Consider the following 57,671-nt stretch of genomic DNA (forward strand, 5'->3'; position numbering starts at 1 on the left):
CCGGAATTACTTTCATAATCATCCATTCTGGTTCGTTTTCTCTATTCTCTTGAGATTCCCTTAACGCCTCAACAACTTGTAATCGTTTAAGTGCTTCAGTTTTTCTCTGCTTAGAAGTCTCTGTATTTGCTTTGTGTCTAAGCTCAAAAGAAAGCTCTTTAAGATTGATTCTACCCAATAAATCAATTAAACACTCTGCACCCATTTTAGCTATAAACTTATTAGGGTCAGAATCTTCTAAATACTGATTTTCTTGAGGAATCGTATCTAAAATATTCAAATACTCTTCTTCGGTCAAGAAATCCATTTTATTGATTTCTTCACCTTCTGGACCTTTAGCAATACCTGGTTGAATTACTACGTAACGTTCGTAGTAAATGATCATATCCAATTTCTTGGAAGGTAAACCTAAAAGATATCCTATTTTATTAGGTAATGAACGGAAATACCAAATATGTGCAACTGGTACTACCAAGTTAATATGACCTACACGGTCTCTACGAACTTTCTTTTCAGTTACCTCTACACCACAACGGTCACATACGATACCACGGTAACGAATACGCTTATATTTACCACAAGCACACTCATAATCCTTTACAGGACCAAAAATACGCTCACAGAACAAACCATCACGTTCAGGTTTGTGAGTTCGATAATTGATAGTTTCTGGTTTTAAAACCTCACCTCTAGACTCTGCTAAAATAGACTCTGGTGATGCTAAACCAATTGAGATTTTGTTGAATCTCTTAACTGTATTTTTATCTTGTTTTCTTGCCATAATAAATGGTTGAAATGAATTTAATTAATTAACTACTCCTCTAATCTGATGTCTAAACCTAAACCTTTCAATTCGTGCATAAGTACGTTGAATGATTCTGGTAAACCTGGATCTGGCATTGGCTCACCTTTTACGATTGCTTCGTAAGTTTTAGCTCTACCAATTACATCATCAGATTTTACAGTTAAGATCTCGCGTAAAGTACTTGATGCTCCATAAGCCTCAAGTGCCCAAACTTCCATCTCACCAAAACGTTGACCACCAAATTGTGCTTTACCCCCTAATGGTTGTTGTGTTATTAATGAGTAAGGTCCAATAGAACGTGCGTGCATTTTATCGTCTACCATGTGTCCTAGTTTCAACATGTAAATCACACCAACTGTAGCTGGTTGATCAAAACGTGCACCTGTTCCACCATCATATAAATATGTATGACCGTATCTAGGTATACCTGCTTCATCCGTTAAAGCATTAATCTGATCGATATTTGCACCATCAAAAATTGGTGTTGCATACTTACGATCTAATTTTTGACCTGCCCAACCAAGAACAGTTTCATAAATCTGACCAATGTTCATACGTGAAGGTACACCAAGTGGGTTTAACACAATATCAACTGGCGTTCCATCCTCTAAGAAAGGCATATCTTCCTGACGAACAATACGTGCAACAATACCTTTGTTACCGTGACGTCCTGCCATTTTATCACCTACTTTTAACTTACGTTTCTTAGCAATGTATACTTTAGCCAATTTAATAATACCAGCTGGTAACTCATCACCAACAGAGATTGTGAATTTCTCACGACGTAAAGCCCCTTGTAAATCGTTCTCTTTAATTTTGTAGTTATGTACTAAATCTGCAACTAACTTATTAGTATGCTCATCTGTAGTCCATTTACCTGACACTAAATGCGCATAATCATCAACCGCATTTAACATTTTTAGTGTAAACTTTTTACCTTTTGGTAAAACCTCTTCACCTAAATCGTTAAAAATACCTTGAGCTGTTTTACCGTTTACAATAGCAAATAGTTTTTCAACTAAAACATCTTTTAACTCGTCAAATTTTCTATCGTATTGCGCTTCTAAAGCTAAGATATCATCTTTATCTTGTGCTCTTTTACGCTTATCTTTTACCGCTCTTGCGAATAATTTCTTTTCAATTACAACACCATGTAATGAAGGTGAAGCTTTTAAAGATGCATCTTTAACATCTCCCGCTTTATCTCCAAAAATAGCACGCAATAATTTCTCTTCAGGTGTTGGATCAGACTCACCTTTTGGTGTAATCTTACCAATTAAAATATCACCAGGTTTAACTTCGGCACCAACGCGAATCATTCCATGCTCATCTAAGTCTTTAGTAGCCTCTTCAGAAACATTAGGAATATCATTTGTTAATTCCTCATTACCTAGTTTAGTATCTCTAACTTCTAAAGAATACTCATCAATATGAATAGAAGTAAAGATATCTTCACGAACAACTTTTTCAGAAATTACAATGGCATCCTCAAAGTTATACCCTTTCCAAGGCATAAAGGCTACTTTCATATTTCTACCTAAAGCAAGCTCTCCTTTTTGCGTTGCATAACCTTCACATAAAACTTGTCCTTTAGTTACTTTATCTCCTTTGACAACAATAGGTTTAAGGTTGATAGAAGTTCCTTGGTTAGTTTTTCTGAATTTTACTAATTGATATGTTTTAACATCAGAATCGAAACTTACTTTAGCTTCATCTTCAGTACGATCATATCTAATTTGAATTTCTTTAGCATCAACATAAAGTACTTCACCATTTCCTTCAGCATTAATTAATACTCTAGAATCTGATGCTACCTGACGCTCTAAACCTGTTCCAACTATAGGTGCATCTACTCTTAATAAAGGCACGGCTTGACGCATCATGTTAGATCCCATCAAGGCTCTATTCGCATCATCATGTTCCAAGAATGGAATTAACGAAGCAGATATAGATGAAATTTGGTTAGGTGCAACATCTGTATAATGCAGTTCATTAGGATCAATTACAGGGAAGTCACCTTCCATTCTTGCAATTACCTTATCATGTAAAATTTTACCGTTTTCATCAACTTTAACAGTTGCTTGAGCGATTAACCTTTCTTCTTCCTCTTCTGCACTTAAATATGTAGGCTCATTTTGAATATCTACAACACCATCTGTTACTTTTCTGTATGGTGTTTCAATGAATCCCATGGAGTTCACTTTAGCAAATACTGAAAGTGAAGAAATTAAACCAATGTTTGGTCCCTCTGGTGTTTCAATAGGACATAAACGACCGTAATGCGTATAATGCACATCACGAACCTCAAATCCCGCTCTTTCTCTAGATAAACCACCTGGTCCAAGAGCTGATAAACGACGCTTATGCGTAATTTCAGCTAAAGGGTTGGTTTGATCCATAAATTGAGATAACTGGTTTGTACCAAAGAAAGAATTAATCACAGACGATAACGTCTTTGCATTAATTAAATCAATTGGTGTAAATACCTCATTGTCACGAACGTTCATACGCTCACGAATAGTACGAGCCATACGTGCTAAACCAACACCAAATTGAGAAGATAATTGCTCACCAACAGTACGTACACGACGATTAGATAAGTGATCAATATCATCAATCTCAGCTTTAGAATTGATAAGCTCAATTAAATATTTTATAATGGTAATGATATCTTCTTTGGTAAGCACTTGCTTATCCATTCCGATATCTAAACCTAATTTTTTGTTCATTCTATAACGACCTACTTCTCCTAAAGAGTATCGTTGGTCTGAGAAGAATAATTTATCTATAATTCCACGCGCTGTTTCCTCATCTGGCGGCTCAGCATTACGTAATTGTCTATAGATATGTTCAACAGCTTCTTTTTCAGAGTTTGTTGGATCTTTTTGAAGCGTATTATGAATAATAGCATAATCTCCTTGCTCATTAGATTCTTTATGTAAAAGAATCGTTTTAACCTCTGCTTCAAGAATTTCTTCTATATTTTCTTTATCAAGAACCGTATCACGATCAAGCACAATTTCGTTACGCTCGATAGATACAACTTCTCCAGTATCTTCATCAACAAAATCCTCATGCCATGTATTTAATACACGCGCAGCTAATTTTCTTCCTAAATACTTTTTTAATCCAGATTTTGAAACTTTAGCTTCTTCAGCTAAATCAAAAATCTCTAATATATCTTTATCACGCTCAAAACCGATGGCACGGAAAAGCGTAGTAACAGGTAATTTCTTTTTTCTATCAATGTATGCATACATCACCTGGTTGATGTCTGTAGCAAACTCAATCCAAGATCCCTTGAATGGTATAACTCTTGCTGAATATAATTTTGTTCCATTAGCATGGAAAGACTGCCCGAAGAATACTCCTGGAGAACGGTGTAATTGAGAGACCACTACACGTTCTGCACCATTAATACAAAATGTACCAGATGGTGTCATGTAAGGTATTGTTCCTAAGTACACATCTTGAACAATAGTTTCGAAATCCTCATGTTCAGGATCGGTACAATATAACTTTAATCTTGCTTTAAGCGGAACGCTATATGTAAGTCCTCTTTCAATACACTCTTCAATAGCATATCTTGGTGGATCTACGAAGTAATCTAAAAATTCTAAAACGAATTGATTACGAGAATCAGTAATTGGAAAGTTTTCCATGAAGGTATTATAAAGACCTTCATCACCTCTTTCTTCAGATTTTGTCTCTAATTGGAAAAAATCCTGAAAGGATTTTATCTGAATATCCAAGAAGTCTGGATAATCTGTCTTATTTACAATAGACGAGAAATTTAATCTTTCAGCTTGTGTTGATAACATCAATGGACGGAATTTTGATTAAAAAATAGTGATAGTGCTTTTAAACACTAGTTAAACATTAAAATATGTATCCATAGTTTAACGCGATTTTGCAATTTATTTTGCTATATCATTATATACGCAAAATGGTCTAGGTGTTATCCCGCTAGAAGCGGGATATACCTAAACCTTTGTATTATTGAGTTGTAAAGCTTACTTAAGCTCAACCTCAGCTCCAGCCTCTTCTAAAGATGCTTTTAATGCTTCAGCTTCATCTTTAGTAACACCTTCTTTGATTGCACTTGGTGCATCATCAACTAATCCTTTAGCTTCTTTTAATCCTAAACCAGTTAATTCTTTAACTAATTTTACTACAGCTAGTTTAGAACCACCTGCCGCTTTTAAGATTACATCAAATTCAGTTTGCTCTTCTGCAGCCTCTCCAGCAGCAGCACCACCAGCAGCAACAGCTACAGCTGCAGCAGCAGGCTCGATACCATACTCATCTTTTAATATAGTTGCTAACTCGTTTACTTCTTTTACAGTAAGGTTAACTAATTGTTCTGCGAAATCTTTTAAATCTGCCATTTTTCTATCGTTTTAATAATTTTGTAATAATAATATAATTGTAATAAAGTGCGTACTGTTTAATACTATTCTGATCTCTCAGATAGCGTTTTAATAAGTCCAGCTATAGTTCCGCCACCTGATTTAAGTGCAGAAATAACGTTTTTAGCAGGCGATTGTAATAATCCAACAATCTCTCCAACTAACTCCTCTTTAGACTTAATATCAACTAACATGTCTAATTGCTCATCGCCAATATAAACTGCTTCCTCAATAAAAGCTCCTTTTAATAAAGGCTTTTCTGATTTTTTACGGAAAGTTTTAATTAACTTAGCTGGTGCATTACCTGTTTCAGAATACATCACAGATGTATTTCCTTTTAATACTGATGCAAGGTCTCCAAAATCTCTATCTGAAGCTTCCATTGCTTTTTCAAGTAATGTATTCTTAACAACTGCCATTTGCACGTTCGCCTTATAAGCAGCACGACGCAAATTAGATGTAGTTCCTGCATTTAATCCTGAAATATCTGCTAAATAGATATTTGAGTTATTAGCTAATTCTGCAGTTAATTCCTCAATTACTTGTGATTTTTCTTCTCTAGTCATAATTTGAAAGTTTTAACTTAATTAACCAATTTTAGGATCAATAGCTAAACTAGGGCTCATTGTAGAAGACATAAATATGCTTTTTACATAAACACCTTTAGCGGTTGTCGGTTTTAGTTTCATTAATGTTGTTAATAATTCATTTGCGTTACCCGCAATTTTATCAGCACTAAATGATGCTTTACCAATAGCAGCGTGTACAATACCTGTTTTATCAACTTTAAAGTCAATTTTACCTGCTTTTACTTCACTTACTGCCTTAGCAACATCCATAGTTACCGTTCCTGTTTTAGGGTTAGGCATTAAACCACGAGGACCTAATACACGTCCTAAAGGACCTAATTTACCCATAACACTTGGCATTGTAACGATAACGTCTACATCTGTCCAACCACCTTTAATTTTATCAAGGTACTCATCTAAACCAACGTAATCTGCTCCAGCTTCCTTAGCTTCCGCTTCTTTATCTGGTGTTACTAATGCTAATACTTTCATGTCTTTACCAGTTCCGTGTGGTAATGAAACCACCCCTCTAACCATTTGATTAGCTTTACGAGGATCTACTCCTAAACGTACTGCTAAATCAACTGATGCGTCGAACTTAGTATTGGTAATCTCTTTAATTAAAGCAGATGCCTCATTTAAAGAATAAACTTTACCTTTTTCAATTTTTGCTAAAGCCTCTTTTTGCTTTTTTGTTAATCTTGCCATTTTTTAATGCTTTAATAGATTAAGAAGGGAATTGCCCTGTTACGGTTATACCCATCGATCTTGCTGTACCAGCAACCATTTTCATAGCAGACTCGATAGTAAATGCATTTAAATCTACCATTTTGTCTTCTGCGATGGTTTTAACCTGATCCCAAGATACTTTAGCTACTTTTTTTCGGTTTGGCTCCCCAGATCCCTTCTTCACCTTTGCAGCTTCCAATAATTGAACTGCTGCTGGTGGAGTTTTAATTACAAAGTCAAATGATTTGTCTTTGTAAACAGATATAACAACAGGTAATACTTTACCTGCCTTATCTTGGGTTCTGGCATTGAATTGCTTACAGAACTCCATGATGTTAACACCTGCAGCTCCTAAAGCGGGTCCAACCGGTGGCGATGGATTCGCAGCACCTCCCCGAACTTGTAACTTAACTACTTTACCTAATTCTTTTGCCATTTTTAATAATTTAATTTTTTGATGTTATCTTTCTTTTGGAAGCGAAAGACTCATCTATCGTAATGTAACACTATTATACTTTTTCAACTTGCATATAACTTAATTCCAATGGCGTTTTTCTTCCGAAAATCTTAACCATTACTTCAAGTTTACGCTTTTCTTCATTAATTTTCTCAATAGTTCCATCAAACCCATTGAAAGGACCATCGATAACTTTAACGGTTTCACCTTTAGTAAAAGGAATTGCTACATTTGCCGTTTCTTCTACTGAAAGCTCATCCACTTTACCTAACATCCTGTTAACTTCAGATTGTCTTAATGGCACAGGATCTCCACCTTTAGTTTCTCCTAAGAAACCAATTACATTAGTAACCGATCTAATAATATGAGGAACTTCTCCAGTTAAGTTAGCTTGAACCATAATATATCCAGGAAAGAATGTTTTCTCTTTCTGGATTTTTTTTCCGTTACGGATTTGAATCACTTTCTCTGTAGGCACAAGTACTTGATCAACATAATCTTCTAAACCTAAACGAGCAATTTCATTCTCGATATAAGTTTTGATTTTGTTCTCCTGACCACTTACTGCACGAACAACGTACCATTTTTTTTCACTTACTTCAGACATAAATTCTCTTTTTAACTAATCGATTGAAAGTAAGCTGTTATAACTTTACTAAAAACTGTATCCACACCCCAAATAGCAAGTGAAAATATAATAGAGAATACAGCTACCAAAACAGTTAAACTTTGTGCTTCAGCCCAAGTTGGCCAAGACACATTATTCTTTAACTCTCCGAATGATTCTTTAATATAGTTTACTAATCCAGCCATGACGTTATTTTATTTTTAATCCAAATTGAAATGTTACTCAATTTTTTCTTGCACGGGCGGAGAGACTCGAACTCCCGACACCTGGTTTTGGAGACCAGTGCTCTACCAACTGAGCTACGCCCGTAAATACAAGTCAAGGTATTCTGAGTAAACAGAATACCTTAGCTTATATATTTATTTAAACTGTATTAGTCTAATATTTCAGTTACCTGACCTGCACCAACAGTTCTACCACCTTCACGGATTGCGAAACGTAGACCTATATTCATTGCAATTGGTTGAATCAACTCAACAGTAATAGTTAAGTTATCTCCAGGCATAACCATTTCAACTCCATCAGGAAGCGCGATGTTTCCAGTTACGTCAGTTGTACGTACGTAGAACTGTGGACGGTAGTTGTTATGGAATGGAGTGTGACGTCCACCTTCTTCTTTTTTAAGGATATAAACCTCAGCTTTAAATTTAGAGTGTGGTGTTACAGAACCTGGTTTAGTAATTACCATACCTCTTGAAATTTGAGATTTCTCAATACCTCTTAATAAGATACCAGCGTTATCACCAGCTTCACCTCTATCTAATATTTGACGGAACATTTCAATACCAGTAATAGTAGAAGTTAATTTCTCAGCTCCCATACCGATAATTTCTACAGGATCTCCTGTATTAGCAACACCAGTTTCAATACGACCAGTAGCAACAGTACCACGACCAGTAATAGAGAATACATCTTCGATAGGCATTAAGAATGGCTTATCCATATCACGTACAGGCTCTTGAATCCAATCATCACAAGCTTGCATTAATTCTAATACAGTATCAACCCATTTTTGCTCACCATTAAGTGCACCTAAAGCTGAACCTGAAACTACAGGACCATTATCTCCATCGTATTCATAGAAAGATAATAAATCTCTAACTTCCATGTCTACTAATTCTAATAACTCTTCATCATCCACCATATCAACTTTGTTCAAGAAAACAACGATACGAGGAATACCTACTTGACGACCTAATAAGATGTGCTCACGAGTTTGTGGCATAGGACCATCAGTTGCAGCAACTACTAATATAGCACCATCCATTTGAGCAGCACCAGTTACCATGTTCTTTACGTAATCGGCGTGACCTGGACAGTCAACGTGTGCGTAGTGACGATTTGCTGTTTGATATTCTACGTGTGAAGTATTAATTGTAATACCTCTTTCTTTTTCTTCTGGTGCGTTATCAATTTGATCAAATGATCTCGCTTCCGAATAACCTGCATCAGCTAATACTTTAGTAATAGCAGCAGTTAAAGTTGTTTTACCGTGATCTACGTGTCCAATTGTACCAATATTTAAGTGTGGTTTTGAACGATCGAAAGTTGCCTTTGCCATGTTTTTAAATAATTTTAATCTTAGTTATATAATAATATTAGTGTAATCTTTTTTTTAATCTTAATAGAGCCAATGACGAGAATTGAACTCGTGACCTCTTCCTTACCAAGGAAACGCTCTACCCCTGAGCTACACCGGCGTAAAGTTTTTATTTCCTATTCTTTCAAAACAACCATTACCTATTGTTATTTATGAAAGAAGAGATTCCTGCCTTCGCAGGAATTTTAGAGCGGGAGACCAGGTTCGAACTGGCGACATTCAGCTTGGAAGGCTGACGCTCTACCAACTGAGCTACTCCCGCAATTTTGATAAATTTTCATTTACCGAATTCCAATATTTAAAAAATATTTAAAAAAGTTGTGGGGAGAGCAGGATTCGAACCTGCGAAGACGTAGTCAGCAGATTTACAGTCTGCCCTCGTTGGCCGCTTGAGTATCTCCCCAATTAACTTATTTTTAATATTTTAAAGAACTTGAGCCGATGGAGGGACTCGAACCCACGACCTGCTGATTACAAATCAGCTGCTCTAGCCAGCTGAGCTACATCGGCTTTTCAAGAATTTTTTTACTAAAAAACCACATAAAAAAAGCCCGCTATTTCTAACGGACTGCAAATGTATAGATTTTTTACATTATTCAAAACATTTTTTAATAAATTTTATTATAAATGTGCTCTTAATTTCTCTTTTCGCTTTTTTAACTGTCTTTCTAGAGATGCAACTGCCATATCTGCGCCTTCTTCAAACGTTTTACATTGCTTCTTTACAACGAAGCTATCACCGGGTACACTTACTTTTGCTTCAAATATTTTATTTTCTTTATCACTTGTGTTTTCTAATTTTAAAAAAACTTCCGATTTGATAACTTTATCATAAAACAAATCTAATTTATCCATTCTTTGTTGAATAAAATCTATCAATTTTTGGTCTGCATTGAAATTTACTGATTGGGTGTTTACTTTCATACTCGTTTTTTTTGGTTAGACAATAATTTTAAAACCCTATTTTTTACTCCTTGGGTGTGCATTAATATGCACTTTTTTCAATTCGGCTATACTATTATGTGTATACACTTGTGTGGAAGCTAAACTGGAATGTCCTAGAAGTTCTTTAACAGCATTTAAATCAGCACCTTGATTTAACAAATGAGTAGCGAAGGAGTGCCTAAGTATATGGGGACTCTTCTTTACTTTTGAAGATGCCAAACTAAAATACTCATTTATTATTCTGTAAACAAGTGTTTCGTATATTTTAACGCCTTTTTTTGTTAAAAACAGCTGTTGGACATCTATAATACTATCTAGACTTTTTCTAAAACTTAAATAGGTTTCTGCGGTTTCCACTACAGTCTTTAATAACGGTACAATACGTTCTTTATTTCTTTTACCTAATACTTTTAACGTATTATTATTTAAATCTAAGTTGCTAAGTTTTAACTCCACCAATTCAATTCTTCTAATTCCGGTAGAATAAAATAATTCAATAATGAATTTATTCCTTACGCTTTCAAAATCGTTTGCCAAGCTTAAATAGTCTAGCACAGATTCTATTTCCACTTCAGAAAAAGGTATTTGTAATTTTTTACTTGTTTTTAAGGCTTTATGTTTAGATAGTGGGTTTAGGTCTATATCGCCCGTTTTTAATAGAAACTTATAATAAGTATTTAACGCCGATACTTTTCGGTTTATAGTCCGATTAGAGATTCCCTTTTCTACTAAAGTTACAATCCAATTTCGTATTTGTGGATAGTTAACCTGATTTATAGAATTTGAGTTGTATTCGTTTTTTATAAATTCTGAAAACTCATTTAAATCGTTTTGGTAAGCATTTACTGTTAATTTGGAATAGTTTTTTTCTAATAGTAGATAATCTGTAAATGAATTGAAGAGCATATTAACTTAAGTTGAAATATGAAGATACAATAGTTTTGTTTAATCTATATTTATTGTGATTATTTTTTTGACACGAACATCACGAATAGTTATAAGTTACTATTTATTAAAAAATCTATTTCTATAATTGTTGTGTAAATGAATAGTAAGGTTGTTACGCTGAGATGCCCGAATTTTTTGAAGAGTTTCACAGAGCATTTCAGCTTTCTCTTTAGTTATTCGTTTAATTTGAAAGTATTAGAATCCTCTATACACACATAGTGTTAAAAAAAAATCCCACTATAAATAGCGGGATTGTTATGGTTGTAAAAAAGATTTTTAAACATTTTCTGCATCTCTTAAGTTTTGAATATATTGTGCTTTTTTTAATTGCGCTCTACGTTCAACTGAGGGTTTAGTAAACTGCTTACGTTCTTGCAACTGATTTTTAACCGTTGTTCTAACAAACTTACGTTTGTAACGTTTTAATGCTCTCTCTATATTTTCTCCTTCTTTTACTTGAATTTTTAACATAGTGTCTTAACCTCCTCTCTTTTAGAATTTTCAGGCTGCAAATATAAAAAGTAATTTAGAATGTGCAATAGTATGGGTTAGTATTTTTCTTAGGTTGTTTTGTTGTTAAATTTCTAACTTGACTTTGCAAAAAATTTCAGCTACCTTCGTATAGTTGTGGTTATATAACATTAAAACGAATTCATATTCGTAAAACATTACTAGAATTAGACTCAACATATAAATTATTTTCAATGACTAAAAGAATTCAATATGAGACTAGAATCTAATGCAATTATACAAATTCAGAAACCAGTAGAAGAGGTTTTTGAAGGCATTGTAAATCCGGAGAACATGACCAAATATTTCATTTCGGAAAGTAGTGGGAAATTGGAAACGGGAAAAGAGGTCATTTGGAAATTTCCTGAATTTCATGATAAGTTCCCAGTAAATGAAATCAAAATAGACACCAATCGTACAATTTCCTTTGTTTGGGATCCAGAGACGGTTGTAAAAATTACATTAGAAAAATTGCCAGACAATAGTACCATAGTAAGAGTAAATGAAAACGGTAAGGAACTAAATGAAAACAACTTAAAATGGGCTTTGGAAAATTCGGGAGGTTGGGCAAATTTCTTAGCCTGCATGAAAGCCTATCTGGAGTATGGAATACAACTTCGAAAAGGCGCATTTGACTTTATGCGAATAAAATAAAACAATTAATATAAAAAAATTGTCATAATGAAAGTTACAGCCGAAAAAAATGAAAAGATTGCCAATATGATATTTGCATCCATTTATCCACATTACCTGAATAGATTGGAGAAAAATGGAAGAACAAAAGAAGAGCTCAATCAAGTAATTAAATGGTTTACTGGCTTTGATCAAGATGCTTTACAAGCCCTTATTGATGATAAAGCAACCTTTAGAATATTTTTTCAAAAAGCTAAAATAAATCCAAACGCTCACTTGATAAAAGGAGTCGTTTGTGGTTATCGAATTGAAGAAATAGAGGATGAATTTGAACTATATAAACAATGCAGGCAGCTAGAAAAGCTAATTGATGAATTGGCAAAAGGCAGAAAGATGGAAAAGATTTTGCGACAATAATTAAAATGATGGCAAAAACGACTTACACGGGAAAAAATGTAACAGATTTCATTAACTCATACGTTGACAATGAACAAAAAAAAGCTGACAGTTTTAGTTTGATCAAATTGATGCAGAAATGGTCTAATGCTGAACCTAAAATGTGGGGACCGACCATTATCGGATTTGGCACCTACCATTACAAATATGCCAGCGGACACAAAGGTAATGCCCCTGTTCTTGGATTTTCACCGAGAAAAACAGCGTTCTCACTCTACGTTTATTCTGATACGGAAAGAAGTAAATTATTGTTAGCTGAACTCGGTAAATTCAAAATGGGCAAAGCTTGTATTTATGTAAAAAGGCTCTCTGATATCAATATTTCAGCTTTACAAGAACTCTGTATAGAATCAATTAATTACATTAATGAGCATCACGAATGTTCTTGCAGAAAAAGAACAAACTAATTAACGATAGAATAAAAACTACAGGTAACAACCTACCTAAAAATTGCAATTTTAAGATTAACCAATGCGAGTTGCTTTGTTTGCTTGTTGCCCATTTTCCTTAGAAAAAACCTCGTTATCAAACAAAAAGTTCACATATACAAGAATGTTAAAGGCACCTCTGCTAAAAACACCAACCTTCAATAAAGCTGAGACCTTAGCAAACAAGTCCGTTAGGGATTTAAACAGCATCCTTTTACTTTTAGTTAAAAATAGCCTGAGTATTTAATTAAATTAAAATCTAAATTGATAGATTCTTGCCTTTGCAGGAATGAAAAAAGTAAAAGATATAATGGAAAGCCCTACCCTTTATGGGGAACCTGCCTGCGGTAGGCAGGCGCCCAACTTCTCGATACAATTTCGATAAAAATCGAAACCACATGAAGTGACAACAATTAAGTTGCTGGCTTGTACTCTTTTTTGTCGATGATAATTTTTGCGAGAATCTCTCTAAGAATTTCTGAAGTTCCACCACCAATAGGTCCTAACCTACTATCGCGCAGCAACCTTGCCATTGGGTACTCTTCCATGTAACCGTAACCGCCTAAAAATTGTAGGCACTGGTAAATAACCTCGTCGGCCATTTTGGTTGACTTTAGTTTAGACATGGTAGCCTCCTTTACAACATACTCGCCATTGTTTAACCTAGCGGCTATGGTATAGTTAAAGATTTTGTTTATTTCTAGATCAGAATATAAATCTGCGATACTGTGGCGTAAGGCTTGAAATTTATCGATACTTCTACCAAATGCTTCGCGTTCGTTCATGTATTTTAGCGCATACTCTAGCGCAAATTCTGCACGGGCATGAGCATTTATCCCCATAATTAAACGTTCTAAAGAGAAATGTTGCATGATATATGAAAAGCCTTTATCCTCTTCGCCCATAAGATTTTCTAGCGGTACTTTTACATTATCGAAGGCTATTTCGCCTGTGTCTGAAGCCCGCCACCCTAGTTTATCTAATTTCGTAGCCGACACTCCAACCATATCGCGATCTAGTACAAATATACTTATGCCTTTATTTCCTAATTCTGGTGTTGTTTTGGCCGCTACAATTAAATAATCACTTAATACACCATTTGTAATAAATGTTTTTGAGCCGTTAATTATATAATAATCACCTTGCTTTACTGCAGTGGTTCGCATACCTGCAACATCGCTTCCGCCAAAAGGTTCGGTAATGCAAAGGCAACCTATTTTATCGCCCGTAATACTTGGTGCTAAATATTTTTGTTTGATGGCCTCATTGCCTTCGGCATTTAAATGCGTCATAGCCAAATAAACATGGGCCCAAATTGCGGCTGCAAAACCGCCCGAGTTTATTTTTTGAAGTTCTTCGAGTAGAATAACGGTGTAGAATAAATCCAGATTCATACCTCCGTAGGATTCTGGATAATTGATACCAAAAAAGCCCATATCGCCAAATTTCTTCCAGATAAACCTGTCGATTATACCTGTTTGCTCCCATTTTTCGATATGCGGAACAACTTCTTTTTGTAAAAAATCTTGAAGGCTTTTTCTAAAAAGATTGTGTTCTTCGGTGAAGTACATGCTATTCATTTATTTTTCTTTTTCGAAGTGCAAATATAATTCAATTATCTTGATTTTATTTACAGGGAAGTCTTTTACTTTTTTTAATTGATTTATAGAACTAAACCCCTCAACTAAGGTGCGTTGCTCAATAATATTATGGGCTACATCGTAATCTATATGCGGCACAGTTACCAAATCATCTACCGTAGCGGTATTGATATTGAGTTCCTTAACTGCTTTTGGTGTTTTTACAGTAAATTGATTGGTGATTTTTTCGATGACTTCGGGTGTTAATCCGTAAACATCTTGAAGCTGAATATCTGCAATAAATCCGCCAACAGATTTATTTCTGTATTTAATTATCCGATCGGACAACACCTTTCCTACTCCATTAATTTTTTGAAGTTGTTGTGCTGTTGCCGTGTTTAAATCTTGTTTTTGAGAATAGGTTTTAGGCTGGTTATTATAATTAGGTGACAGATTTCTGTTAGTCGTAATCTTAGGTTTAGGGTTAGTTATCCATTCTGGGAATTTAAAAAACGGAGCTAAAGCATTTAATAAGGAATCTGAAACTTTGGTAACCTCTTGAAATTGTTTGGTAGAATTAATCCACTTGTTTTGTTTTCTGAACGCCAACAGCCTGTCAATTTCTTGGTTGCTCATACCTAATGAAGCGCCTTTAAAATCTGTAATATAATTAGGATTGAATGGGTATAGTTTAGGTTTACTAGCTTCGAGTTGTACCTGTCTTAGTGAGTCTATTTCTTTAGTGAAATTTGCTAATTCCTCTTTATTTATTTCAAAATCCAATGATTTAAAACTAATAAAAAAGCATGCGCACTGACAAAGAATTATAAGAATGAGTAATAAAAAAATCCCATTCCGTTGTTTTTTAGAAAACGTAAAATGGGATTTCATATGTTTTATTTTTTTTTAAAATTAACTACGAGTCTATGGCTTCCTTTTTAAGGTTTATAGCACTTAAGTAACGTTTTAATTGTTTTTTAACCACCGGAAATAATAAGAACAATCCAACCATATTAGGAAAAATCATAGCGAAAATCATGGCATCTGAGAATGACCAAATAGAGTTCATGCTTGCTGCTGCACCAATTACAACAAAGGTTAAGAATAATATTTTATAAACTAAATCTGCTACTTTTCCTCTTCCGAATAAGAATTTCCAAGATTGTAATCCGTAATACGACCATGAAATCATAGTAGACACTGCAAATAATACAACAGCAATAGTTAAGAATACATTAGAGTATGGTATGTATTGAGCAAAAGCTTGAGATGTAATTCCAGCACCTTCATAAGGTAAGCCATCAATAAAAATAGCTCCAGAACCATCGCCTCCATATTCAAAGAAACCGCCAAGGTTAAAAATAACAATAACTAAAGCAGTCATTGTACAAATAACAACAGTATCAATAAAAGGTTCTAATAAAGCCACTAAACCTTCTGAAGCAGAATATTTAGTTCTTACTGCTGAATGCGCAATAGATGCCGAACCTGCACCAGCCTCGTTTGAAAAGGCTGCACGTTGAAAACCTACTAATAACACACCTATTAAAGAACCAACACCAAATGCTGTAGGGTTAAATGCTTCGCTGACAATAAGTCCAATAGCATCATCAATTAAAGTAAAATTACTTAGAATGATATATATACATGCTACAATGTACATAATAGCCATAAAAGGCACTACTTTTTCTGTTACTTGAGCAATACGCTTAATACCACCTATAATTATAATCCCAACTAAAATAGCCAATACAAGACCTACAATAGCTCCCGCTGCGGTACTTTGCCAATTAAATAATTCTTTAATTACAATTGTTGCTTGGTTAGATTGTGCCGCATTACCACCACCAAAAGAACCACCAATACAAAATATCGCAAAAATACTTGCGGCTATTTTCCCTATGGTTTTAAAGCCTTTTGCCTTAAGTCCTTTACTTATGTAATACATTGGGCCACCATAAACCGTTCCATCTTCGCCAACATCTCTATATTGAACACCTAAGGTACACTCAACGAATTTTGTTGACATACCAAGTAAACCACAAACTATCATCCAAAAAGTAGCTCCCGGACCACCAAGAGCAATAGCTAAGGCTACACCTGCAATATTACCATTACCAACTGTACCAGAAACCGCTGTTGCTAATGCTTGAAAATGTGAAACTTCACCTTCTGAGCTTTCATCTCTAATGGTATCTACAATGTCTCCATCTATTGCTAAATCATCCTGCACACTTATTAAATGCTCTTCAATATCAACATTTGATAAATCTTGACCTTGAGCAATACCTCCTTCGCCGTAAAGCTCTTTAGCTCCATGCCTTTCTATATCTTCATACTTCCCTCTTACTGTACTAATTGCAGTCCAGAAATATCTAATATTGGGGAACCCAAAATAAATTGTGAAAAATAAGGCACTACCTACCAAAAGGACTAAAACGAAAGGAATAGTGTAGGCATCATCTTGATATATTGGAAAGAAAATAACATCTGTAAAAAATTGTGCTACAGGAGCAAAAGCCTGATCTATTTTTTCGTCAAGCCCTAACTCTTCTTCTTGGGCAAATGTTAAAATTGGAATTATTAAGGTAAAAATTGAAAGAAGATATTTCTTCATAAGGTTGTTGTTAGTTAATTTTTATTGAAAGATTCTTACTAAAGACAAGCAAGATGCTAAAAAAAAATGATTTTTTAAAACAAAGGCTGTTAAAAAGCGAAAGCGTTAATCGATATTGTACTCTGTATTTAGGGCTTCAATCTGTTCTGGCCGTCCTAAAATAATCACTTTAGAGTTACGTGCTAATTCCATATCTGCCTCAGGATTAACAAGATACTCACCATTCTCATCTTTATAACCAATTACAGTACATCCTGTTTTTCTTCTAAGATCTAAATCTTTTATAGTTCTTGGCTTACTAGAGTCATAAAATTTCTCTACAGCAATTTCTTCTATATTTATACCTGACTTTCCCACAATAGATAGATTATCAATAAATTCCATTAAACCAGGAACCACCACCAAGGATGCCATATGGTCGCCACCAATCTTGTCTGGTAATATAACATTATTAGCACCAGCAAATTTCAGTTTATTGTATGAGGATTCATTTGATGCACGACTAATAATATTTATTTTGCTATTTAACTGTCGTGTAGATAGTACAACAAATAAATTATCTGCATCGTTTGGAAGTGCTGAAATAAAACAAGAAGCTCTATCTACACCTGCCATAATAAGCACCTCATCTTCATTGGCATTACCTATTACATAAGGCACATCGTCAAGCTGCAAACGCTCCTCCAACTCTTTATCTTTCTCAATAACAATAAACTCTTTATTATGAGCCTTAAGTTTTACTGCTGCTTGCTTACCATTTCGTCCGTAACCACAAATAACAATATGGTTAATAAAACCATCCATCTTTTTTTGCATCTTTTTGTGTTTTAATTCTTCTAAATCATTTTTACTTAAAATGTATTCGGTAATTACCGACAAGGCATAACCTACTATAACAACACTTGCCAGAATTAAGAATATTGTAAAAATTTTTGATTGATCATCTAAAGGAACAACCTCACCAAATCCCACTGTTGTCATGGTTATAACGGTCATGTAAAACGCATCGACTAAAGAGTAGCCAGAAATCATGATATAACCAAAAACACCAATAAGCATAATAACAACCAGTAGAAAAAAGGCTGTATAAATTTTAGTTCTAAAAAACTTAACTAGTGGGTTCATAAATCAAAAACCGATGAGCGTTTAGTATAGACTAAATCCTTAATACGCATCCAAAAAGCTAAAAACATATATAAGGCAAAACCAAAACCTACGGTTACAAAAGTAATATACATAAATGATGTTCTAACAACTTTGGCTCGAATACCAAAACGATCGGCAATACGTTGGCAAACGTAGTAACCATGTTTCTGAAAAAACAATAATGGTTTATAGATATTGTTCATGCTGCAATTTAACACATACTTTTTTAGTTTAAAAGTTTATACCCGTAATTGTTCTAGATTAGGTATTAAAATCGAAATCTTAAATTATTAACGGTTATTTTAGGTATTCGTTTAAAACTAAAAGGGCCTTTTTCTTAAATTCTTTAAAATAGCGCTTTATTTATTGATGAGTGCGTTTCCTACAGCACATTTTAAACATTTATTTTTATCGCAATATTCTGTTTTTAGCTGAATCAAGGCTTGAGAATCTTTAGATGATTTGGAAACTTTTTTTAATCCATTAAACGCATTAACAATACTGTTTTTTTCTGAAGCCAATAGTGATGCTATTTCCAAAATTTCGGTATCTATGTCTTGACCTTTTTGTTTGGCGTAACTGAATTTAATAGGAAGAATAGTATTGATAAGCAATAAATCTATAAAGGACTTTGACAACACTTTTTTTGAACCTTTAGATTCCTTTTGGAAGGTATAGTGGGTTTTCCAAAACTCTGAAGTAGAAACTTTAAAAAGGTTATAAAAATCATCTAATGTATTAAACTCAATAATTTTGGAAAATAAATTTTGATGTATGTTATACAGACTTGCCAATTGAGACAATCTAATAGTTGGAAAGTTTGGTGGTCGCAATCTAAAAAACTGAATGAGTAACACATTTGAATTAGATAGTTTGAATTTAAGTTTTAAAAATCGATACTCTTTTTGTAATCCGGAATAATACGCGTTTTCAACATCCTGGTCCAATTGTCCTGCTTGCCCAAATAACAAAGCTTCTAAAGCCTGAGGATTGGATTGCGTTTTTCTAACAATCGAGAAATCGATGGATTGGGCTAAACTAAAAAAGGAGTCACCATTTACTTTCAATCCAAAGTTTTTAGTTAGCATTTTAAATAATACGGCTTCCCAATCATTATTTGATGCCTTAAGAAGTGTTTCTATGGTTTCCGATTTTCTTTCTAAACGCTCAAAATACAAACGCTCTAACCAATTTGCTAACACAAAATCATCAGTATTATCAAAATCATTTTCGCAATTAATCCATTTGTTATCCGAGGCAAAAAGCCTTTTGTAATTACTTAATAAAGCTTCATCAATAACATCTTTTAAAACAAGTGTTGGTATGGGTGTATTGTTATTTCTAAAGACTTCGGTGTCATCTTCCCAAACTACATGTAGAATAACATTATCATAAGCCGAGTCTTGCTCGTGGCCATGCAAAAACCAATCTGATGCTTTAATATGTATCTCCACATTACCCGCCCAAAGTTGCTCTCCTATTTTAAGTATAGCATTAAAAAAGTCCGAACCCGAATTAAAATTATGTTGCCCTACCGAGTTTACAACTACAGGTTCACCTACAGTAGTTTTTAAATTATGAATTTGAAATTTTTTATGTTTCCAAATGTAGTGTAAGAAGTCTTCTCGCATATTGAAAGATAAAATACCGATTTAAATATAGCAAATTCAAATTGGTTATTTATAATTTAGCATAATTAAAAGATGATACTCTATGGAACAATTAACGCTTACCACACCTGCTCTTTTATTTTCGGCAATTTCCTTAATCATGTTAGCTTACACCAACAGATTTATTGCCTATACAGCAGCAATAAGAGATTTGTATGACAAGTATCAAAAAAATCACGACAAGCGTTTTTACAAACAAATTAGAAATATAAAACATAGATTATACCTTACCAGATACATGCAAATTTTAGGTATTACCAGTTTACTTTTTTGCGTATTAACTATGTTTTTAATTTACATACAGCAAAATACCATTGCCGTGTGGATATTTGGTTTAGCATTATTATTACTTATAGCGTCACTTTCCCTTTTAATTGTAGAAATTCAAATTTCAGCTAAAGCTTGGGAAGAACACATTAGTGATATTGAGAATGGTTAAAATAAAAAAAATCACAATTAAAGTTATATCTATTGGGTTTTTAATCAAATTTTTACAGATGCAAATATATTGTGGTTTTAATTTAACTTGAATTGAACATATAATTTTAAAGACAAATTTTTCATTGAAATCAATAATGACAAATATTTTATTGTTTCACTAAATGTTTTAGCTATCACTAACATTTTTTACATTATATCACAACCAAATATATTTTAAATCGTAAACATATTAAAAACAAATTTACACATAAACAACTCAAAGAGAGAAAGTTATTACTGTACTAAATTTTGATATGTCAGAAAAAACACTTATTTTTAACAAAATATCTTCCTATACTTTTTTGGCAATTAACAAACTCTAAATTCATTATTTATGAAAAGGAGTACATTAAAAATTAATACGAATTAATCGTATCCAATTGCAAAATAGACACATTAATTAACCAATACTTGACTCAAAATGAAAAACAAAATCTTCATTATAGGCTTGTTGTTACTAGTTTTACCATATAACTGTAAAATACTAACTGAAAGAGGCTTAAACTCAAATGATTTACCTAGGGACAAAACTACTCTAGCTGACTGTATCCCTTTTGAAAAGGATTCTGATGAAACTAAAGCAAAACAAACCGTTTTTGAAAAGTATCAGAATATGGATAAAACTTCAAAAGGTAATATTATTCCAAGCGCCTTAGTTGGCTTGTTTATTTACGAATTTAATAAATTTCAAAAAGGAGAGGCTCCATCTAATAGTCTTGAAAAAAAGATGTTCTTAAGATTTCAAAGTTTAGCGCCAAAAATTAAAGCTAATTTTGAATGCTCAGTTAATAGCTTTAACACATTAAATGCCAAGGCCAAAAAAGCGTTTATACCAAAAGAATTTTTGACTAATTCATCATTATCTATTCAACAAATTCAACGGCTACTTGCAAAAGAAATTATATCCAGATCTAGTGAATCTATTTTTAACAATTTAGATTGTTTGGAAGAAGAAACTCCTGGTCTAGAAAGGAGTTTCACTGAAGAGCCAGACCCTAACGACGATGTGGGTGGTAAAATTATTAATTTTCCTATTATTTATAAAATTAATGGATTACGAACAGTACATTTTTTACCAAAAATAAGTGGTTTTGCACTTAGAAATGAAGAAGTTCAACGTGAATGCGATGTGGTACAACAAAACGGTGAATTTGTACAAGATTGTCATGTAGTGGTTGAGAACTGTGGAGGCAATGTCTTTACCGCTTCAACAGGAGTTAATATTTGTATGGCTGTACCTCAATTACAAAAAGGAGGCGCCGTACTATTAGATGGAGTTAACTTTCATGATGTGACAGGAACGATTGAAATAAAAGCAAAAGGAAATACAAATTTCACAAGGGAAATACAAGCTCATGTTTGTGGGGATACAGATGTACCTGATACTTCTGTAATTCATGGTGTAGAAGATAAGATTCTCTTTACTATACCAGAAGATTTACCCATTGGAGTTTATGAAATTAGAGTGGTAATGCCTAGCTTAGGTAACAACGGAGGTAATTCAAAATCGGAGCCCGTGTTTTTAGAAGTTGTAACAAGTCCAAATGACCAATTTAGCATCGCAACAGAGCACATAAAAGCCAAAGATGAAACAGGCCATTTAAATATTACAGGATCTGATGAAGTAGGCATACAAATAACAACAGTTAAACTTGATAGTGATTTAACCGTTTCGGTTAATGGAGAAAACGAACTTCCACTAATTGAATTTGGAGATTTTGATTCGGGTGAAGAAAGAGAAATGAACCGTGTATTATATAACGGACAAAATGCTGCTGTAGCAATTGGCGTTATGGGTTTTGAAATAGATAGTAGAGAAGCTTTTGAACAAGAAGTACAGGGGTTTTTAGATGCGTTTAAATTTGTAATTAACGATCAGTTGTCTGAAATATTCTCAGGTGCGCTAGGAACTGTAGGCACCTCTATAGCTTTAATGGCTGGTGCATCAACAGTAGTTGCTGCAGCTATAGGAACTGCAGTTGTTGTTGCTGTTAACATAGCAATAGCACTTTGGGCTCCTGCTGATTTAATTATTGAGGACACCATGGTCTTTTCTCAACTTAATTTAGGAAGACTTACAAGTCAAATTATTGATACAAATCCACAATCATATTCTACACCTGGTGGCGTAAATGTTAGTATTGATCCTGTAGAAAAAAATGTAAATCATTATAGAGAAGATAGAACTTACAAAGGTGATGATAACTCTACATATTTAATAAGATACAGATATAACAAGACTAACTAAATAATTATAAAATGGTTAAAACTAGAAATCGAACGATGTTGGTTTTTGATATTTCTGAAAAGGTTGTTTTAGTAAATCTTTAATATTGCTGTTTTCTTTTTCATTTGGAAACACATCAACACCATAAACTATCTTACCAGTATCTAATTCTTTATAGGTTCCAAAAAGTCTATCCCATACCGAAAAAATATTACCGTAGTTAGAATCTGTATATGGCATTTTATAATGATGATGCACTTTATGCATGTCCGGAGATACTATAACATAACTAAGTAATTTATCTACTTTTTTTGGCAATTGAATATTAGCATGGTTAAATTGTGTAGCAACTACTGACAGCGACTGGTATAATAATACTAATGCAATAGGTGTACCCACTATAAAAATTCCGGCAAGCGTAAAGACATAACGAATAACACTCTCTAAAGGATGGTGCCTGTTTGCTGTGGTGGTATCTACATTATGATCGGAATGATGCACCAAATGCACCACCCAAAGTGGTTTTACTTTATGCTCGATTAAATGTGGTAAATATGCCCCAATACAATCTATTAAAAACAACCCAAGAATACCATATAACCAAACAGGCATTTCTGGCAACCAATTTAGAATTCCAAAATTATTAGCCATAACCCAATCGGAAGATTTTAAAAACAAAAAGGCTAAGGGTAAATTAACAAGAATGGTAGTTAAAGTGAAAAACAAATTAGGTATTGCATGTTTCCATTTCTTGTATTTAAATCCTATTAAAGGAATAACACCTTCTAAAACCCAAAAAAAGTTAAACCGCCAACAATAATTAATGCTCTGTGGTGGGTAGGAATGGTTTCGAAGTAGTTTAAAATAGCTTCCAAATATTTAGTTTTTTCTAAATATACTATTTTATTCTTTTCTTCATTTCTTCTACAATGTTAAAAGCGGCTGGACAAATGGCAACATTCCTTAAAGTTAAATTGGAAATTTGCTGAAACTTTTTTCTATCGGTATGAGGAAATTCTCTGCAGGCTTTAGGGCGAACATCGTAAATAGAACAATAATTATCTGCACCTAAAAAAGTACAAGGCACACTTTGTAAAACATAGTCATTTTCCTCATCAACACGCAAAAACTGACTAATAAATTGCTGTGTTTTCATTTTAAAATGCTTAGCAATTCTATCTACATCTTTATCTGTAAAAAGTGGACCTGTCGTTTTACAACAATTTGCACACTCTAAACAATCGGTACGCTTAAATTCTTCGTCATGCAAGTCTTGCATGATATAGTCTAAATTTTTTGGTGCCTTCTTTTTTAGCTTGGTAAAGAATTTTTTATTCTCGTTATGTTTATCTTTGGCGCGCTTTGGAAGATTATTGATGATGTCTTGCATGGTGTAAAAATAGTATAATTTATGAAATTTTCGCTTCCGCGGAAATGAAATGAGATTCCCTTGAAAAAGGGCATGAAACAATTAGATTTTTTATGAAAGACCTTTTCGGCAATGCGTTATTAGATTACCAAAACGGAAATTATACGCAGGACATTACAACTTCAACCAATATTTCTGATGAAGATGTTTTGCCACTACCCTATTTATTTAGAGCTTTTAAAGACATGCCTACTTTAGAGCAAAAAGCTTTAAAGCTTTGTAAAGGATCTGTTTTAGATGTAGGTTGCGGTTCTGGGATTCATAGTTTGTATTTACAAAAAAAAGGTTTTAAGGTTAAAGCTATCGATGTATCCAATGGTGCTATTGAGGTTGCTAAAAAACGTGGTGTATTACATGCTGAAGTTTTACCGCTTTTAGGCGAACATCACACTTTTGATACGATTTTACTTTTAATGAATGGCACTGGAATTTTTCAAGAACTAACTCAGGTATCAAAATATTTAGCACATTTAAAAAGCCTATTAAATACAAACGGGCAGATTTTAATTGACTCCTCGGATATTAAATACATGTACGAAGATGAAGATGGCGGCTATTGGATGGATATGAATTCGAGTTACTACGGTGAATTGGATTATTTTCTGAGTTATAAAAACGAAGAAGAAGCTCCTATGAAATGGTTGTATTTAGATTTTGAAACGTTAAAACTAGCTTGCGAAACGCTAGATCTTAAATGCGAATTGGTTTTAGAAGGAGAACACTTTGATTATTTAGCTAAAATTACAGCTTAATTAACATCTTTTATAAAATAATGCTCTGAGGTTCCTTTGCCATAAACAAAGGTGTTTTTATTTAGCTTAAATATTTGTGCCGAAACCGTACCAAAAGGATATACCATTTCAATAAAAAAACGACCTTCTTTTAGTTTTATGTTTACCGAAGCTTGGTCGTTTTTAATTAACCGCCCTAATTCTGTGTGTTCTGCTTTTGGCGGTAGGTTTAGTTCTTCTAGAACCTCTACAAAGCCACTGTCTTGATTAAACCAGAACTTATAGATTTTATTGGTATTGAGTGCTTTTAATTTCCATTGACCTGTTAATGCGCTTCTAACACTATCTATGTTATGACCGCATTCTAAATTTTGAGAGAATGAATTTATGGATAGAAATAACGCTATGAAAACTAAATTTTTAATAATCTGATTTTTTTACTAACACTACAAAACTAGTTAAATTCTAGATACTGGTTTTACGAAAACCTACCTCACCTATTAACCTTGTTGCAACCCCGCGTTAAGGATTGCAGTGAAAAGCCCACAGCCCGACGAAGGAGGTGCGAAGACTTGCAACGGAAAGCCTGCCCCTTTTGGGGAACGCCCAAATATTTTTTATTAAATTCATGACGAATCTAGTTTTCATTCATAAGATTCCTGCCTTCGTAGGAATTTTAAAAATCAAACTTATAAGTAGCTCCTGCTAAAAACTGAATACTTTGTACCGGGAAATTTTGCCATTTCTGGTAGGCGTTATTAGCCATATTATTAGCTTTTGCAAATACAGAAAGCTGCTCGTTTATATGATAACCTACGTGTGCGTTGGCATCGAAAAAACTATCTAAAGTTACTGTTTGTGGCATTCCAACAGTTACACCATCGTTTACAAAATATTGGTCTTTACGCTTGCCTGTATAATACAAATTTGCTCCTGCAAACCACTGCTCGTTTATTTGATAATCTACAAAAAGTGAGCTTTTTATGTCTGGTAAATTCCAAGCTTCGTCTTGGTTATCGGTAGTATATGAAAAATACGCAACTTTTAAACCTAGTTTAAAGTTTCGCTTTACATCGACGTTAATTTCTCCTGCTACACCAAAGGTATCGATGTTGTCGTAAACAATACCAAAAGAATTTCCGTAGGAGTACTCTTGATTGGTTGCGGTAATGTCGTTGTTTCTATACAAGGCTTTGTTTCTATCGGACACATAACGACCGCTTACATTATAGCTCATATTGCTTGAAAGCTTCCCTTTTAAACCGATGTATGCATTGTACAACTGATCGGTTGGTGCAATGGCTAAGGTTGGGGATATAAAAGGGTTTTCGTTTGCAAAACCGTAATACGAATTGATAATTAAATCGCCTTTTACACCTGCATAAGCAATTACAATATCATTAACTACACGGTATGTTGCCGATACATTTGGATAAAAGTAAAGGTTATTATCGCCAGAAGCTTTGTCGTTTAAATAGTTTAGAGACACACCTATATTAACGGTTAAATCGTCTTGCTTTAACTGGTAAGTTGGTGCTAAGCCTACTTGAAAATTACCGTAGTCAATTGCATTTGTGCCACTATAATTTGTATCGAAAGCACCACCTAGATAGTCTATTTTAAAATCGGTTGAAATTTCGACATCTCGTATTGGCACATCTACTTTTGCTTTGACTGTAAATCTGTTTTCGCCGGAACCTTGATTGTCTGAAAAACGTCTAAAAAAGGCGCTTCCTGAATTAATATATGTGTCCTCAAAAGTGACATCGCCACCAAAATGCGCATTAAAAAAAGAATGACTGCCATCCATATTATCCGTTTTAGCTTGTGCAATATGCGATTCTGGTACACCATACCAATTGTATAATTGATGCTGAAAACCAGCCTCGGCATTCCATGATAAATCTCTTAATTGACTTGAGTAATTCAGGTTAATTTTTGAGTCGGAAAAATTATTATCGAATTCCACATCTTCAATACCTGATGCCGATGAATGATGACTGACATAACCGCCAATATTTTCATTACGACTAAGGGCATGATTTAAATATACTTCGCCCAAAATTGTGGTATAGCTTCCCACACCTAAAGTGGCATAATTATCGTATAATTTTGTTGGCGCTCGTTTTTCTACCACCGCCGCTTTACCTTTTGCTGGGGTAAATGTGGATGCCACAGGAAATGAAAAAATATTATACTTAATATCCTTTTTTGTTTGGGTAGTCTCATCGTCTAAAGACGGTACTTCCTTTACCTTAAACGCATCAGAAATTGTTGGCGCATAGGGTTTAACGACATCAATTACACCTGTATTTATGGTATCATTTTGGGTTCTTTGAGAGAATCCTAAAGTGACACTTAATAAAAGAACAACGGAGAATATATTTTTTATTTGCTTACGCATATTTAATAAGTTTTTATTTACGATTAACGTATTTTTTTATTTACTGACATTCCTCGCTTAGGCTGTAAAAAAAATAGCTTCGCGCTGAATGACCAAACGAATTATTCTTCGGGTAAAATAGATGAATTTGTTTTTGCTTCTTCCTTTTTGATTTTGCTTAATTCGGTTTTTGCCTCTGAAACCACATCATCGAATTCTGAGAAATTTTGAATAACACTTTCTAAAATATAAGTGGCTTGAAAAGCATCATTTAAAGCATAATAATTTTTAGCCATAAGCACTAAACCTTTGGCGCTATAATATTTATACCCCGAATAATCTTTAGCTAATTTCTGTACTGTTGTATTGGATGCTTGGTGTTTGCCTTCCTTATTTTTAAAATAAGCATTGTAATACAGAGCTTCGGCAGCTGTTTCGCCTGTAGCAACACCTTCTACATTAGCATACGCTGTTTTTGCTTTAGCTTCGTTACCAGTTTTAATAGCCGAACGTGCTATAATAATGTGGGCATCGCCTTTAATTTTATTATCAATGGTAGAACTTACCAATACTTTTTCTGCGCAAGCCACAGCACCGTCATAATTTTCTAGTTGATAATTTGCTTTCATTAAGTTAGATTGCGCAAATACAATATTTTGCGGGTAGTTAGCTTCAGCTTCTAATCGGCTTAAAACAGGAATGGCATTAGTCCAACTTTTACTTTCTAAATAAAACTGCGATAAACGCGTTAAAGCCTGTTCTGTAAATTCGTTACTGCTTGAATCTGTAACATATTTGTAATGCGGTGCGGCGTTTTCAAGTAAGCCCTTTTTGTAATACAATTGCGCCACATAAAAATGCGATTGCAAAGCATGTAATCCATTTGGAAATTGGTTTAAATACCCATTAAACTGTTTTATACCTTTATCTGTATTGTTTTCTAAATATTGCTTTTCGGCAGCTTCGTAAGTAGTGTTATCCAAATCTGCATCGGTAACTTCGACATAATCTAACTGTTTTACCCAATTAGCATAATCATCAACACGACCTAAATCGATATAAATTAAACGCGCTGTAGATACGGCTTGAACAGCTTCTTGCGTTCCTGGATAGTCTCCTGCTACTTTTTTAAACTTGGTTAAAGCACTTTCATTTTCGGCACCATTATAATACACCAATCCTTGGCGAAGCAATGCTTTAGGCACAAAAGAGCTCATAGGATACTCGCTTGCCAACTTACTATAAGCTGCCATACCTTTAGCAGTATAATTATCTTTAATATAAGAATTACCTAAATCGTAAAGCGCATCGTCTCGCAATTTTGATTTTGGATAATCTGAAATAAATTGTTGTAGAGCTTTAATTTTAGTTGATGTTTCCCCTGCATAACCTATACTAATTGCTTTTTGAAATGCTGGATAATCAGAATCTATTTTATCTAATTTAATAGCATTTTCGTAGGCAGAAATAGCACTTTGATATTGGCTAGACACAAAATAGCCATCGCCTAAACGTAAATAAGCATCATTCAATCTTAATTTATCTTCTCTTTTATTGGAGATAAAATCATTGAAGAACGCTGTAGCATTATCATAATTTTTTAATTTGAAATACGTGTAAGCTAGATTATAATTTAGATTTTCAAACTCTGGCGTTACTGGTGCTTCTGTTTGTTGCTTAAATTGTTTGAACCCAATTAAGGCGTCATCGTAGTTTGTTAAATTATAATCGGCTTCGGCTTTCCAAAATGTTGCTCTTGCGGTATATTTTTGGTCTTGAGGTTCCTTTAAAGACGCATCAAAAAGCCCTTCTGCTTCTTGATAATCACCTTCGTTATACAACTCTAAACCTCTATAAAATGCCACCTTTTGATAAGCTACTTTATTCTCGAAACTCTTTTTACTTTCTAATAGCGATAATGCTTCTTTATAGTTTTTTGATGTAATGTATGAATCAATTAATAACGTTTCGATTTCTTCCTTATAGCTTGTATCTGGATATTTCTCTAAATAACTTACTAAAACTTGCGGTGCCGACTGATATGGGTTACCAATTTCATAACTAAGTTTAGCGTAATTTAACCAAGCATCTTCTTGAATTTTTAAATCGAAATTCATTTGCGATGCATTTCTAAAGGCATTTAAAGCTTCTTGTTTTTTGTTTAAGTTCACATAACTTTCAGCTAAATGGTAATAGGCATTTTGAGCAATTGCATTTTTACCACCTACAATTTTATTGAATTCTGAAATCGCGTTTTCATAATCCTTTTGTTTGTAATAGGCATAGCCCAATTGATAAAAATCGGTATTGCTCCACTTGCCTTTTTTGCCTTTATATGCCGTTAAATACGGAATAGCATCGGCATATTTTTTTAAATTAAAATAACTTTCACCTATGATTTTTGATAGTTCTGAAATTTCATTAGCATCACTAGATTCTAGTCTGTCTTTAGCCAATTTAATAGCTTCATTAAATTTGCCTAATTTAAAGTTTAAATCGGCTTGATAGTACGATAGTTTTTCCTTGTATTGTTCTTGATCGCTTACTTGCTCGAAATACTCGTTGGCTCTGTCATAATCATCACCTTCATAAGCCATAAAACCAATATAATATTTAGCCTGAGATCCAAATTCCGTAGAGTTTTCAACCTTACTTAAATACTTTCTAGCGTCTTTATATTGCTTGGTTGTAAACGCTGTATAGCCGTTATTAAAATAAAATTTTTCACGTTCTTTTCCACTTAATGCTCGTTCTTCTACTTTGTTATACCATTTTCTAGCATACGCATATTTAGAATTTTCAAAATAATAATCGGCTACATCCACGTAGGCCGTATTCTTTTTTGTGCTTGTGGGATAGTCTTCAACAAAATTTTCAATCAACTGATCGGCATTTTGCTGGTTTAAACGAACAGCACAATTAGCTATATAATAGGCGCAGTCAGACTTTAAAACATCTTCAGTTGTTGTTTTTTTAACCGTACTAAACAAGGATTGAGCAGCATTATATTGTTGATTATTATAAAGCGATAATGCTTTTTGATAATCGACTAAATTACTTGTATATGTTGCAGATTGCTGTGCTATTATTTGAAAACCAAAACTTATAGCAACTATTAATGAAACAATACTTTTCTTAGTCATTTAGGATTCGTTTTTTAATTTAAAATCAAAGATAATTTAATAACGTAATAATCGTGCCATAATTATAAATCAAGTTATTAAATATTGAATAAAAGTTGGGGGAAAGAAGACCGAAGACGGAAGTTTTGGTTGAAATGACATCGTGTTTTTAATCTCTGTTTTTCATTTCAGGATGAAGAAATGACAGATTACCAAATAATTGATAATGATACCAATTAACTGTTGTTTGTAGACTTTTTTTATTCTTTTTACGTTAAACTTTTACTTTCAACTTTTAAATAATACATTTACATCAGTAACAAAACCGTTAATTACCATATGTCAAATTCCATTTTACAATTAAAAGATGCTTCTATTTTTCAAGGAGATAGCTTAGTGCTTTCAAACGTAAATGTGGAAATTAATAAAGGGGACTTTGTTTATTTAATTGGAAAAACAGGAACAGGAAAAAGTAGTTTTATGAAAACACTTTACGGCGACTTACCCTTAACAGAAGGGGAAGGCCATATTGTTGATTTCGATTTAAAAACCTTAAAAGAAAAAGACATTCCGTTTTTACGACGCAAATTAGGCGTAGTTTTTCAAGATTTTAAATTACTAACAGATCGTACTATTAACGACAACTTACTATTTGTTTTAAAAGCCACAGGCTGGAAAGATAAAGACAAAATGAAAACACGTGTTGAAGAAGTTTTAACCAAGGTGGACATGAAAACAAAAGGTTTTAAATTTCCTCACGAGCTTTCTGGAGGTGAGCAACAACGTGTTGCAATAGCCAGGGCTTTATTGAACGATCCAGAACTTATCCTTGCCGATGAGCCTACCGGAAATTTAGACCCACAAACCAGCGTTGAAGTCATGGAAGTACTTCAAGACATTAATAAAAATGGCAATACCATTTTAATGGCTACTCATGATTATGCTTTACTACTAAAATACCCAAGTAAGACTTTAAAGTGTGATGAAAATCAGGTTTATGAGGTGGTACAACGTAAAAACTAACTATGCTTTCAATACTTGTACCTGTTTATAATTATTCTATTTCAAGCTTAGTTACTGAAATCCATAAGCAAGCAACTCATGCTAAAATTAATTTTGAAATTATTTGCATTGAAGATGGATCGAATAAATTTGTACTTGAAAACAAATCAGTAGTAGATGGTTTAGAGCATGCGTCCATTATAATTTCTTCTAAAAATAACGGTAGAACAAAATCTAGACAAATTCTCTCGGATACTTCAAAATTTAATTGGCTTTTATTTTTGGATGCCGATGTTATGCCAAAATCGGATAGATTTATAATAAAGCATCTTGAAAATATTGACTCCAAGTACGAAGCCATTTACGGAGGCTTCGCTTACAAGACTATAAAACCACAAAAAAACAAAACCTTACGCTATAATTTTGGTAAAAATTTTGAAGAAGTTGATGCAAAAAAAAGAAACTTAAAACCTTATCAAATAGTCATTTCTGCTAATTTTCTTATTAAAAAGGAGATTTTTTCTAAAATAAACTCCCAAATAAAAATAAAAAGTTATGGTTTAGATAATTTTTTTGGAGCACTACTAAAAGAGAACAAGGTTAATGTACTGCACATAAACAATGAAGTGTATCATTATGGCATAGAAGACAATAAGCTGTATTTAAACAAAGTTCAAGAATTCATAACCCTCTTATTAAAGCTATACAATGACCGTATGTTTTTAGAACATAGCAATAAATTACTTTCCGTATTTGTAAGTTTAAAAAAATATAAATTGAATTACTTGCTAAGTTTTTTTTACAAGTTATTCAATAACCTAATGGAGCGTAACTTAATTGGCCCTAAACCAAATATGTTTATATTACAATTATACAAATTATCATATATCTGTTTTAAAGATTTAGATTCATAAACCATGTCTACAAAGCCTTTTTTTTCTGTAGTTATACCTTTATATAATAAAGCCGACTATATAGAGGATACTTTAAATAGTGTGCTTAACCAAAATTACAAAAACTTTGAAATTGTTATAGTTAATGATGGGTCTACAGATAATAGCGTAAGTGTTGTAAAACGTTTTTCTGACTCAAGAATTACGATTATTAATCAAAACAATTTAGGACTATCTGGAGCAAGAAACACAGGTATTAAAAATGCTAAATATGAGTATATTGCTTTTCTGGATGCTGACGACTTATGGAGTGCAGATTATTTAATGACTATATGTAACTTACTTTCAATTAAAAGCAATTCTGAAGTGTTAGCGACTGGTGTAAAGACATTTAGAAATAAACATAAGTTAGATTTAAAAGCAAATACATTTAAAAATGAAAAAGTTCAAATAATATTTAATTATTTTAGTTTAAAACAAAACATTTTTGGACCAAGTGCTCTCGTAGTTAAAAGAAATGTATTTAACAATATTGGCTACTTTGACAACACAATAAACTATGGTGAAGATGAAGACTTTTTTATAAGGTGTTTTTCCATTTACGACATCACTTATTATAATACAGAAAAAGTATTTTATTTAAAAGGAATAGAAAATCAATTAACGGCACCTAATACAAATACTAAAAGAAACCCGCCTGATTATTCTAAATACCTTACTAATGAAAACCAACATATACTAAAACCATATATTGATTTTATATATTTTAAATTACTCGTCCTTTATAAAATGGAAAGGAATTATGAACTTGTAAAATACTATAAGGATAAAATAGATGTATCAAATTTATCACCCATTAAAAAGGTTAAGTATTTTTTACCTATTCCAGTATTTTATTTTTTAAAAAAAATCCATACAAGATTACTTCACTAATAAAATACCTGCCTTTAAATTACGATTTCTATATAAACATAAAAAAATACCAAATAGCAGTAAATTTAGTCTTCCAAAATAGCTTTCCACTTTTTTGATATATTCTTTATATCAAATTTCTGAACGCTTACTAAAGTGTTTTTTCTAAATTCACTTACTTTCTCAGCATCATTAGCTATCAATTTTAAGGCATTTGATAATTCGCTTAAGTTATAAGTTTCCAACATTATACCATTAATATTATGCTCTATTATTTCTGATGGTCCCGTTTCACAATTTATAGCTATTACCGGGGTTTCTAAAGCTAAAGCTTCAATTAGAACAAGTCCGAAACCCTCATAAAAACTAGTTAAAGTTAAACATAATGCATGCTTCATATACACAAAAGGATTAATTGTAAATGGCTTAAAATGTACGTGTTCTTTAATTTTTAAACTTATTACTAATTCTTCATAGGCTCGTTTATCTGGACCTTCTCCCAAAATTATTAATTTAACACCTTCCTTGTAAACCTTAGACTTTGCATACCCTTTAATTAATAAGCTTATATTTTTACATTTCTCTTCTAGTCTACCACAAAACAAAATATATGGAAATGAGATATTAAACTTTTGATCTCCCTTTAGTCTAATACTTTCAACATCGACTGCATTTTCTATACATTTCATTTTTTCATTATCATGAAATGGCTTAATCAAATCAAGCAGACTCTTGGTAACTGTTATTATTTTATATGCATCTCTTAACAGCCATTTTTTAAGAAATAAGTTTTCTTTTATTTCATTTTTATATGAAGAACTATGTATAACATATAGCACTTTAAAGTTTCTGTATGCATATTTACAAATTCCAACTTCATTAATTACGCTATTAGTGCGCAATCTATTATCTATAACAAAATCAAAATTATTTTTTTTTAAATATTCTTTAAGCAAAAAAACTCTTTTTACTTTATCAAAAAAAGTATTGCTTTTGTCCTTTAAAGCTCCAAGGTTATAAAGCTCACCTTTAAAATCAAAAGATATTACATTAGAAATTAAAACAATATGAACCTGATACCCCAACTCGGAAAGCATTATAGATTGAACTGCTGCAGCACGTTCTGCGCCTCCTAAACCTAGTGATGGAGTTATAATACAAATTTTCATAGTTATTAATTTCTATTAATCTTAGTACTTAATATTGAATCATAATCTTGGTTATTTAAAATAATTCTTTTTCTGTTTTTAAACTCAGCACTAAATATACTTTTTTCTAAATTTACAATAGAATCGTTTATTTGGCACAAATCGGCAATACTGTGAAATAAATCATCGGTCATGTACGGTCTTTCTAAATCAATATTAATATTGTTATTATTTTTAAATACTTCAGATTGCCATAGTAAAAAAGGTATTTGAAACATAGGCAATGTACCTACATCATCATTATGCCCTGCAAATTTAATAGTATGGTATACCTCTTCTCCATGGTCAGAAAAGTATAATACAAAACTCTCAGTATTAATGGATTTAATTTTTTCAATAATACTATTTACAACAAAATCATTATATCTTACTGCGTTATCGTATGCATTTATAGTCTTATATTCGGTTTCCTCTTTTGCTATTTGTGAATTTGGTTTATCATTAAAAATATTGAACGTTTTAGGGTATTTATTTTCATAGTAAAAATGCGTTCCTTGTAGATGAACAAATACTACTTTATTTCTGTTTGATTTATCATCTATTATTTCATCAATTTCTTTAAAAATGACTTCATCGTATTGATTAAATTCTTCCGTTCCTTCTGTATTTAAATATATTTTGTTTTTACATGCATAAATAAGTTTAGTAATTTCAGTTTCAGCAAAACCTACTGGCTGTTGGTTCGACACCCAATAGCTATCATAATTTACCGCATTTAAAAGCTGCATTATTGACCCTTTAGCACTACTTCCCTCGTAATTATCTAAACTTAATGCTTTGGTAATGGAAGCTGTTGTTCCAGCGTGAGGACTAACAACATCCTTATAAACCTCTAAACTCTCTTGCTTACCTAATAGAGGATTTGTATCTCTATTATAGCCATAGAGTGACATATTGTTACTTGTTGTTGACTCTCCAATAATTACAAAAAATAATTTATTTTTCCTGAAATTATTCGTTTTAGCACTTTTAAAGATTCCAGTTTCGTCTTTATAAACTCCTAATTCTGTAACTTCAGATTCATAATAAACAGAATAAAAAGACTTCAAAATTAAAAATGGTAAATTTTGATGCTTTAATGGTGTCACTTTTAAAACAATTACAATAAATAAAAACACGGAAACAAGTTTCCTTGAACCAAATCTTTCCAAATTAAAATATTGGACACTTTTATTACCAATACTAAAAATTACTAAGAATATTAAAAGTATTAATAACACATAGCCAATTAAATAACTATCGATATAAAATGTCAAAAACTCTTTTACTTCTACATTATTAGTCTCAAAGAATATATAAATAGCAGAAGGAGACAGATTTACCTTAAATATATAATAATAGCAGGTTTCTATTAATAAAAAAAGATTAAAGAAAAAAAATGTAAATGCAAAATAAAAATTTGAATACCTTTTGTTTTTAATAAAATTAAATGGAATTATAAGAATTATTGCAAAAAGAATATTCTCCAGTAAATTAAGATATCTACAGATATGAAAATCGCAAAAAAACAGTTCCATCAAAAAAGAAACTCCTATAACTAGAATACAACATAGCTCAACACTACATTCTTTGTTTTTAACATTACTCAACCACATTTTTTCTAAAAAATTCATTCCTAAAAACTAAAAACAAAATTAGCATATAAATAAAACAGGTTAAGGCATGTGCTTTAACAGCTCCTATAACACCAAACAAATCAATAAAATATACGCTAATAAAATATAATAACATCATATAAACCACTTCGCATAAAATGTACATTTTTATAAGTTTTTTAGCTATAAATTGATAAGAAATAGTAAGGAAAACAATTCTAAAAAAATCTCCAATTAATTGCCATAAAAACAAATTTTCCATAGGTAAAAATGCCTTGGTTAAAACTATTTTAACAATTAACACTTTTAACGAAAAAATTAACAAAAAAACAAAAATAACAAATGGCAGTAGTGATTTATAGAAGCTAAAAACTATAGCTTTAAATCCTTTTTTATTTTCTGCCAACAAGGGAAGTAAATATATTTCTAGCATACTATAAACAAACAACATATAATAGTTTGAAATTTTCCTTATGCCCTCCCAAAAGCCTGCTTCTTCTGTACCTACGTTACTTATTATATAATTTCTAATAAGTATAAATATAACGGGAAACATAATAGCAGAAACCAAAGTCATCGAAAAAAATGACGTTATTTTTAAAAGGAAACTTTTCGAGTATGTAAAAAAACTTATGTATTGAATAATTTCTTTCACCATTGATAACCTAAACAAAAGGGAAAAAATCAAAGCAATGGGCGTTAAAACAATAGCCAAAAGCGCACCTTCCAATTGATTTCTACCCATCAATAAAATTATTAGAATCGCAGAAATCATATAGGCAGCTACATTAACAATAACTAAATCTTTAACTTTTTTTAAGCCATTCATTACGGCAAGAAAAAAAACATGCACAGTAAAAAAAGGCATCGTGAAGGCTGATATTTTGAATAAAAATGAATACTCCTTAGTACTAAACACTAATAGACTAAAGGAATTTCCAAATAAAAACAAAGTAGCGCAGGACAGTAAACCAATTAGCACAGAAATTAAAAAACCTGAAGAGATGGCCTCCTTTAACCTGTGCTCATCTTCTTTAAATTCAGCAATATATTTAATGACCCCATTCTTAAATCCTATAGATGATAAATTCTGTAAAGACTGAAAGAAGTTACCTAAGTTTCCTGATAATGCCATTCCAGAAGGTCCAATAAAAACAGCCATGAATTTGGATATTGCAAAGCCTGAAATTAACCTTACAAAAAGACTCAAAGAATTTAAAGAAGCTACTTTAAAAATCGCGTTTGCACGAACCCTATTCCAAAAACTATTTAACATAAAAAAGTTATACTCATTAAAATTAAATCATTCATGGTTTTCAACCCCAAACAAAGAACTACCAAAAATAAGCAATATAATACCATAGTACATCAGGTAGCTAACAAAGTGAGCAATAACAGCTCCTTCAACATGGTCGTATAAATCAATAAAATACACGCTAGTAGTATATAATATAATAACCAAAAAAGCTTCGGTTAAAATATAGTGCCAAAACATTTTTTTCGCTAAAAACTGGTAGGCAATTACAATGGATAATATTTTAACAAAATCGCCCAACAGCTGCCAGAAAAACAAATCTTCTACAGGTTTAAATTCTTCAGAAAAAATTACTAAAACAATAAAATGTCTTAATACATATATGAGCAATAAACCAACAAGCATTATAGGTATAATGGTTTTATAAAAACTCAACACTTCTTTTTTAAAGGCCTTAAAACCATTTATTTCAGTAAACCTAGGTAAAAGATATAATACAATTAAAGAACTTACAAACATTAAATAATAGTCTGATATTCTTGTCATGGCCTCCCAAAACCCTGCGTCTTTATACCCTAAATTATCAATAATATAAGAGCGAATAGCAATAGTAACAAAAGGCATTAAAACCGCTGTAAATAATCCCATTAATGAGTAAGGGCTTAGTTTTTTTAATAAACTATAGCTTACATTACTTAGCTTTATGTGATTAATTAAGCTCTTTCTATTAATAATACCAACTAGGGTAATTAAAAATATAAGTGACTCGGCTATTACGACCGAAATTAAAGCCCCATCTATTTTATTTTGGAATATTAATAGTAAAGCAATGGCAACGCTAAGTACTTGGCCAATAATATTAATTATAATTAAAATTTTATATTTTGAAAACCCATTCATTATAGAAAAGGAAAACATATTAAGCGAATAAAAAGGAATGGCTATCGCAAAAATTCGAATAACATAAGCGTAGTCGTTATAGGTAGGAAAAATGATATCATTAATCCACTCTGCTTCAAAATAACAAAAGAAGGAGACCATTACCGTAGCAATAAACCCCATGTAATAGGACGTAGAAAGTGTTTTACTAAGGTTTAAACTATCTTCTTTAAACTTAGCGATATATTTAACAATACCCTTATAAAAACCAAAGGTCGCAATGGTTTGAAAGGCGCTAACAAAGTTTCGTAAGTTCCCTATTAAGGCTAAACCTTCGGCACCAATAAAAATAGCAATAGCTTTTGAAGTTAATATCCCTCCTAGTATTCGAGTAAATACCGAGGCACTTTGCAATGAGGCAATCTTGACTAAAACCTTATTGTTTATATATTGTATTAATTTTCCCAATTAATAGATCATTAGCTTTTTTCCTGACCCCAACAAAATACGTTTAAATTGTAAAACGATTTAACGAACCAATTATGTTTTTGTGTTAATAAGAGCTAACCAAATATACAAAATCATTTAAGGTATAAAAGTTTAATTTATAAAACCTAGCTTTTATTACATAAAACATATCGTTCGTCGTGTTTTATTTAAAGCTTTAATAGTTAGCACCAAGTAAAAACGACTTTTTACAAGAACACGATAATAGAATAGTAACCAAACTTTTATAAAACACAAATAGTAAACACCCAAGGGCGTTTACTATTTGTAATTTATTTTCAAATGTAATAGATGTAACTGACATACTGTATCTACATACAGCATTACAATCCTATAATCTGCGAAACATTATCGTTTCTTTATTATAAAGACTTATTTCTTTTACGGTCTACTTCAGACAACCAAATTTTACGTAAACGTAAGTGGTTTGGTGTAACCTCTACGTATTCATCTTTTTGGATATACTCTAAAGCTTCCTCTAAAGAGAATTTTATTGCAGGAACAATTTTAGCTTTATCATCCGCCCCAGAAGAACGTACGTTACTTAATTTTTTCGTTTTTGTTACGTTAACGGTCATATCATCACCACGAGAGTTCTCACCGATTACTTGACCTTCGTAAATATCTTCACCCGGATCAACAAAAAACTTACCTCTATCTTGTAATTTATCAATAGAATAAGGAATTGCCTGACCTTTCTCCATAGATACTAACGAACCATTTTGACGTTCTGGAATCCCACCTTTTAGCGGTTGGTATTCTTTAAAACGATGTGCCATAATAGCCTCACCTGCAGTTGCCGTTAGTAATTGGTTACGTAAACCAATAATACCTCGAGAAGGTACTATAAATTCACAAACCATTCTTTCTCCTTTGGCTTCCATACTTAACATTTCACCTTTTCTAAGGGTAACCATTTCTATGGCCTTACCAGAAACTGTTTCAGGCAAATCAATTGTCATTTCTTCAACTGGCTCACATTTTACACCATCTATTTCTTTAATGATAACTTGTGGTTGTCCAATTTGTAACTCATACCCTTCACGACGCATGGTTTCAATTAAAACTGATAAGTGTAATACCCCACGGCCAAAAACCATAAATTTATCAGCACTATCCGTTTCTTCAACTCTAAGCGCCAAATTCTTTTCTAATTCTTTATTTAAACGGTCTTTAATATGACGTGATGTTACAAACTTTCCATCTTGTCCAAAGAAAGGCGAATCGTTAATTGTAAATAACATGCTCATTGTAGGCTCATCTATAGCAATAGTTTTTAAACCTTCTGGGTTTTCAAAATCGGCAACCGTATCACCAATTTCAAAACCTTCTAATCCAACAATGGCACAAATATCTCCCGTTTGAACTTCATCAACTTTTAAACGTCCTAGACCTTCAAAAATGTGTAATTCTTTAATTTTATTTTTAACAATAGAACCATCTCTTTTTACTAACGAGATATTCTGTCCAACCTTTAAACCACCACGTGTTAAACGCCCAATAGCTATACGTCCTGTAAAAGAAGAAAAATCTAATGATGTAATTAGCATTTGTGTAGTTCCTTCTTCAATTTTAGGCTCAGGAACATGCTCAATAACCATATCCAATAACGGTTCAATGTTCTCAGTTTCATTTTGCCAATCGTCACTCATCCAGTTATTCTTAGCCGAACCGTAAACTGTTGGGAAATCTAATTGCCACTCCTCGGCACCAAGTTCAAACATTAAATCGAAAACTTTTTCATGCACCTCATCTGGTGTACAGTTTTCTTTATCTACTTTATTGACAACCACACAAGGCTTTAAACCTAGGTCAATCGCTTTTTGTAATACAAAACGCGTTTGTGGCATTGGCCCTTCAAAAGCATCAACCAATAACAACACGCCGTCTGCCATGTTAAGTACACGCTCTACCTCACCTCCAAAATCGGCGTGACCTGGTGTATCAATAATATTAATTTTAGTGTCCTTATAAATTACAGATACGTTTTTAGAAGTAATTGTAATTCCTCTTTCACGTTCTAAATCGTTATTATCAAGAATTAAATCACCTGTATTTTCGTTTTCACGAAACAATTGACAGTGATACATAATTTTATCAACCAACGTCGTTTTACCGTGGTCAACGTGTGCAATAATTGCAATGTTTTTAATAGTAGCCATATTATAGTGCCTTATTTTAAGCCTGCAAAGGTACGCTATATTTAATTTTAAATCTATTTAATTTAACATTTTACTAGTATAAAAAGTTAATTATATGTTATAATCCTAATTTATAAAAACTAATTTTCTAATTTTTCCGTTCATTACAATACAATCTCTCAAAAAAAACAGCATTATGAAAAGCTTATTCAATTATACAAAATTCATACCATACCTTTATTTTATTGCCATTACAGCATATTGGTTTACCGTGGTAAATCGTACCGAAGGTTTAACAGCATATCCAATTCTATTATTTGGTATTCCGTTTTTATGGCAAATACTAAAGCCCAATAAAAAATTAAATTTCACGTTAGGAATCACCTTTGTATGCATTTCGTCGTATTTAATTTTAGCTTTCGTTTCAGATACGCTGCATATTGTATCCCTTTCCTACTCCATAAAGCAATTTATGGTTTACGGCGGTCTATTTATTTTCGGAAGTTTGGCCATGGCACTTTGGATTATAAAAAACAGCTTAACCAAAAGCGTTTAAAGTCAGGATGTTTCAATAAGTTTGGCGCTTGCCTGCCGGCAGGCAGGTTTCGACAAGGGTCGGGCTTTCACTACTCGCTCCCTCCTAAGGTCGGGGAGATTAAACAAGCCGTTCTATCCCTAACGCAGGCGTATCTGCCCAAAACAATTCAATACCCAAAACAACGGTGTTTTATTAAAGCTCCTTTTCGTAACTTTGCTGCTTAAATTTAAAGCACATGCAACTTAGCGAGGTACCTAAAATAAAACATACAAATTCTAACAATTTTTTTCTATTATGTGGCCCATGTGCCATTGAAGGGGAAGATATGGCATTGCGTATAGCCGAAAAAGTAATCACCATTACCAATAAACTAGAAATCCCTTATATATTTAAAGGAAGTTTTAAAAAGGCTAACCGCAGCCGAATAGATAGCTTTACAGGTATTGGCGACGACAAAGCCCTAAAAATACTCAGAAAAGTATCCGAAACTTTCGATGTCCCTACCGTAACCGATATCCATGAAGTTTCAGACGCTATAAAAGCAGCAGAATATGTTGATGTGCTGCAAATTCCAGCTTTTTTAGTACGCCAAACCGATCTTGTAGTTGCCGCTGCAAAAACAGGAAAAGTTGTCAACTTAAAAAAAGGACAATTTATGAGTCCGGAGGCCATGAAACACGCTGTGCAAAAAGTTAAAGACGCTGGCAGCAACAAAGCATGGATTACCGATAGAGGAACCATGTTCGGGTATCAAGACATGATTGTCGATTTCCGTGGCATTCCAACCATGCGGGAAATGGCACCAACAGTTTTAGATGTTACACATTCACTTCAACAACCTAATCAATCGGCTGGAGTTACTGGTGGACGCCCGGATATGATAGAAACAATTGCTAGAGCAGGCATTGTAAATAATGTAGATGGTTTATTTATAGAAACTCACTTCGACCCTGCACATGCTAAAAGCGATGGTGCCAATATGCTACATTTAGATAATTTAGAAAAATTATTAAGCAACCTAGTAGCCATAAGAAAAACGGTAAACGCCCTTTAACATTCTCATAAAAATGACATTCCAAATCTTAAAACCTTATTTAGGTTTAGCTATATTTTTGCTTTCACTTAACGTATGTGCTCAAGATACTCAACCCGTAAAATATACAGCCTCCAATAAAGGAAAATTCTTTGTTAGTTGGGGAGGAAATCGGGAATCCTTCTCTAGGTCGGACATTCATTTTAAAGGTGAAGATTATAATTTTACTATAAAAGATGTGGCTGCTAAAGATAAACCTAAAGGTTGGCATATCGATTATATAAACCCTACTCGTATCACTATACCACAAACCAATGCCAAAATAGGTTATTTTATTTCAGATAAATATACAGTTTCCATAGGTGTAGACCACATGAAATATGTTATGCACAGAAACCGTACTCAAACCGTAGATGGTTACATCAATTTACCACTTACCGAAACAGGGTCGCAATTCAATGGCACTTACAATAACGAGGAAACCTTCATTTCTCAAGACTTTTTAATGTTCGAGCATACCAACGGCTTAAACTATGTCTATACAGAATTTGCGCGGTACGATGACATTTCTAGAATTTTTAATATTCAAAACACCGATAAATTTCAAATTAACATAACCGAAGGCTTAGCCGGTGGTATTCTATATCCAAAAACAAATACAACACTTTTACAAAAAGACAGGTACGATGAGTTTCATTTAGCTGGCTATGGCATTTCTTTGCATGCAGGACTTAACTTCACCTTTTTCAAGCATTTTTTCATGCAATTAGATTTAAAAGGAGGTTACATTAACATGCCTGATATTCGTACAACAAGCAATACAGCCGAAAGCGCATCCCAACACTTCTTTTATTTACAACGTGTCATTGCTTTTGGTGGCATATTTAAGATATAAATCAAACCCTTTTACTTCTCATTAAAACATTTAAAACAGTTTATAATAACAAAACTAGTCTTGATCAAAATTCTTCAAGTATTTTTAATTGAATAGAGTGCTCTTGCTTTCGTTTGTTATCATTTTTCAAAATAAGAACGACGTTTCACCTATATTACCATTTGAATTTTACTACTATTAAGTTACTTTACTTTCGGTAAAGTACGTAAAGTAATGACTTAACCATTATGAATCAATAAGGCCTATTGGTTAAAAAAAAAAAAAAAAAACTGCTTTAGTTTTGTCTGCTTCGTTTCGTTTTTGGTAATTCCTAATTAATGATAAGAATTAAGGCAACCAACTATTAAAACGGCAAAACTTATGAATTAATTTGCTCTGTTTTTTGTTTGAATTTTTCTAACAATAGAGGTTGCTGTATTTCTAGGCATAAAGCGTGGCAAGGCCGCTAGAAATTTATTAAACCCACCTGGAATGGCATAAGATTTACCTTTAAGCATTGCTTTATAACCATAAAGAGCTACCTGTTTAGGACAAGCCATATTGAATTTTATTTTATTATTGCTTGTGTTTTCTGATACCGTTTCTTGAAACGCTGTTTTAGTTGGTCCAGGACATAATGCGGTTACCGTTACACCTGTTCCCTTAAGCTCATTAGCTATAGCCTCTGAAAACGAAAGCATATAACTTTTTGAAGCATAATAAATAGACATTAAAGGCCCAGGCTGAAAAGCTGCCAACGACGACATATTTAAAATTTTACCAGAACCACGCTTTATCATACCCTCTAACACTAATTTTGTTAAATGTGTTGTCGTTATAATATGTAAATTTAACATGGAAGATTCGCGTTCCCAATCGGTTTCCGTAAAAGAACCAAACAAACCAAAACCTGCATTATTTATTAGTGCATCTATAGGTTTATTATCGATAGCATCCATGATGTCTTGAGCTACATTTGGAAGACTTAAATCTTTAACCAAAGTAACAACCTTAACCTTAAAGTTAGTTTCTAAATGGCTTTTAAAATGAGATAAACTATCGGCGTTTACATCTACCAATATTAAATTATAAGCATCTTTTGCCAATAAAAGTGTTAACTCATAACCTAAACCTGATGCCGCTCCTGTAACTAATGCCGTTTTAATTTTGAAAGTATTTTTAAATTATTAAATGGCTTACAAAAATATTAGTTTCCATTTACATAACCCTCTAAATAGGAGAATTTCTTGGTTAACTTTCCGTTTTCGGTAATTTTAGCACGTTTAAGAATTCCGTTGGCATCGTTATTAAAAAAAGCAGGGATTACGTGTGTTAAAAACATGGCACCAAAACCTTCGCTGGCATCTTGTGGGAGTTCGCAGGGTAAATTATCGACCGCCATAACAGTTATGGCATTGTTGTTTTTAAAATCTATTTCAGACTCCGTTTCTGGATCATAACCATAAATAGGGTCTGCAATGGTTGATGCTTTTAAAGTTGTTGCTACTGGCCCATCGACATCGCAACTAATATCTGCTACCACTTTAATATTAAAATTTGTCGATTTCACATCTTGTCTAGTGTATAAATATGGCGCACCGTCGCCATAAAAATGTCCTGCTATATAATAATCGGTTACCTTAGCAAAACGCATAAAGTTAGACTCATAATCTTGTGGATTATTGAAGAAATCTGCATTATCAATTACTTGTCCGTCTTTGCGTTTATTATAATCAAGAACATCAATTTTACAATACACAGGCTCGTTAAATACGGTGTTTAAATACGCATCTACTGAAACAGATTTAATATTTATAGCATCCAACATTTCTTGAGCACCGCTTGCTACTTTTCCGCTTCCGGTTAATAGAATTTTTATGTTTGGTACTTCTAAGTTATTCAACTCGCTTATTAATGCGGCTTGATTTGGCAATGGGCCTGCCTTAGGCAAATTCCAAATATTAAATTTTAAACCCCACGCTCTAAAACCATTGTAAGCACCAACAATTCCCGCATAACGTCCAAACCCAATTAAGCGAAACCCTTTGTCGTTAACTATAGTTTCATGGTCGTAAAGCTCTATATTTTTATCCAAAACTGCTTTTAAAAGCTTTCTGTTATAGGGTTGTTTTTTAATGGTATGCGAGAAGAAGAAATATTTTTTGTTTGGTATTAAGGCATCAATAGGCACTTCTTTTACACCTATTAGCACATCGCAATCTGAAACATTTGTTGTGACCTCAAAACCTTTGTTTTTGTATTCTTGATCTGAAAACACACGAATATCTGAGGCTTCAACTTTAAAAGTAGCTTCGGGAAATTGGGTTTGAGCTTGTACTAATTTTGATGGTGAAAACACCACACGGCGGTCTGGTGGGTTTTTACGCTCTTTTATAATGGCAAATTTGATGCTCATATTTTGATTTTTTTACTGACAGAAATGGATTTGGTATAAATTTTGAACTAAAAATACTAGTTTTAAGGTGGTATACAAAGTTTTTTGATAACTTTGCTGCCCGCGTTAGGGATGGAGGCTTTGTTGAAGCTCTTTTTGTGTTGTTGCACAAATGCAACACAAAAAAGCGACTACCGAGAGCCCGACCCTTTTTTAGGGTAACGCCCACTTCTTGATACCATTCCACAAGAAATTGGGAACAAGAGAGGTGACAATTTTTACTATTTTATTAAATAACGGGGTCGACTGGTTTTGACAGCGAGATTAATTGAACGGTAAGCACGTCGTGTAATGGCATTGAAACACGTTAAAGGCTAGACCAAATTTTAAACGGCGAGAATAACTACGCTTTAGCTGCATAATTCGAATTATAGTAGAATTAGCCTAGGTACACAAGGTGTACAAGCTTTATGTCTCCGGAAAGCCTTGATTGACGGCGTTCCATTTTGAGGCATCGTAAATGTCAATATAGATTAGGTAGTGCTTTGATGCCTTTTTGAAACTAAAAAAGATAAGTTGAAAGTGGGTTGTCTTTAACCAGCTTTTAATCGAAAACCCAAGAAAAGAATAAACGTGTAGAAAGCTCTTTGGTTACTTGTTTGGACGAGAGTTCGATTCTCTCCGACTCCACTTATTAAAAAGAGGACTGCAAAATACAAAAAGCAATAGTCCTCTTTTTTTATGATTTACCAATTTATTTTAAAGACCTAACCATTTTGGTTTTTAATATTCTTTTTTTTCTTAACTTTCAATCACTTAACCTAATATGGAGTTATAGCTTCATAGATTTAAAAAAACAAAAAACTTATTAAATTTTGTATATTTTAGACTACTTTTGTGTTAATTGGTTAATACTACTGCGAATATGAAAGAACACGTACAAGATGAGACTACCGAAAAATTGAATGGCAAGCTTAATTCTGCTAATTCAAAAATTGACGCCATTAAAGAACTTATTTTTGGCGAAAACATTCAGGCATACGATTCGGAATTTGAAGCTTTAAAAGCTGATATTATTGCTAAAAAAGAAGAATTACAGAATTTAATGAGTACTGTTGAATCTGAAATTTTACAGAACATAGACACCTTAAGTACTGATATTAATATTAGAATTTCTGATCTTGAAAAATCGGTAGAAGACAAGTTAGACAACCTGGATGATAAAAAAGTTAACCGTAAATTACTAAGCGAACTTTTTATTAAATTAGGACAGAAAATTAGTGACTAAATACTGCTGCACTAATGAATCAAGATGAAAAACTAAGTATCATTAAAGATATTCTGCTTACTGACGAGCGGGAGTTTGCTTCATCTATTCAAAAAAAAATAAATATTCTTGAAAAAACTTTTAATGATAAGGAAAAACTATCGAACAAAATAGATCCAATTATTGATAATAAGTTAAACAAGTTTATTAAAGAAATTCCAAAAACCTTAGGCCCTACAATTACCAAAACTTTAAAGGAGGAAATTAAAAACTCTCAAGATGCTGTGGTAGAAGCGCTTTTTCCCATAATAGGAAAAATGATAAAACGCTATATTCAGCATGAAATGAAACTGTTATCGGATAAAATTAATACTCAGGTTAATAAAACGTTTTCCTTTAAAGGAGTATTTAGAAAAGCTAAATCTAAAGCCTCTGGTATTACTGAATCGGATTTAATACTTCAAGAACAAACCAATACTAAAATAGAGCAAGTAATCATTATTGAAAAAGGCTCAGGCATAGTTTTAGCCGAATTTTCTAAAAGTAAAACAACAGATGAAGATATGGTTGCAGGCATGCTAACCGCCATTAAAAGTTTTGTTGAGGATGCCTTTAAAAAAGAAAGCCAGAACCTACAATATATAGAATACGACCTTTACCATATTCACCTCCAAAACTTCCCTTCTTTTTATATTGCTGTAGTTGTTTCTGGAGCTTATAATATTATTTACAAAGATAAATTAGAGGATAAAATACTGGATTTTACAAGCAAGCAAAAGGTGGCTGATATTTTGAAAAACAAAGAATTAATAACCCAAAAACTAGAAGATTTCTTTAATAATGGCAACATCTAAAAAAATTGTTTTACTCGGGCATTTTGGGGTTGGTAAAACATCGTTAATAAGACGTTTTGTTGAAAACACCTTCTCGGAAGACTACAAAGTAACTATCGGTGTTCATATTTCTAAGAAAACTTTAAAAATATCTGAAGACGAATCTATCTCCTTTATTATTTGGGATTTAGAAGGTCAAGATGATATAAAAAAAACTAGAGCATCTTATTTACTAGGAACCCATGCCTTTGTTTACGTTTTCGATCTTTCAAGACCCGCAACCTTCGAAAACTTAAAAACTGAGGTAAATTATCTCATTGAAAACCACTCGAAAACCCCAATTAAAGTAGTTGGCAATAAAGTAGATTTAGTAAACAAAGAATATTTAACGCAATACAGCGGTAAATTTGACGATTTGGTCGATTTATTTGTTAGTGCTAAAAATGGTAGTAGAGTTGAATCTCTTTTTTCTAAATTAGCTAAAGAGTTAATTTAGAGACCATGCTAGAGCCGTATAAAAAGAAATACCACCAAAACAATTTTCAATTTATTTTAGTTGATGATTTTGGCGCTATCCTTGAATCTGATAATAATCTTTTTACAGTTCAACCCAAGTCCCTTTTACAAGAATACCATCCTTTTTTTGAAATATTAAACAGTTTACTTCAAATAAATAATGAATCTTTTGAGTTTTCATGTATTAATCTTGATTTTGAAAATGAAATTCTAATTACCGATATTACTATTCTTTCTCAAGACATAAATGAAAACCTTATTATTATAGAGAATTTAACTAAGCACTATAATAACTACCAACTTACAGCTCAAACTAGAAACGAATCCATTATAAACTCTCAGGTTTTAGAGTTAAAAAATGAGTATTTATTAGAAAAGGAAACGTTCAAAAATAATTTTATTGCTAACTTTAGCCATCAACTAAGAAACCCTATTACAGCTTCAATTATTTTTAGCGATTTGCTAATTAATAGTAATTTAAATGCTGATCAAAAAAATTACCTAGACATCATTCAATCTTCTAATAAAGATTTAAAAAACAGAATTGAAGATATATTAGATATTTCCAAAATTGAATCTGGAAAATTAACCCTAAATGAAAAAGTTTTTGATTTAAGCAAACTACTAAAGGATGTTACAACAGCCTTTAAAATTTTAGCAAACAAAAAAGGTTTGGATTTTGTATTCAATCTTGAAGATGGCCTACCAGAATATGTAAAAGGTGATCAATACAGATTAAAACAAATTATCACCAACCTGTTAACCAATGCCATTACTAACACAAATAATGGAACCATAACTTTAAATGTTTCATTAAATTATATCCGTGCCAAAAAAGCTAATATTCACTTTGAAGTTATTGACACTGGTATAGGCATTGAAGCATCAAAAATCGATGCTATTTTTGAACGCTTTACTAAGTTAGATTCTGCTGCTCGTAATGATAAACGCATTGGCTTAGGATTATCTATTGTAAAGTATTTAATTTCTGAAATGCATGGAAATATTCATGTTGAAAGCGAAGTTAATAATGGATCAAAATTCACCTATAATCTCAGTTTTAAACTTTCAGATCACAATGAAAGCATCAAAGAAGAATTACTAAAATACCAAGTACCTAAATTAAACAAAAAGTACCATATTTTACTAGTTGAAGATTCGGAATTAATTCAACTAACTATTTTAAAAATACTTGCTGCTACTGGCAACTTTTACATTAACATTATTTCTAAAGGGGAAGAATTGGTGTCAAATATTATCAATAAGGATGTTGATTTAATATTATTAGCCAATACTATACACGATTTTTCTGCCATGGACTTAGCTGCTTCCGTTCGTAATCTTTCAAAAGAATACAAAAAAACACCTATTATTGTTTTGTCTACTCAAGCGTTTAAAGAGGATTTAAAAAGCTTTAAACGAGCTAGAATAAATGATGTTGTTACTAAGCCTTTTGATAAAAAGATATTATTAGAAAAAATATACAAGAATATAAAATAGTATATCAAAAAAAATCACTCAGGTTTTCTATTTACCAGCGTATTATAATCCTCTGGGGTATCAACATCAAACAATCTATTTTTAGATTTTGACTTAAAACCAATCACATTTCCTTGGTTCTTTTTTAAAAACAGTTTAGCTCCTTTATCCCCTTTCAACTTTAAAAGCTCATCAAAATAAACGACAGGAAATAGTGCTGGAACACCATTTCCATTTTCATATGTAGACGCAATTATTTTTTCATTGTTATTTCTAAAACAATCCATAATTCCATTAATATAATCTGAATCTACATAAGGCTGATCGGCAAGCAAGAATAAAACACCATCAGGTAATGGCTTTAATGTTTTTAGATAAGAAACAGCCTCTGAAATACTTGAACTTAAACCATGTTCCCATTTTGGGTTATTAATTATGGTCACGTTATTATTGTCTATCATTTTTTCTATAACTTCCCTATTTGCACCAATTACACAACTTACGTGATTAGCACCTGAACGCAAGGCTTGTTGAATAATATTCTGCAATAAGTTTGAATTTTTATAAGGAAGTAGTTGTTTTATTGCCCCCATTCTAGTCCCCTTTCCGGCAGCTAATATAACTACAGTAATATCCATTATAACGCCGAATGTATTTTACCAGATATGGTTTTAAGGCTAATTGGTTTTTTATTCCTGATGGTTGCTAAAATTTCGGATAAAATAGATATTGAAATTTCTTCGGGAGTTATAGCTCCAATATTTAAACCTGCTGGACTATAAATACTATTTAAAAAAGATTCTTTTAATTCTGGCAAATAATCGAATAAATCATTTTGAAGCTGATTGCGGCGTTTAGCCGAACCTAAAATACCTATGTAAGGCAATTGGCAATGTTGTAGTTTTATTAGATAACTTAAATCTTGAGCAAAATTATGAGTCATTAAAACAACAGCACTATTCGAATCTAAAGTAGTAGTATCAAAGTTTTCTGGAGTTTTGGAAATTACTGATAATGCACCTGGAAAATCACTAAGCGTTTTAGGGTTTTTAATTGATATAATTACATGTATTTCCCAACCTAATACTGCGGCAGATTTACAAAGCTTTACAGCATCATGTCCTCCACCAATAATAACCAATTTAAAACATGGTAAAAGTGTTTGCCTAAAAACTTTTATTCCTTTACTAGGAGTTGAAGTATGATTAATTAATGAAAACGAAAATTTAGAATTTTCTCTAAAACAAAGTTCCGAATAAAAATGACCTTCAACACCATCTTTTTTTTCATAATAAGAGGTTAAAGTGATAGCCTTACGCGCCTCTAATTGACTATTGAATGCTTTATAAAATTCATCTAAAACTTCAAAAGGTTCTAAAAGGATGTATAGCACTCCTTCGCAACCTAATCGGTAACGTCCGTCGTAAGTCATCATCTTAGAAATACCTGTTTTAAAAACGGTTTGAGCACTTCGTTGAACTTCCTTTTCAACACAACCACCACTTACAGCTCCAACCATGGTGCCGTTACTTGATAGCAACATTCTAACCCCCGGCCGACGATAAGAAGACCCATCTAAATCTACTACGGTAGCTAGAACATTTTTCACTCCTAGCATCTGATTTTTTAAAGCTTCTTGGACTATTAGTTTTAATTCATGCGTCATTCAACTAATATAGAAAAAGAATTTTAATATTGCATAGCTATTAACACTACAGAACCCTAAATCAATGTTAAAAAAAAAGCTCCTATGTTTAAAACATAGGAGCTTTTTCTAGATAACAGAAAAACTTAACTTACTTTTTGTTTTTCTTTCATCTTTTTTAACAACATTAATTCATGTTGTATCTCTTCTTTTCTTTCATTAAATTTCCTTACACGTTCGTCAATTAACTCTTGACTTTTAATTCGAGCTTGACGCCTAAGTTGCGCTTTTTCTAACTCTTTCTGTTGTAGTTGTTTTTGGATCATTTTCTCTCTGGCTACAGAAATATATGAAAAACCATAAATACTTAAAAACAGTAGTGCAACCAGTCCTAAAATGATATAACCGTTTTCCATTACTTGAATATTTTTAATTGCTATTAATACTAAAAAGGTAAAACCTGATATAAAATTAAACAATTATATAATTTTGTGAAAATTAAAAAGATAAAGTACTGAAAAAGTAGTTGAACGAGCAAAACACCGACGAAACACACCTTCTTTTTAACCTATTAAGGCTTAGATTACTATTGATTTACAACATAATTTTCTTTCTCCCAATTAGTAATTCCTCCTTCCAATTCATAAACGTTTTTGAAACCTAATGCCTTAAATACAGCTACACTTTTGGAACTTCGATTACCTGATCGACAATATATAAAAACAGCCTTATTTGTATCTAAAACGCCCAAACTATCTTTAAATTTATCGGAATAAAAATCGACATTTAAAGCATTATTAATATGTCCTGAATTAAACTCCTTTTTTGTTCTAACATCTATTAATTGAACAGCACCTCGACTTAGCGAATCTTGAAATATTTTTGGTGTTAATTTTATAGCGTTCACATTTGGTTGCGATTGGCAACAAGCAAAAAACATACTTAAAACAAAAAGCCTTATTAAAAAATATCGATTCATAGCATTGCCTTTTTATTATAAATCAACAACATCGCCAGTCCATTCTAACATACCGCCTTCAAGGTTATATGCATTTTCAAAACCTAGTTGCTCCATGATTTGACATGCTTGACCGCTTCTATTTCCAGAGCGACAATACACGTAATAATTTTTACTTTTATCAAGCTCTTCAATTTCATTAATGAATTCCTGTCCTTTATAAATATCGATATGAATGGCATTTTCAATAATTCCATCGGCCACTTCGGCATCCGTCCTTACATCTAGCACAACAGCATTATCATCTTTTGCTAATTGCTCTACCCATTCTTCTTGTGTTAAATCTTCCATCTTTTTTTTTAATATTGTTGTTGTACAAAATTAACATAACTAAATGTATAGACGAAAAAAAATCTGAAGTATTACGCTTCAGATTTTTTTTTAAATGTATTATTAATTACGCCTTTATTCCGCAACCAATTGCTTTAGTTTCTTTTTGCTCAACTTCTTTCCCTTCTAGTAAAGCATCAACCGCGTTTTCAACAAACTTTACTTTAACTGCCGATGCATCTCTATGATTATCATCTATAGCCCCAATATACTTTACAACATTCCCTTTTGTTGTTTTTTCAAGCACATAAATATGTGGCGTTTTAGTGGCTCCGAATTTAGGATATACATTTTGTTCTTTATCTATTAAATAGGGAAAAGTAAAACCTTTTTCTTCTGCTCTTTTTTTCATTTCAGGGAAAGCATCACCGGGTTTAGCATCCGTATTATTTGGCATAATAGCTATCACAGGATAGCCTTTAGGTGCATATTTTTCATTTAATGCTTGAATTCTATCTTCATACATAACAGCAAACGGACATGTGTTGCATGTAAAGGTTACAATAAACCCTTTAGCATCTTTATAATCTGCTAATGACACCATGTTTCCGTCAATATTTTTTAATGAAAAATCTTCGGCTACATCATCAATACCATAACCACTACTGCTTGTATTGTTTAACGTAAATGCACTTATAAAAAGTACAAGAATTGCTACAGGTAATAATTGTTTTAACTTTTTCATATTCTATTTTAATTTAAAAATTGTTTCACTTCTTTTTCTAATTCTTCATAGTTAAAGGAACGCTCATAAAACTTTCTTTTATTATTCTTATAGATAATTGTTGCCGGAATTGATCCTGACCAATTTTCATCTACTTTAGGAATCCAAGTATTCATGTTCGGATCATCTAAAACTATAACTTTCGATCCTAATGCTTTCTCTTTAATAAAAGGCTTCAGTTTTTTTTCATACAAATGCGGAAAATCTAAACTCACCAATAGCACCTCAACATTTTTGTTTTTGTATTCCGTATTTAACTTTTCAAAATAAGGCAATTCTTTAACACAAGGTGCACACCAAGTCGCCCAAAAATTAACAACATACGTTTTGTCATCTTTTTTGTTCAGAAAGGCTTCAAAACCAGTAAAATCATAAATTTCAAGCTTTGCATCCTTTACATTCAAAGTATGACTTATAGCTCCTGTAGTAATTTCTTTAGCTACCGCATTAGTTTTGCTATTTTCTTTACAACCCGCCATTAAAAGAATGACAACAATTATCACATTTAACTTCATAAGTATAAAATTAATTAATACTTCTTTGCATATCTTATAGTTTAACAAACTTTTATGTAAAAAACGTTTCAAAGTTTTGTGTATAACTTTTTTCATTTCTATATTTGAACCAATTAAAACAAAAAAATGAACACAATTTTAAATAATACTTGGTGGTGGTGCTTTCGAAACTAATCTTCGTGAAGTAAATCCCTAGTATATTTAAAACTTAAAATATTCAAAAGGCTTGTCATTCACGACAGGCCTTTTTTTATATAAAAACAAATGAAAAAATTCAGTCTTTATACCCATCACAAACGCATTTTAACAGATACCATTACACCTGTAACGGTATATTATAAAATACGCGATAAATACCCGAATAGCATTTTATTAGAAAGTGGCGATTATCATAGAAGTCATAAAAACTTCTCATACATTTGTTTTAATCCTATTGCAACCATTAAGGTAGAAAACGAAGTGATATCAGAAACATTTCCTGATGGAAGTACTACCTCTTTAGAAATCACTAATGATGTTAATGTTGCAGATGAAATCCATAAATTCACTAAAAAGTTCAACACAAAAACCGATGAAGATTTCAAATTCATCAACAACGGCATTTTTGGCTACACAGCTTACGATGCTGTTCGCTATTTTGAAGATGTTCAAATCAGCAAAAAAGATGATTCGGTAGTCATTCCAGATATGTATTATGCGGTTTACAAAAACATCATAGCTATAAACCACTTTAAAAACGAAGCCTATATTTTTGCACATTGTTATGAAGACAATGAAAATAATATTGATGAAATAGACAAACTCATCAACATTCAAAACTTTGCATCCTATGATTTTAATGTAAAAGGCGATATAAAATCTAATTTAACCGACGATGAATTTAGAAATCAAGTTGAAATAGCTAGAAAGCATTGTCAACGTGGTGATGTTTTTCAGTTGGTATTGTCAAGACGTTTTTCTCAAGAATTTACAGGCGATGATTTTAATATTTACCGTGCATTACGAAGCATAAACCCATCGCCTTACCTGTTTTATTTTGATTACGGCGATTTTAAAATTTTCGGTAGTTCTCCTGAAGCACAACTTATTGTCGATGACGGTTTAGCAGAAATCCACCCTATTGCAGGAACGTTTAAACGTACTGGAGATGAGCATAAAGATGAAATTTTAGCAGAAAAACTAAAAAACGACGACAAAGAAAACGCAGAACATGTTATGTTAGTCGACTTAGCAAGAAATGATTTAAGTCGCCATGGCAGTGGTGTAAAGGTGGTTACTTATCGCGAAGTTCAGTTTTTCTCTCACGTAATCCATCTAGTAAGTAAAGTAACAGGGCAAAAACACAAGGAAACATCAACCATGCAAGTTGTTGCCGATACCTTTCCAGCAGGAACCTTAAGTGGCGCGCCAAAACATAGAGCGATGCAACTTATTGAAGATTACGAAAAAACAAGCCGAGGCTACTACGGTGGTGCTATTGGTTTTATGGATTTTGATGGTAATTTTAACCACGCCATAATGATTCGTACCTTTTTAAGTAAAGACTATAAATTAAACTGGCAAGCTGGCGCAGGTTTGGTTTCAAAATCAAACCAAGAAAATGAGCTTCAAGAAGTTTATAATAAATTAGGAGCATTAACTAAAGCTATTAAATTAGCAGAAGATATTTAAAATGAAAAAAGTATTAGTTATAGACAATTACGACAGTTTCACATACAATCTTGTACATTATTTAGAAGATTTAAACTGTGATGTAACCGTAGTAAGAAACGACAAATTAGCTTTAGAAGATGTTGAAGCTTTCAATAAAATTGTGTTGTCGCCAGGTCCTGGAATTCCAGACGAAGCCGGTTTACTAAAAGCTATTATTGAAAAATATGCACCAACAAAAAGTATTTTAGGTGTATGTTTAGGTCAGCAAGCCATTGGCGAAGTTTTTGGTGGTTCAATAATCAATCTAGACGATGTGTACCATGGTGTTGCAACACAGGTTAACATTAGTGTTGATGACGAATATATCTTTAAAGATTTAGAAAAAAACATCGAAGTAGGTCGTTATCATTCTTGGGTTGTAAATCCAGAATTACCAGAAAGTTTAGAGGCCACTTCATTTGATGCAAACGGACAAATTATGTCTTTAAGACATAAAGTTTTTGATGTAAGAGGTGTGCAATACCACCCAGAATCTGTTTTAACACCAGATGGCAAAAAGATATTAGAAAACTGGGTAAATAATTAGTCAATAGTAATAATGAAAGATATACTAAAAAGATTAATAAATCACGAAACCATTTCAAGCGAAGAAGCTAAACAGGTTATAGTTAACATATCCAACGATATGTATAACCCTAGCCAAATTACATGCTTTTTATCGGTTTTCATGATGCGAAGTATTACTATAGAGGAGTTAAGAGGTTTTAGAGATGCGCTTCTAGAATTGTGTTTACCTATAAACCTTACAGACTTTAACGCTGTAGATATTGTAGGTACCGGTGGCGATGGCAAAAACACTTTTAACATCTCTACACTATCCTCTTTTATAACTGCAGGTGCCGGCGTCCATGTATCTAAACATGGTAATTATGGTGTATCATCAACATCGGGATCATCCAATGTTATGGAACATTTAGGTGTAAAATTCTCCAATAATGAAGATTTCTTAAAGCGATGCTTAGACCAAGCAGGAATATGCATATTACATGCACCATTATTTCATCCGGCTATGAAAAATGTAGCACCAATACGAAGAGAATTAGGTGTAAAAACATTTTTCAATATTTTAGGTCCTTTGGTTAATCCATCGTTTCCTAAAAACCATGTACTAGGTGTTTTTAACCTGGAGGTTTTAAGGCTATATAGTTTTTTATATCAAAACACAAACAGCAACTATAATATTGTTTATGCCTTAGATGGCTACGATGAAATTTCATTAACAGGAAAAGCTAAAATTATTTCGAATCATACCGAAAAGCTTTTTTCACCTGAAGATTTAGGGATTTCTAAAATTAAACAAGAAGCTATTTTTGGGGGTGATACCATAAAAGAAGCTGCAAACATTTTTGTTGATATTATTAGCGGAAAAGGAACAGAAGCGCAAAACAACGTCGTTTGTGCCAATGCAGGGTTAGCTATTGCTACTTCAAAACAAATTTCACATCAGGAAGGTTTTGAAATTGCAAAAGAATCTCTGTTCTCAGGCAAAGCAAAAACGAGTTTGGATAAATTGATTGAGTTAAGTAGATAAAAAAAGTCAGCAGTTTACGCAATGAAAACTAATAACTGAAAACTAAAGACTGAAGACTAGAACATGAATATTTTAGATAAAATAACACTAGATAAACGCAAAGAAGTTGAGCTTCGTAAAAGCCTTATTCCAACTTCGCAATTAGAACAATCTGTTTTATTTGAAAGGCAAACCGTTTCGCTTGCAACTAACTTACGAAACAGTAAATCTGGAATCATAGCAGAACATAAACGACGTTCGCCATCAAAATCTGTTATTAATAACGGATTAAATGTTCAAGATGTAGCCAAAGGTTATCAAGATGCAGGGGTTTGTGGCATGTCTGTTTTAACCGACGGGAAATACTTTGGTGGTTCGTTAGACGAT

At 32.5% G+C, this 57,671-nt stretch carries 55 protein-coding genes, 5 tRNA genes, 1 other RNA gene and 2 pseudogenes (1 of these 63 running past the window's edge); 22 read left to right on the forward strand and 41 right to left on the reverse strand.

The window, feature by feature from the left end; genetic code table 11:
- The 17 genes and pseudogenes from ABJM36_RS14750 to rpsU all read right to left on the reverse strand — a co-directional run.
- Nucleotides 1–781 (reverse strand): annotated as a pseudogene (locus ABJM36_RS14750) (DNA-directed RNA polymerase subunit beta'); the annotation flags it as partial.
- Nucleotides 782–813: 32 nt separating this feature from the next.
- Nucleotides 814–4,626, reverse strand: a complete 3,813-nt coding sequence (rpoB, locus tag ABJM36_RS14755) for a DNA-directed RNA polymerase subunit beta (protein ID WP_348452269.1) — start codon at nucleotides 4,624–4,626, stop codon at nucleotides 814–816.
- A 192-nt stretch (nucleotides 4,627–4,818) separates the two neighbouring features.
- Entirely contained in the window at nucleotides 4,819–5,193 is a 375-nt protein-coding gene (gene rplL, locus ABJM36_RS14760) for a 50S ribosomal protein L7/L12 (protein WP_348452270.1), read from the reverse strand.
- Between the two features lie 65 nt (nucleotides 5,194–5,258).
- Nucleotides 5,259–5,780, reverse strand: a complete 522-nt coding sequence (gene rplJ, locus ABJM36_RS14765) for a 50S ribosomal protein L10 (protein ID WP_348452271.1) — start codon at nucleotides 5,778–5,780, stop codon at nucleotides 5,259–5,261.
- 21 nt (nucleotides 5,781–5,801) lie between these two features.
- Nucleotides 5,802–6,491: a 50S ribosomal protein L1 gene (rplA, locus tag ABJM36_RS14770; RefSeq protein WP_348452272.1), complete on the reverse strand. Its 690-nt coding sequence runs from the start codon at nucleotides 6,489–6,491 to the stop codon at nucleotides 5,802–5,804.
- A gap of 19 nt (nucleotides 6,492–6,510) precedes the next feature.
- Complete coding sequence (gene rplK / locus ABJM36_RS14775; RefSeq protein WP_144116615.1) at nucleotides 6,511–6,948, reverse strand: 50S ribosomal protein L11; 438 nt, start codon at nucleotides 6,946–6,948, stop codon at nucleotides 6,511–6,513.
- Between the two features lie 73 nt (nucleotides 6,949–7,021).
- Nucleotides 7,022–7,576, reverse strand: coding sequence for a transcription termination/antitermination protein NusG (nusG, locus tag ABJM36_RS14780; protein WP_092851658.1), 555 nt, complete (start codon nucleotides 7,574–7,576; stop codon nucleotides 7,022–7,024).
- An 11-nt stretch (nucleotides 7,577–7,587) separates the two neighbouring features.
- A complete protein-coding gene (gene secE / locus ABJM36_RS14785) occupies nucleotides 7,588–7,782 on the reverse strand; it encodes a preprotein translocase subunit SecE (RefSeq protein ID WP_348452273.1) in 195 nt (64 codons plus the stop codon).
- Between the two features lie 51 nt (nucleotides 7,783–7,833).
- A tRNA-Trp gene (locus tag ABJM36_RS14790) sits at nucleotides 7,834–7,906 on the reverse strand.
- 64 nt (nucleotides 7,907–7,970) lie between these two features.
- Nucleotides 7,971–9,158 carry an elongation factor Tu gene (gene tuf / locus ABJM36_RS14795; RefSeq protein ID WP_348452274.1) on the reverse strand — a complete coding sequence of 396 codons (1,188 nt, stop codon included), beginning with the start codon at nucleotides 9,156–9,158 and terminating at the stop codon, nucleotides 7,971–7,973.
- 67 nt (nucleotides 9,159–9,225) lie between these two features.
- Nucleotides 9,226–9,297: transfer RNA gene (locus ABJM36_RS14800), tRNA-Thr, on the reverse strand.
- 89 nt (nucleotides 9,298–9,386) lie between these two features.
- Nucleotides 9,387–9,459 (reverse strand) — tRNA-Gly (locus ABJM36_RS14805).
- A 59-nt stretch (nucleotides 9,460–9,518) separates the two neighbouring features.
- Nucleotides 9,519–9,600: transfer RNA gene (locus ABJM36_RS14810), tRNA-Tyr, on the reverse strand.
- Between the two features lie 33 nt (nucleotides 9,601–9,633).
- Nucleotides 9,634–9,707 (reverse strand) — tRNA-Thr (locus ABJM36_RS14815).
- A 111-nt stretch (nucleotides 9,708–9,818) separates the two neighbouring features.
- Nucleotides 9,819–10,121, reverse strand: a complete 303-nt coding sequence (gene raiA / locus ABJM36_RS14820; RefSeq protein ID WP_144116618.1) for a ribosome-associated translation inhibitor RaiA — start codon at nucleotides 10,119–10,121, stop codon at nucleotides 9,819–9,821.
- 36 nt (nucleotides 10,122–10,157) lie between these two features.
- A complete protein-coding gene (locus tag ABJM36_RS14825; RefSeq protein ID WP_348452275.1) occupies nucleotides 10,158–11,048 on the reverse strand; it encodes a tyrosine-type recombinase/integrase in 891 nt (296 codons plus the stop codon).
- Nucleotides 11,049–11,366: 318 nt separating this feature from the next.
- Nucleotides 11,367–11,561 carry a 30S ribosomal protein S21 gene (rpsU, locus tag ABJM36_RS14830; protein WP_348452276.1) on the reverse strand — a complete coding sequence of 65 codons (195 nt, stop codon included), beginning with the start codon at nucleotides 11,559–11,561 and terminating at the stop codon, nucleotides 11,367–11,369.
- 252 nt (nucleotides 11,562–11,813) lie between these two features.
- Between rpsU and ABJM36_RS14835 the strand changes: the two genes are divergently transcribed.
- Genes ABJM36_RS14835 through ABJM36_RS14845 form a run of 3 tightly spaced genes read left to right on the forward strand, consistent with a single transcriptional unit; the run spans nucleotide 11,814 to nucleotide 13,096 of the window.
- Nucleotides 11,814–12,254 carry an SRPBCC domain-containing protein gene (locus ABJM36_RS14835; RefSeq protein ID WP_348452277.1) on the forward strand — a complete coding sequence of 147 codons (441 nt, stop codon included), beginning with the start codon at nucleotides 11,814–11,816 and terminating at the stop codon, nucleotides 12,252–12,254.
- Between the two features lie 27 nt (nucleotides 12,255–12,281).
- On the forward strand, nucleotides 12,282–12,650 hold the full coding sequence (locus ABJM36_RS14840) for a DUF2200 domain-containing protein (protein WP_348452278.1): 369 nt from the start codon (nucleotides 12,282–12,284) through the stop codon (nucleotides 12,648–12,650).
- Between the two features lie 5 nt (nucleotides 12,651–12,655).
- The gene (locus ABJM36_RS14845) at nucleotides 12,656–13,096 is read left to right on the forward strand and encodes a DUF1801 domain-containing protein (protein WP_348452279.1); all 441 of its coding nucleotides are present in this window, start codon (nucleotides 12,656–12,658) and stop codon (nucleotides 13,094–13,096) included.
- Nucleotides 13,097–13,530: 434 nt separating this feature from the next.
- On the opposite strand, the gene ABJM36_RS14850 is transcribed toward ABJM36_RS14845, so the two are convergent.
- The 6 genes from ABJM36_RS14850 to ABJM36_RS14875 form a co-directional block, all read right to left on the reverse strand.
- The gene (locus ABJM36_RS14850; protein WP_348452280.1) at nucleotides 13,531–14,697 is read right to left on the reverse strand and encodes an acyl-CoA dehydrogenase family protein; all 1,167 of its coding nucleotides are present in this window, start codon (nucleotides 14,695–14,697) and stop codon (nucleotides 13,531–13,533) included.
- The gene (locus ABJM36_RS14855; RefSeq protein WP_348452281.1) at nucleotides 14,698–15,480 is read right to left on the reverse strand and encodes a helix-hairpin-helix domain-containing protein; all 783 of its coding nucleotides are present in this window, start codon (nucleotides 15,478–15,480) and stop codon (nucleotides 14,698–14,700) included.
- A 133-nt stretch (nucleotides 15,481–15,613) separates the two neighbouring features.
- Nucleotides 15,614–17,314, reverse strand: coding sequence for an alanine/glycine:cation symporter family protein (locus ABJM36_RS14860; protein WP_348452282.1), 1,701 nt, complete (start codon nucleotides 17,312–17,314; stop codon nucleotides 15,614–15,616).
- A 105-nt stretch (nucleotides 17,315–17,419) separates the two neighbouring features.
- Nucleotides 17,420–18,439, reverse strand: a complete 1,020-nt coding sequence (locus ABJM36_RS14865) for a potassium channel protein (RefSeq protein WP_348452283.1) — start codon at nucleotides 18,437–18,439, stop codon at nucleotides 17,420–17,422.
- A complete protein-coding gene (locus ABJM36_RS14870) occupies nucleotides 18,436–18,663 on the reverse strand; it encodes a PspC domain-containing protein (RefSeq protein ID WP_348452284.1) in 228 nt (75 codons plus the stop codon). The genes ABJM36_RS14865 and ABJM36_RS14870 overlap by 4 nt, the downstream gene beginning before the upstream one ends.
- Before the next feature lie 156 nt (nucleotides 18,664–18,819).
- Nucleotides 18,820–20,091, reverse strand: coding sequence for a DUF2851 family protein (locus ABJM36_RS14875; protein WP_348452285.1), 1,272 nt, complete (start codon nucleotides 20,089–20,091; stop codon nucleotides 18,820–18,822).
- Nucleotides 20,092–20,173: 82 nt separating this feature from the next.
- On the opposite strand from ABJM36_RS14875, the gene ABJM36_RS14880 reads away from it, so the two are divergent.
- On the forward strand, nucleotides 20,174–20,569 hold the full coding sequence (locus ABJM36_RS14880) for a DUF2721 domain-containing protein (protein ID WP_348452286.1): 396 nt from the start codon (nucleotides 20,174–20,176) through the stop codon (nucleotides 20,567–20,569).
- Between the two features lie 462 nt (nucleotides 20,570–21,031).
- A complete protein-coding gene (locus ABJM36_RS14885; protein ID WP_348452287.1) occupies nucleotides 21,032–22,858 on the forward strand; it encodes a hypothetical protein in 1,827 nt (608 codons plus the stop codon).
- A gap of 21 nt (nucleotides 22,859–22,879) precedes the next feature.
- Here the strand turns inward: ABJM36_RS14885 and ABJM36_RS14890 are convergent.
- Nucleotides 22,880–23,712 (reverse strand): annotated as a pseudogene (locus ABJM36_RS14890) (sterol desaturase family protein).
- A 23-nt stretch (nucleotides 23,713–23,735) separates the two neighbouring features.
- Entirely contained in the window at nucleotides 23,736–24,227 is a 492-nt protein-coding gene (locus ABJM36_RS14895) for a YkgJ family cysteine cluster protein (RefSeq protein ID WP_348452288.1), read from the reverse strand.
- Nucleotides 24,228–24,319: 92 nt separating this feature from the next.
- Here ABJM36_RS14895 and ABJM36_RS14900 point away from each other — a divergent pair, with 92 nt between their 5' ends.
- Both ABJM36_RS14900 and ABJM36_RS14905 read left to right on the forward strand, forming a co-directional pair.
- On the forward strand, nucleotides 24,320–25,018 hold the full coding sequence (locus tag ABJM36_RS14900) for a class I SAM-dependent methyltransferase (protein WP_348452289.1): 699 nt from the start codon (nucleotides 24,320–24,322) through the stop codon (nucleotides 25,016–25,018).
- 51 nt (nucleotides 25,019–25,069) lie between these two features.
- Entirely contained in the window at nucleotides 25,070–25,264 is a 195-nt protein-coding gene (locus ABJM36_RS14905) for a hypothetical protein (RefSeq protein WP_348452290.1), read from the forward strand.
- Nucleotides 25,265–25,673: 409 nt separating this feature from the next.
- Here ABJM36_RS14905 and ABJM36_RS14910 read toward each other — a convergent pair whose 3' ends face one another.
- Nucleotides 25,674–27,401: a TonB-dependent receptor gene (locus ABJM36_RS14910; RefSeq protein WP_348452291.1), complete on the reverse strand. Its 1,728-nt coding sequence runs from the start codon at nucleotides 27,399–27,401 to the stop codon at nucleotides 25,674–25,676.
- A gap of 101 nt (nucleotides 27,402–27,502) precedes the next feature.
- The gene (locus ABJM36_RS14915) at nucleotides 27,503–30,523 is read right to left on the reverse strand and encodes a tetratricopeptide repeat protein (RefSeq protein ID WP_348452292.1); all 3,021 of its coding nucleotides are present in this window, start codon (nucleotides 30,521–30,523) and stop codon (nucleotides 27,503–27,505) included.
- Nucleotides 30,524–30,841: 318 nt separating this feature from the next.
- Here ABJM36_RS14915 and ABJM36_RS14920 point away from each other — a divergent pair, with 318 nt between their 5' ends.
- Genes ABJM36_RS14920 through ABJM36_RS14930 form a run of 3 tightly spaced genes read left to right on the forward strand, consistent with a single transcriptional unit; the run spans nucleotide 30,842 to nucleotide 33,330 of the window.
- Nucleotides 30,842–31,525, forward strand: a complete 684-nt coding sequence (locus ABJM36_RS14920; RefSeq protein ID WP_348452293.1) for an ATP-binding cassette domain-containing protein — start codon at nucleotides 30,842–30,844, stop codon at nucleotides 31,523–31,525.
- Between the two features lie 2 nt (nucleotides 31,526–31,527).
- Nucleotides 31,528–32,418: a glycosyltransferase gene (locus tag ABJM36_RS14925; RefSeq protein WP_348452294.1), complete on the forward strand. Its 891-nt coding sequence runs from the start codon at nucleotides 31,528–31,530 to the stop codon at nucleotides 32,416–32,418.
- A 3-nt stretch (nucleotides 32,419–32,421) separates the two neighbouring features.
- Nucleotides 32,422–33,330, forward strand: a complete 909-nt coding sequence (locus tag ABJM36_RS14930; RefSeq protein WP_348452295.1) for a glycosyltransferase family A protein — start codon at nucleotides 32,422–32,424, stop codon at nucleotides 33,328–33,330.
- 65 nt (nucleotides 33,331–33,395) lie between these two features.
- Here the strand turns inward: ABJM36_RS14930 and ABJM36_RS14935 are convergent, their stop codons facing one another.
- From ABJM36_RS14935 to typA, 5 genes are all read right to left on the reverse strand, one after another.
- Entirely contained in the window at nucleotides 33,396–34,478 is a 1,083-nt protein-coding gene (locus tag ABJM36_RS14935) for a glycosyltransferase (protein ID WP_348452296.1), read from the reverse strand.
- A 5-nt stretch (nucleotides 34,479–34,483) separates the two neighbouring features.
- Nucleotides 34,484–35,566, reverse strand: a complete 1,083-nt coding sequence (locus ABJM36_RS14940; protein ID WP_348452297.1) for a sulfatase-like hydrolase/transferase — start codon at nucleotides 35,564–35,566, stop codon at nucleotides 34,484–34,486.
- A 532-nt stretch (nucleotides 35,567–36,098) separates the two neighbouring features.
- The gene (locus tag ABJM36_RS14945) at nucleotides 36,099–37,388 is read right to left on the reverse strand and encodes an O-antigen translocase (RefSeq protein ID WP_348452298.1); all 1,290 of its coding nucleotides are present in this window, start codon (nucleotides 37,386–37,388) and stop codon (nucleotides 36,099–36,101) included.
- 27 nt (nucleotides 37,389–37,415) lie between these two features.
- A complete protein-coding gene (locus ABJM36_RS14950) occupies nucleotides 37,416–38,714 on the reverse strand; it encodes an O-antigen translocase (protein WP_348452299.1) in 1,299 nt (432 codons plus the stop codon).
- Nucleotides 38,715–39,115: 401 nt separating this feature from the next.
- Nucleotides 39,116–40,915, reverse strand: a complete 1,800-nt coding sequence (gene typA / locus ABJM36_RS14955) for a translational GTPase TypA (RefSeq protein WP_348452300.1) — start codon at nucleotides 40,913–40,915, stop codon at nucleotides 39,116–39,118.
- A gap of 175 nt (nucleotides 40,916–41,090) precedes the next feature.
- Here typA and ABJM36_RS14960 point away from each other — a divergent pair, with 175 nt between their 5' ends.
- The 3 genes from ABJM36_RS14960 to ABJM36_RS14970 all read left to right on the forward strand — a co-directional run bounded on the left by ABJM36_RS14960 (nucleotide 41,091) and on the right by ABJM36_RS14970 (nucleotide 43,360).
- Entirely contained in the window at nucleotides 41,091–41,450 is a 360-nt protein-coding gene (locus ABJM36_RS14960; RefSeq protein ID WP_348452301.1) for a hypothetical protein, read from the forward strand.
- 217 nt (nucleotides 41,451–41,667) lie between these two features.
- Complete coding sequence (gene kdsA, locus ABJM36_RS14965; protein ID WP_348452302.1) at nucleotides 41,668–42,486, forward strand: 3-deoxy-8-phosphooctulonate synthase; 819 nt, start codon at nucleotides 41,668–41,670, stop codon at nucleotides 42,484–42,486.
- Nucleotides 42,487–42,499: 13 nt separating this feature from the next.
- On the forward strand, nucleotides 42,500–43,360 hold the full coding sequence (locus ABJM36_RS14970; RefSeq protein WP_348452303.1) for a hypothetical protein: 861 nt from the start codon (nucleotides 42,500–42,502) through the stop codon (nucleotides 43,358–43,360).
- Between the two features lie 365 nt (nucleotides 43,361–43,725).
- Here the strand turns inward: ABJM36_RS14970 and ABJM36_RS14975 are convergent, their stop codons facing one another.
- Nucleotides 43,726–44,505, reverse strand: coding sequence for an SDR family oxidoreductase (locus ABJM36_RS14975; RefSeq protein ID WP_348452515.1), 780 nt, complete (start codon nucleotides 44,503–44,505; stop codon nucleotides 43,726–43,728).
- A 41-nt stretch (nucleotides 44,506–44,546) separates the two neighbouring features.
- Nucleotides 44,547–45,749 carry an NAD(P)-dependent oxidoreductase gene (locus ABJM36_RS14980; protein WP_348452516.1) on the reverse strand — a complete coding sequence of 401 codons (1,203 nt, stop codon included), beginning with the start codon at nucleotides 45,747–45,749 and terminating at the stop codon, nucleotides 44,547–44,549.
- Between the two features lie 283 nt (nucleotides 45,750–46,032).
- On the opposite strand from ABJM36_RS14980, the gene ssrA reads away from it, so the two are divergent.
- The 5 genes from ssrA (at nucleotide 46,033) to ABJM36_RS15005 (ending at nucleotide 49,850) form a co-directional block, all read left to right on the forward strand.
- Nucleotides 46,033–46,427: a transfer-messenger RNA gene (gene ssrA, locus ABJM36_RS14985) on the forward strand.
- Nucleotides 46,428–46,659: 232 nt separating this feature from the next.
- Entirely contained in the window at nucleotides 46,660–47,022 is a 363-nt protein-coding gene (locus ABJM36_RS14990; RefSeq protein WP_348452304.1) for a fructose 1,6-bisphosphatase, read from the forward strand.
- Between the two features lie 14 nt (nucleotides 47,023–47,036).
- On the forward strand, nucleotides 47,037–47,855 hold the full coding sequence (locus ABJM36_RS14995) for a cell envelope biogenesis protein OmpA (RefSeq protein WP_348452305.1): 819 nt from the start codon (nucleotides 47,037–47,039) through the stop codon (nucleotides 47,853–47,855).
- Nucleotides 47,842–48,330 carry a Rab family GTPase gene (locus tag ABJM36_RS15000; protein WP_348452306.1) on the forward strand — a complete coding sequence of 163 codons (489 nt, stop codon included), beginning with the start codon at nucleotides 47,842–47,844 and terminating at the stop codon, nucleotides 48,328–48,330. The genes ABJM36_RS14995 and ABJM36_RS15000 overlap by 14 nt, the downstream gene beginning before the upstream one ends.
- Nucleotides 48,331–48,335: 5 nt before the next feature.
- Nucleotides 48,336–49,850 (forward strand): ATP-binding protein, encoded by a 1,515-nt coding sequence (locus ABJM36_RS15005; protein WP_348452307.1) that lies wholly within the window; start codon nucleotides 48,336–48,338, stop codon nucleotides 49,848–49,850.
- Nucleotides 49,851–49,864: 14 nt separating this feature from the next.
- Here the strand turns inward: ABJM36_RS15005 and ABJM36_RS15010 are convergent, their stop codons facing one another.
- The 7 genes from ABJM36_RS15010 to ABJM36_RS15040 all read right to left on the reverse strand — a co-directional run bounded on the left by ABJM36_RS15010 (nucleotide 49,865) and on the right by ABJM36_RS15040 (nucleotide 54,157).
- Nucleotides 49,865–50,467 carry a nucleotidyltransferase family protein gene (locus tag ABJM36_RS15010; RefSeq protein ID WP_348452308.1) on the reverse strand — a complete coding sequence of 201 codons (603 nt, stop codon included), beginning with the start codon at nucleotides 50,465–50,467 and terminating at the stop codon, nucleotides 49,865–49,867.
- Complete coding sequence (locus ABJM36_RS15015) at nucleotides 50,467–51,447, reverse strand: XdhC family protein (protein WP_348452518.1); 981 nt, start codon at nucleotides 51,445–51,447, stop codon at nucleotides 50,467–50,469. The genes ABJM36_RS15010 and ABJM36_RS15015 overlap by 1 nt, the downstream gene beginning before the upstream one ends.
- Nucleotides 51,448–51,620: 173 nt before the next feature.
- Nucleotides 51,621–51,953 (reverse strand): hypothetical protein, encoded by a 333-nt coding sequence (locus ABJM36_RS15020; RefSeq protein WP_348452309.1) that lies wholly within the window; start codon nucleotides 51,951–51,953, stop codon nucleotides 51,621–51,623.
- Between the two features lie 107 nt (nucleotides 51,954–52,060).
- Nucleotides 52,061–52,453 carry a rhodanese-like domain-containing protein gene (locus tag ABJM36_RS15025; protein WP_348452310.1) on the reverse strand — a complete coding sequence of 131 codons (393 nt, stop codon included), beginning with the start codon at nucleotides 52,451–52,453 and terminating at the stop codon, nucleotides 52,061–52,063.
- 15 nt (nucleotides 52,454–52,468) lie between these two features.
- On the reverse strand, nucleotides 52,469–52,783 hold the full coding sequence (locus ABJM36_RS15030; RefSeq protein WP_348452311.1) for a rhodanese-like domain-containing protein: 315 nt from the start codon (nucleotides 52,781–52,783) through the stop codon (nucleotides 52,469–52,471).
- Between the two features lie 106 nt (nucleotides 52,784–52,889).
- A complete protein-coding gene (locus ABJM36_RS15035) occupies nucleotides 52,890–53,507 on the reverse strand; it encodes a thioredoxin family protein (protein WP_348452312.1) in 618 nt (205 codons plus the stop codon).
- Between the two features lie 8 nt (nucleotides 53,508–53,515).
- On the reverse strand, nucleotides 53,516–54,157 hold the full coding sequence (locus ABJM36_RS15040; protein ID WP_348452313.1) for a TlpA disulfide reductase family protein: 642 nt from the start codon (nucleotides 54,155–54,157) through the stop codon (nucleotides 53,516–53,518).
- A gap of 168 nt (nucleotides 54,158–54,325) precedes the next feature.
- On the opposite strand from ABJM36_RS15040, the gene ABJM36_RS15045 reads away from it, so the two are divergent.
- The 4 genes from ABJM36_RS15045 to trpC form a co-directional block, all read left to right on the forward strand.
- Complete coding sequence (locus tag ABJM36_RS15045) at nucleotides 54,326–55,732, forward strand: anthranilate synthase component I family protein (RefSeq protein ID WP_348452314.1); 1,407 nt, start codon at nucleotides 54,326–54,328, stop codon at nucleotides 55,730–55,732.
- A 1-nt stretch (nucleotide 55,733) separates the two neighbouring features.
- On the forward strand, nucleotides 55,734–56,300 hold the full coding sequence (locus ABJM36_RS15050) for an aminodeoxychorismate/anthranilate synthase component II (protein ID WP_348452315.1): 567 nt from the start codon (nucleotides 55,734–55,736) through the stop codon (nucleotides 56,298–56,300).
- Between the two features lie 12 nt (nucleotides 56,301–56,312).
- Complete coding sequence (trpD, locus tag ABJM36_RS15055) at nucleotides 56,313–57,305, forward strand: anthranilate phosphoribosyltransferase (protein WP_348452316.1); 993 nt, start codon at nucleotides 56,313–56,315, stop codon at nucleotides 57,303–57,305.
- 63 nt (nucleotides 57,306–57,368) lie between these two features.
- On the forward strand, nucleotides 57,369–57,671 hold the start of the coding sequence (gene trpC, locus ABJM36_RS15060) for an indole-3-glycerol phosphate synthase TrpC (protein ID WP_348452317.1). Its footprint extends 483 nt past the window's final position; only the first 303 of its 786 coding nucleotides appear in the window; the start codon lies at nucleotides 57,369–57,371; the stop codon falls past the right edge of the window.

The organism is Algibacter sp., from assembly GCF_039977455.1.
Classification (GTDB): domain Bacteria; phylum Bacteroidota; class Bacteroidia; order Flavobacteriales; family Flavobacteriaceae; genus Algibacter_B.

Bases quoted from the DNA above. Each gene is read 5' to 3' on its own strand.
- rpoB (WP_348452269.1), bottom strand. From the start codon at position 4,626: ATGTTATCAACACAAGCTGAAAGATTAAATTTCTCGTCTATTGTAAAT.
- rplL (WP_348452270.1), bottom strand. From the start codon at position 5,193: ATGGCAGATTTAAAAGATTTCGCAGAACAATTAGTTAACCTTACTGTA.
- rplJ (WP_348452271.1), bottom strand. From the start codon at position 5,780: ATGACTAGAGAAGAAAAATCACAAGTAATTGAGGAATTAACTGCAGAA.
- rplA (WP_348452272.1), bottom strand. From the start codon at position 6,491: ATGGCAAGATTAACAAAAAAGCAAAAAGAGGCTTTAGCAAAAATTGAA.
- rplK (WP_144116615.1), bottom strand. From the start codon at position 6,948: ATGGCAAAAGAATTAGGTAAAGTAGTTAAGTTACAAGTTCGGGGAGGT.
- nusG (WP_092851658.1), bottom strand. From the start codon at position 7,576: ATGTCTGAAGTAAGTGAAAAAAAATGGTACGTTGTTCGTGCAGTAAGT.
- secE (WP_348452273.1), bottom strand. From the start codon at position 7,782: ATGGCTGGATTAGTAAACTATATTAAAGAATCATTCGGAGAGTTAAAG.
- tuf (WP_348452274.1), bottom strand. From the start codon at position 9,158: ATGGCAAAGGCAACTTTCGATCGTTCAAAACCACACTTAAATATTGGT.
- raiA (WP_144116618.1), bottom strand. From the start codon at position 10,121: ATGAAAGTAAACACCCAATCAGTAAATTTCAATGCAGACCAAAAATTG.
- ABJM36_RS14825 (WP_348452275.1), bottom strand. From the start codon at position 11,048: ATGCTCTTCAATTCATTTACAGATTATCTACTATTAGAAAAAAACTAT.
- rpsU (WP_348452276.1), bottom strand. From the start codon at position 11,561: ATGTTAAAAATTCAAGTAAAAGAAGGAGAAAATATAGAGAGAGCATTA.
- ABJM36_RS14835 (WP_348452277.1), top strand. From the start codon at position 11,814: ATGAGACTAGAATCTAATGCAATTATACAAATTCAGAAACCAGTAGAA.
- ABJM36_RS14840 (WP_348452278.1), top strand. From the start codon at position 12,282: ATGAAAGTTACAGCCGAAAAAAATGAAAAGATTGCCAATATGATATTT.
- ABJM36_RS14845 (WP_348452279.1), top strand. From the start codon at position 12,656: ATGATGGCAAAAACGACTTACACGGGAAAAAATGTAACAGATTTCATT.
- ABJM36_RS14850 (WP_348452280.1), bottom strand. From the start codon at position 14,697: ATGAATAGCATGTACTTCACCGAAGAACACAATCTTTTTAGAAAAAGC.
- ABJM36_RS14860 (WP_348452282.1), bottom strand. From the start codon at position 17,314: ATGAAGAAATATCTTCTTTCAATTTTTACCTTAATAATTCCAATTTTA.
- ABJM36_RS14865 (WP_348452283.1), bottom strand. From the start codon at position 18,439: ATGAACCCACTAGTTAAGTTTTTTAGAACTAAAATTTATACAGCCTTT.
- ABJM36_RS14870 (WP_348452284.1), bottom strand. From the start codon at position 18,663: ATGAACAATATCTATAAACCATTATTGTTTTTTCAGAAACATGGTTAC.
- ABJM36_RS14875 (WP_348452285.1), bottom strand. From the start codon at position 20,091: ATGCGAGAAGACTTCTTACACTACATTTGGAAACATAAAAAATTTCAA.
- ABJM36_RS14880 (WP_348452286.1), top strand. From the start codon at position 20,174: ATGGAACAATTAACGCTTACCACACCTGCTCTTTTATTTTCGGCAATT.
- ABJM36_RS14885 (WP_348452287.1), top strand. From the start codon at position 21,032: ATGAAAAACAAAATCTTCATTATAGGCTTGTTGTTACTAGTTTTACCA.
- ABJM36_RS14895 (WP_348452288.1), bottom strand. From the start codon at position 24,227: ATGCAAGACATCATCAATAATCTTCCAAAGCGCGCCAAAGATAAACAT.
- ABJM36_RS14900 (WP_348452289.1), top strand. From the start codon at position 24,320: ATGAAAGACCTTTTCGGCAATGCGTTATTAGATTACCAAAACGGAAAT.
- ABJM36_RS14910 (WP_348452291.1), bottom strand. From the start codon at position 27,401: ATGCGTAAGCAAATAAAAAATATATTCTCCGTTGTTCTTTTATTAAGT.
- ABJM36_RS14915 (WP_348452292.1), bottom strand. From the start codon at position 30,523: ATGACTAAGAAAAGTATTGTTTCATTAATAGTTGCTATAAGTTTTGGT.
- ABJM36_RS14920 (WP_348452293.1), top strand. From the start codon at position 30,842: ATGTCAAATTCCATTTTACAATTAAAAGATGCTTCTATTTTTCAAGGA.
- ABJM36_RS14925 (WP_348452294.1), top strand. From the start codon at position 31,528: ATGCTTTCAATACTTGTACCTGTTTATAATTATTCTATTTCAAGCTTA.
- ABJM36_RS14930 (WP_348452295.1), top strand. From the start codon at position 32,422: ATGTCTACAAAGCCTTTTTTTTCTGTAGTTATACCTTTATATAATAAA.
- ABJM36_RS14935 (WP_348452296.1), bottom strand. From the start codon at position 34,478: ATGAAAATTTGTATTATAACTCCATCACTAGGTTTAGGAGGCGCAGAA.
- ABJM36_RS14945 (WP_348452298.1), bottom strand. From the start codon at position 37,388: ATGTTAAATAGTTTTTGGAATAGGGTTCGTGCAAACGCGATTTTTAAA.
- typA (WP_348452300.1), bottom strand. From the start codon at position 40,915: ATGGCTACTATTAAAAACATTGCAATTATTGCACACGTTGACCACGGT.
- ABJM36_RS14960 (WP_348452301.1), top strand. From the start codon at position 41,091: ATGAAAAGCTTATTCAATTATACAAAATTCATACCATACCTTTATTTT.
- kdsA (WP_348452302.1), top strand. From the start codon at position 41,668: ATGCAACTTAGCGAGGTACCTAAAATAAAACATACAAATTCTAACAAT.
- ABJM36_RS14970 (WP_348452303.1), top strand. From the start codon at position 42,500: ATGACATTCCAAATCTTAAAACCTTATTTAGGTTTAGCTATATTTTTG.
- ABJM36_RS14990 (WP_348452304.1), top strand. From the start codon at position 46,660: ATGAAAGAACACGTACAAGATGAGACTACCGAAAAATTGAATGGCAAG.
- ABJM36_RS14995 (WP_348452305.1), top strand. From the start codon at position 47,037: ATGAATCAAGATGAAAAACTAAGTATCATTAAAGATATTCTGCTTACT.
- ABJM36_RS15000 (WP_348452306.1), top strand. From the start codon at position 47,842: ATGGCAACATCTAAAAAAATTGTTTTACTCGGGCATTTTGGGGTTGGT.
- ABJM36_RS15005 (WP_348452307.1), top strand. From the start codon at position 48,336: ATGCTAGAGCCGTATAAAAAGAAATACCACCAAAACAATTTTCAATTT.
- ABJM36_RS15010 (WP_348452308.1), bottom strand. From the start codon at position 50,467: ATGGATATTACTGTAGTTATATTAGCTGCCGGAAAGGGGACTAGAATG.
- ABJM36_RS15015 (WP_348452518.1), bottom strand. From the start codon at position 51,447: ATGCTAGGAGTGAAAAATGTTCTAGCTACCGTAGTAGATTTAGATGGG.
- ABJM36_RS15025 (WP_348452310.1), bottom strand. From the start codon at position 52,453: ATGAATCGATATTTTTTAATAAGGCTTTTTGTTTTAAGTATGTTTTTT.
- ABJM36_RS15030 (WP_348452311.1), bottom strand. From the start codon at position 52,783: ATGGAAGATTTAACACAAGAAGAATGGGTAGAGCAATTAGCAAAAGAT.
- ABJM36_RS15035 (WP_348452312.1), bottom strand. From the start codon at position 53,507: ATGAAAAAGTTAAAACAATTATTACCTGTAGCAATTCTTGTACTTTTT.
- ABJM36_RS15040 (WP_348452313.1), bottom strand. From the start codon at position 54,157: ATGAAAAAAGTTATACACAAAACTTTGAAACGTTTTTTACATAAAAGT.
- ABJM36_RS15045 (WP_348452314.1), top strand. From the start codon at position 54,326: ATGAAAAAATTCAGTCTTTATACCCATCACAAACGCATTTTAACAGAT.
- ABJM36_RS15050 (WP_348452315.1), top strand. From the start codon at position 55,734: ATGAAAAAAGTATTAGTTATAGACAATTACGACAGTTTCACATACAAT.
- trpD (WP_348452316.1), top strand. From the start codon at position 56,313: ATGAAAGATATACTAAAAAGATTAATAAATCACGAAACCATTTCAAGC.